General features: G+C 67.1%; 46 protein-coding genes and 2 riboswitches. Of the genes, 26 read left to right on the forward strand and 20 right to left on the reverse strand.

The features are described 5' to 3' along the window. Positions 1-119: 119 nt before the first annotated feature. The 6 genes from gcvP to AC07X5_RS29355 all read right to left on the reverse strand — a co-directional run bounded on the left by gcvP (position 120) and on the right by AC07X5_RS29355 (position 7,763). The gene (gcvP, locus tag AC07X5_RS29330) at positions 120-3,008 is read right to left on the reverse strand and encodes an aminomethyl-transferring glycine dehydrogenase (protein WP_494773009.1); all 2,889 of its coding nucleotides are present in this window, start codon (positions 3,006-3,008) and stop codon (positions 120-122) included. A 36-nt stretch (positions 3,009-3,044) separates the two neighbouring features. Beyond that, positions 3,045-3,419 (reverse strand): glycine cleavage system protein GcvH, encoded by a 375-nt coding sequence (gene gcvH, locus AC07X5_RS29335; RefSeq protein WP_409962677.1) that lies wholly within the window; start codon positions 3,417-3,419, stop codon positions 3,045-3,047. A gap of 73 nt (positions 3,420-3,492) precedes the next feature. Further along, positions 3,493-4,626 (reverse strand): glycine cleavage system aminomethyltransferase GcvT, encoded by a 1,134-nt coding sequence (gcvT, locus tag AC07X5_RS29340; RefSeq protein WP_494773010.1) that lies wholly within the window; start codon positions 4,624-4,626, stop codon positions 3,493-3,495. A gap of 50 nt (positions 4,627-4,676) precedes the next feature. Beyond that, positions 4,677-4,801: riboswitch (glycine riboswitch) on the reverse strand. A gap of 13 nt (positions 4,802-4,814) precedes the next feature. Beyond that, positions 4,815-4,905: riboswitch (glycine riboswitch) on the reverse strand. A 6-nt stretch (positions 4,906-4,911) separates the two neighbouring features. Beyond that, complete coding sequence (locus AC07X5_RS29345) at positions 4,912-6,189, reverse strand: TRAP transporter large permease (RefSeq protein ID WP_494773011.1); 1,278 nt, start codon at positions 6,187-6,189, stop codon at positions 4,912-4,914. Next, positions 6,186-6,680, reverse strand: coding sequence for a TRAP transporter small permease (locus tag AC07X5_RS29350; protein WP_494773012.1), 495 nt, complete (start codon positions 6,678-6,680; stop codon positions 6,186-6,188). The genes AC07X5_RS29345 and AC07X5_RS29350 overlap by 4 nt, the downstream gene beginning before the upstream one ends. A 111-nt stretch (positions 6,681-6,791) precedes the next feature. Beyond that, the gene (locus tag AC07X5_RS29355) at positions 6,792-7,763 is read right to left on the reverse strand and encodes a TRAP transporter substrate-binding protein (RefSeq protein WP_409959546.1); all 972 of its coding nucleotides are present in this window, start codon (positions 7,761-7,763) and stop codon (positions 6,792-6,794) included. 391 nt (positions 7,764-8,154) lie between these two features. Between AC07X5_RS29355 and AC07X5_RS29360 the strand changes: the two genes are divergently transcribed. The 10 genes from AC07X5_RS29360 (at position 8,155) to AC07X5_RS29405 (ending at position 20,881) form a co-directional block, all read left to right on the forward strand. Further along, positions 8,155-8,613 (forward strand): Lrp/AsnC family transcriptional regulator, encoded by a 459-nt coding sequence (locus AC07X5_RS29360; RefSeq protein WP_409959548.1) that lies wholly within the window; start codon positions 8,155-8,157, stop codon positions 8,611-8,613. A 75-nt stretch (positions 8,614-8,688) separates the two neighbouring features. Next, positions 8,689-9,609 carry a LysR family transcriptional regulator gene (locus AC07X5_RS29365; protein WP_409959550.1) on the forward strand — a complete coding sequence of 307 codons (921 nt, stop codon included), beginning with the start codon at positions 8,689-8,691 and terminating at the stop codon, positions 9,607-9,609. Positions 9,610-10,089: 480 nt separating this feature from the next. Then, on the forward strand, positions 10,090-10,848 hold the full coding sequence (locus AC07X5_RS29370; RefSeq protein ID WP_409959566.1) for a putative hydro-lyase: 759 nt from the start codon (positions 10,090-10,092) through the stop codon (positions 10,846-10,848). 15 nt (positions 10,849-10,863) lie between these two features. Then, on the forward strand, positions 10,864-11,829 hold the full coding sequence (locus AC07X5_RS29375; RefSeq protein WP_494773013.1) for a TRAP transporter substrate-binding protein: 966 nt from the start codon (positions 10,864-10,866) through the stop codon (positions 11,827-11,829). 67 nt (positions 11,830-11,896) lie between these two features. Continuing rightward, on the forward strand, positions 11,897-12,445 hold the full coding sequence (locus tag AC07X5_RS29380) for a TRAP transporter small permease subunit (RefSeq protein ID WP_494773038.1): 549 nt from the start codon (positions 11,897-11,899) through the stop codon (positions 12,443-12,445). 11 nt (positions 12,446-12,456) lie between these two features. Next, on the forward strand, positions 12,457-13,767 hold the full coding sequence (locus AC07X5_RS29385; RefSeq protein ID WP_494773014.1) for a TRAP transporter large permease: 1,311 nt from the start codon (positions 12,457-12,459) through the stop codon (positions 13,765-13,767). Positions 13,768-13,843: 76 nt separating this feature from the next. Next, positions 13,844-14,809 (forward strand): TRAP transporter substrate-binding protein, encoded by a 966-nt coding sequence (locus AC07X5_RS29390; protein WP_494773015.1) that lies wholly within the window; start codon positions 13,844-13,846, stop codon positions 14,807-14,809. A 32-nt stretch (positions 14,810-14,841) separates the two neighbouring features. Beyond that, positions 14,842-15,390, forward strand: a complete 549-nt coding sequence (locus tag AC07X5_RS29395) for a hypothetical protein (RefSeq protein WP_409959558.1) — start codon at positions 14,842-14,844, stop codon at positions 15,388-15,390. 40 nt (positions 15,391-15,430) lie between these two features. Next, a complete protein-coding gene (locus AC07X5_RS29400; RefSeq protein ID WP_494773016.1) occupies positions 15,431-19,087 on the forward strand; it encodes a hydantoinase B/oxoprolinase family protein in 3,657 nt (1,218 codons plus the stop codon). 114 nt (positions 19,088-19,201) lie between these two features. Further along, the gene (locus AC07X5_RS29405; protein ID WP_494773017.1) at positions 19,202-20,881 is read left to right on the forward strand and encodes a methyl-accepting chemotaxis protein; all 1,680 of its coding nucleotides are present in this window, start codon (positions 19,202-19,204) and stop codon (positions 20,879-20,881) included. A 69-nt stretch (positions 20,882-20,950) separates the two neighbouring features. On the opposite strand, the gene AC07X5_RS29410 is transcribed toward AC07X5_RS29405, so the two are convergent. Continuing rightward, on the reverse strand, positions 20,951-22,657 hold the full coding sequence (locus AC07X5_RS29410) for an electron transfer flavoprotein-ubiquinone oxidoreductase (protein WP_494773018.1): 1,707 nt from the start codon (positions 22,655-22,657) through the stop codon (positions 20,951-20,953). 140 nt (positions 22,658-22,797) lie between these two features. Between AC07X5_RS29410 and AC07X5_RS29415 the strand changes: the two genes are divergently transcribed. The 4 genes from AC07X5_RS29415 to AC07X5_RS29430 all read left to right on the forward strand — a co-directional run bounded on the left by AC07X5_RS29415 (position 22,798) and on the right by AC07X5_RS29430 (position 28,169). Further along, positions 22,798-23,580, forward strand: coding sequence for an SDR family oxidoreductase (locus tag AC07X5_RS29415; protein WP_409955248.1), 783 nt, complete (start codon positions 22,798-22,800; stop codon positions 23,578-23,580). 18 nt (positions 23,581-23,598) lie between these two features. After that, complete coding sequence (locus AC07X5_RS29420) at positions 23,599-24,495, forward strand: DMT family transporter (RefSeq protein WP_494773019.1); 897 nt, start codon at positions 23,599-23,601, stop codon at positions 24,493-24,495. Further along, positions 24,492-24,914 carry an acyl-CoA thioesterase gene (locus AC07X5_RS29425; RefSeq protein ID WP_409955251.1) on the forward strand — a complete coding sequence of 141 codons (423 nt, stop codon included), beginning with the start codon at positions 24,492-24,494 and terminating at the stop codon, positions 24,912-24,914. The genes AC07X5_RS29420 and AC07X5_RS29425 overlap by 4 nt, the downstream gene beginning before the upstream one ends. 171 nt (positions 24,915-25,085) lie before the next feature. Further along, positions 25,086-28,169, forward strand: a complete 3,084-nt coding sequence (locus AC07X5_RS29430) for a bifunctional diguanylate cyclase/phosphodiesterase (protein WP_494773020.1) — start codon at positions 25,086-25,088, stop codon at positions 28,167-28,169. A 15-nt stretch (positions 28,170-28,184) separates the two neighbouring features. Here the strand turns inward: AC07X5_RS29430 and AC07X5_RS29435 are convergent, their stop codons facing one another. Genes AC07X5_RS29435 through AC07X5_RS29445 form a run of 3 tightly spaced genes read right to left on the reverse strand, consistent with a single transcriptional unit; the run spans position 28,185 to position 30,342 of the window. Beyond that, on the reverse strand, positions 28,185-28,907 hold the full coding sequence (locus AC07X5_RS29435) for a hypothetical protein (protein ID WP_494773021.1): 723 nt from the start codon (positions 28,905-28,907) through the stop codon (positions 28,185-28,187). 14 nt (positions 28,908-28,921) lie between these two features. Next, positions 28,922-29,503 (reverse strand): peroxidase-related enzyme, encoded by a 582-nt coding sequence (locus tag AC07X5_RS29440; RefSeq protein WP_494773022.1) that lies wholly within the window; start codon positions 29,501-29,503, stop codon positions 28,922-28,924. A 32-nt stretch (positions 29,504-29,535) separates the two neighbouring features. Further along, entirely contained in the window at positions 29,536-30,342 is an 807-nt protein-coding gene (locus AC07X5_RS29445; RefSeq protein WP_494773023.1) for an IclR family transcriptional regulator, read from the reverse strand. Positions 30,343-30,463: 121 nt separating this feature from the next. Here AC07X5_RS29445 and AC07X5_RS29450 point away from each other — a divergent pair, with 121 nt between their 5' ends. From AC07X5_RS29450 to AC07X5_RS29480, 7 genes are all read left to right on the forward strand, one after another. Then, on the forward strand, positions 30,464-31,459 hold the full coding sequence (locus AC07X5_RS29450) for a Bug family tripartite tricarboxylate transporter substrate binding protein (RefSeq protein ID WP_494773024.1): 996 nt from the start codon (positions 30,464-30,466) through the stop codon (positions 31,457-31,459). A 181-nt stretch (positions 31,460-31,640) separates the two neighbouring features. After that, positions 31,641-32,327: an RraA family protein gene (locus tag AC07X5_RS29455; protein ID WP_494773025.1), complete on the forward strand. Its 687-nt coding sequence runs from the start codon at positions 31,641-31,643 to the stop codon at positions 32,325-32,327. Further along, positions 32,324-33,259 carry an NAD(P)-dependent oxidoreductase gene (locus AC07X5_RS29460; RefSeq protein ID WP_494773026.1) on the forward strand — a complete coding sequence of 312 codons (936 nt, stop codon included), beginning with the start codon at positions 32,324-32,326 and terminating at the stop codon, positions 33,257-33,259. The genes AC07X5_RS29455 and AC07X5_RS29460 overlap by 4 nt, the downstream gene beginning before the upstream one ends. 37 nt (positions 33,260-33,296) lie before the next feature. Beyond that, entirely contained in the window at positions 33,297-34,277 is a 981-nt protein-coding gene (locus tag AC07X5_RS29465; protein WP_494773027.1) for a Bug family tripartite tricarboxylate transporter substrate binding protein, read from the forward strand. 16 nt (positions 34,278-34,293) lie between these two features. Beyond that, the gene (locus tag AC07X5_RS29470; protein ID WP_494773028.1) at positions 34,294-35,211 is read left to right on the forward strand and encodes an SMP-30/gluconolactonase/LRE family protein; all 918 of its coding nucleotides are present in this window, start codon (positions 34,294-34,296) and stop codon (positions 35,209-35,211) included. Positions 35,212-35,356: 145 nt separating this feature from the next. Then, positions 35,357-37,555, forward strand: coding sequence for a catalase/peroxidase HPI (katG, locus tag AC07X5_RS29475; protein WP_494773029.1), 2,199 nt, complete (start codon positions 35,357-35,359; stop codon positions 37,553-37,555). Between the two features lie 92 nt (positions 37,556-37,647). Then, positions 37,648-38,040, forward strand: coding sequence for a carboxymuconolactone decarboxylase family protein (locus AC07X5_RS29480; RefSeq protein ID WP_494773030.1), 393 nt, complete (start codon positions 37,648-37,650; stop codon positions 38,038-38,040). A 3-nt stretch (positions 38,041-38,043) separates the two neighbouring features. On the opposite strand, the gene AC07X5_RS29485 is transcribed toward AC07X5_RS29480, so the two are convergent. Next, a complete protein-coding gene (locus AC07X5_RS29485; protein WP_409955268.1) occupies positions 38,044-38,589 on the reverse strand; it encodes a LuxR C-terminal-related transcriptional regulator in 546 nt (181 codons plus the stop codon). A 77-nt stretch (positions 38,590-38,666) separates the two neighbouring features. Between AC07X5_RS29485 and AC07X5_RS29490 the strand changes: the two genes are divergently transcribed. Next, the gene (locus AC07X5_RS29490) at positions 38,667-39,374 is read left to right on the forward strand and encodes a CoA transferase subunit A (RefSeq protein WP_184865521.1); all 708 of its coding nucleotides are present in this window, start codon (positions 38,667-38,669) and stop codon (positions 39,372-39,374) included. A gap of 2 nt (positions 39,375-39,376) precedes the next feature. Further along, a complete protein-coding gene (locus AC07X5_RS29495) occupies positions 39,377-40,015 on the forward strand; it encodes a 3-oxoacid CoA-transferase subunit B (protein WP_007854410.1) in 639 nt (212 codons plus the stop codon). Between the two features lie 102 nt (positions 40,016-40,117). Here AC07X5_RS29495 and AC07X5_RS29500 read toward each other — a convergent pair whose 3' ends face one another. From AC07X5_RS29500 to AC07X5_RS29535, 8 genes are all read right to left on the reverse strand, one after another. Continuing rightward, a complete protein-coding gene (locus AC07X5_RS29500; RefSeq protein WP_409963994.1) occupies positions 40,118-40,411 on the reverse strand; it encodes a DUF4148 domain-containing protein in 294 nt (97 codons plus the stop codon). A 48-nt stretch (positions 40,412-40,459) separates the two neighbouring features. Beyond that, positions 40,460-40,753: a DUF4148 domain-containing protein gene (locus AC07X5_RS29505; RefSeq protein WP_409963992.1), complete on the reverse strand. Its 294-nt coding sequence runs from the start codon at positions 40,751-40,753 to the stop codon at positions 40,460-40,462. A gap of 241 nt (positions 40,754-40,994) precedes the next feature. After that, entirely contained in the window at positions 40,995-45,674 is a 4,680-nt protein-coding gene (locus tag AC07X5_RS29510; RefSeq protein ID WP_494773031.1) for an Ig-like domain-containing protein, read from the reverse strand. 197 nt (positions 45,675-45,871) lie between these two features. After that, positions 45,872-46,726: a class I fructose-bisphosphate aldolase gene (locus tag AC07X5_RS29515; protein WP_494773032.1), complete on the reverse strand. Its 855-nt coding sequence runs from the start codon at positions 46,724-46,726 to the stop codon at positions 45,872-45,874. A gap of 38 nt (positions 46,727-46,764) precedes the next feature. Next, entirely contained in the window at positions 46,765-47,772 is a 1,008-nt protein-coding gene (locus AC07X5_RS29520; protein WP_494773033.1) for an aldo/keto reductase, read from the reverse strand. Next, the gene (locus AC07X5_RS29525; protein ID WP_409963984.1) at positions 47,769-48,803 is read right to left on the reverse strand and encodes an ABC transporter permease; all 1,035 of its coding nucleotides are present in this window, start codon (positions 48,801-48,803) and stop codon (positions 47,769-47,771) included. The genes AC07X5_RS29520 and AC07X5_RS29525 overlap by 4 nt, the downstream gene beginning before the upstream one ends. Continuing rightward, entirely contained in the window at positions 48,800-50,320 is a 1,521-nt protein-coding gene (locus AC07X5_RS29530; protein WP_494773039.1) for a sugar ABC transporter ATP-binding protein, read from the reverse strand. Before AC07X5_RS29530 ends, AC07X5_RS29525 begins: the two co-directional genes overlap by 4 nt. Positions 50,321-50,331: 11 nt before the next feature. Then, the gene (locus tag AC07X5_RS29535) at positions 50,332-51,378 is read right to left on the reverse strand and encodes a substrate-binding domain-containing protein (RefSeq protein ID WP_494773034.1); all 1,047 of its coding nucleotides are present in this window, start codon (positions 51,376-51,378) and stop codon (positions 50,332-50,334) included. Between the two features lie 180 nt (positions 51,379-51,558). Here AC07X5_RS29535 and AC07X5_RS29540 point away from each other — a divergent pair, with 180 nt between their 5' ends. Genes AC07X5_RS29540 through AC07X5_RS29550 form a run of 3 tightly spaced genes read left to right on the forward strand, consistent with a single transcriptional unit; the run spans position 51,559 to position 55,629 of the window. Beyond that, positions 51,559-53,103 (forward strand): FGGY family carbohydrate kinase, encoded by a 1,545-nt coding sequence (locus AC07X5_RS29540; protein ID WP_494773035.1) that lies wholly within the window; start codon positions 51,559-51,561, stop codon positions 53,101-53,103. Next, positions 53,100-54,872, forward strand: a complete 1,773-nt coding sequence (locus AC07X5_RS29545) for a glycerol-3-phosphate dehydrogenase/oxidase (protein ID WP_494773036.1) — start codon at positions 53,100-53,102, stop codon at positions 54,870-54,872. The genes AC07X5_RS29540 and AC07X5_RS29545 overlap by 4 nt, the downstream gene beginning before the upstream one ends. 1 nt (position 54,873) lies before the next feature. Next, positions 54,874-55,629 (forward strand): GntR family transcriptional regulator, encoded by a 756-nt coding sequence (locus AC07X5_RS29550; RefSeq protein ID WP_228896140.1) that lies wholly within the window; start codon positions 54,874-54,876, stop codon positions 55,627-55,629. A gap of 14 nt (positions 55,630-55,643) precedes the next feature. On the opposite strand, the gene AC07X5_RS29555 is transcribed toward AC07X5_RS29550, so the two are convergent. Continuing rightward, complete coding sequence (locus tag AC07X5_RS29555; RefSeq protein ID WP_494773037.1) at positions 55,644-57,524, reverse strand: DUF1963 domain-containing protein; 1,881 nt, start codon at positions 57,522-57,524, stop codon at positions 55,644-55,646. Between the last annotated feature and the right edge of the window lie 147 nt (positions 57,525-57,671).

The following is a 57,671-nucleotide window of genomic DNA, read 5'->3' on the forward strand; positions in this document are numbered from 1 at the left end:
CTTTGGTGACTTTCTCTTGGCGGCCCAAGAGAAAGTTACTGCGCCGCCGGGCGCACATCCCGGCCTCCGCCCTCAACACCGGCAGGAAGCCATAACAGACCCCGCCAAGAAACGAAAGATCAAGCGTAATCGCTGACCGGAATGCAACTGCACGCCAGATTGCGATCCCCCCACACATTGTCCACCCGCCCCACAGGCGACCAGTACTTGCTGGAGCGCAAGGCCGCCACGGGGTATGCAGCCACATCGCGAGGGTAGGGCCGCGTCCACTCGCCAGTCAGCAGGCTCTCCGCCGTGTGCGGCGCATTCTTCAGCGGATTGTTGTCCTGAGGCCAGGCGCCGGACTCGATCTGGCGGATCTCCTCGCGGATGGCGATCATCGCGTCGATGAAGCGGTCGATCTCGAACAGCGTCTCGCTCTCGGTGGGCTCCACCATCAGCGTGTTGGGCACGGGAAAGCTCAGCGTAGGCGCGTGGAAACCGTAGTCGATCAGGCGCTTGGCGACATCCTCGGCCATCACGCCGCTGGTGTCCTTCAACTGGCGCAGGTCCAGGATGCACTCGTGCGCCACATGGCCGTTGGCGCTTGCGTACAGCGTGGGGTAGTGGTCCTTGAGGCGCGCGCTGATGTAGTTGGCCGACAGGATCGCGGTTTCGGTCGCGGCCTGCAGGCCCTCGGCGCCCATCATGCGGCAGTACATCCAGCTGATGGGCAGCACGGCGGCGTTGCCCAGCGGGGCGGCCGACACGGCACCCACGCCGCCAGCGACGCCGGCCGTCGCATGTCCGGGCAGGTAGGGCACAAGGTCTTCCACCACGCACACCGGGCCCACGCCGGGGCCGCCGCCGCCGTGGGGGATGCAGAAGGTCTTGTGCAGGTTCAGGTGGCTCACGTCGCCGCCGAACTCGCCGGGCGCGGCCACGCCCACCAGGGCGTTCATGTTGGCGCCGTCCACGTAGACGCGGCCACCGTGCTGGTGCACCAGGGCACACAGCTCCTTGACCTGGGTCTCGAACACCCCGTGCGTGCTGGGGTAGGTGATCATCACCGCGGCCAGGTTGGCGCTGTGCTGCTCGCACTTGGCCTGCAGGTCCGCCAGGTCCACGTTGCCGTTGGCATCGCAGGCCGTCACCACCACCTGCATGCCCACCATCTGCGCGCTGGCGGGGTTGGTGCCATGGGCGCTGCTGGGGATCAGGCAGATGTTGCGGTGGCCTTGGCCCTGGGCCTCATGGTAGGCCTTGATGGCCAGCAGGCCCGCGTACTCGCCCTGCGAGCCGGCGTTGGGCTGCAGGCTGATGCCGGCGTAGCCCGTGGCCTGGCACAGCCAGGCGCGCAGCTGCTCGTCGAGCTCGCGGTAGCCTGCGAGCTGCTCGGCCGGGGCAAACGGATGCACCTGAGCAAACTCGGGCCAGGTGATGGGGATCATCTCGCTCGTGGCGTTGAGCTTCATGGTGCAACTGCCCAGCGGGATCATGCTGCGGTCCAGCGCCAGGTCCTTGTCGGACAGCTGGCGGATGTAGCGCAGCATGCCGGTCTCGCTGTGGTGCGTGTTGAACACCGGGTGCGTGAGGTAGGCGCTGGTGCGGCGCAGCTCGGCGGGGATCAGCGGCTCCACGCCCTTTTCGAAGGCGTCGAAGGTCGGCAGGGCCTGGCCGTCCTTGGCAAAAATCTTCCACAGGAGCGCAATGTCGGCGCGTGTGGTGGTCTCGTCGAGCGAGATGCACAGGTAGTGCTCGAAGTACACGCGCAGGTTGGCGCCCAGTTGCACGGCGCGCGCTGCGATGGCCGCGGTGGCGCCATCGGTCTTGAGCGTCAGCGTGTCGAATGTCGCCTGCGGGCGCACGGGCGCGCCCAGTTGCTCCAGGCCCTTGGCCAGGATGGCGGTGTAGCTGGCCACGCGCTGGGCGATGCGTTTGAGGCCCTCGGGGCCGTGGTACACGGCGTACATGCTGGCCACCACGGCGGGCAGCACCTGGGCGGTGCAGATGTTGGAAGTGGCCTTTTCGCGGCGGATGTGCTGCTCGCGCGTCTGCAGCGCCAGGCGGTAGGCGGGCTTGCCGTGCACGTCCACGCTCACGCCGACCAGGCGGCCGGGCAGGCTGCGCTTGAATTCGTCGCGGCAAGCCATGTAGGCGGCGTGCGGGCCGCCGGCACCCATGGGCATGCCAAAGCGCTGCGTGGTGCCGACCACGATGTCGGCGCCCCATTCACCGGGCGGGGTGATGAGGGTCAGGGCCAGCAGGTCGGCCGCGGCGATGAAGGCGGCCTGCTTGGCATGGGCTTTTTCCACATCGGCACGCAGGTCGTCGATGCGGCCGCTGGTGGCGGGGTACTGGGCCAGTACGGCGAAGTAGTCGCCGTCGAGCGCGGCATGCCATTCGGGGGCGGAATTGGCCAGCACCACCTCGATGTTCAGCGGCTTGGCGCGGGTCTGAATGACCTCGATGGTCTGCGGGTGCGCGTCACCGGCCACGATGAAGCGGTTGCTCTTGGATTTGACGGAGCGCTTGGCCAGCGTCATCGCCTCGGCCGCGGCCGTGGCTTCGTCGAGCATGGAGGCGTTGGCAATTGGCATGCCGGTGAGGTCGCAGACCATGGTCTGGAAGTTCACCAGCGCTTCCATGCGGCCCTGCGAGATCTCGGCCTGGTAAGGCGTGTAGGCCGTGTACCAGGCCGGGTTCTCCAGGATGTTGCGCAGGATCACGCCCGGTGTGTGCGTGCCGTAGTAGCCCTGGCCGATGAAGCTGCGCAGCACCTGGTTCTTCGATGCCATTGCCTTGAGTTCTGCCAGGGCCGCTGCTTCCGTCACCGGGGCGGGCAGGTCCATGGCCGTGCTGCGTGCAATGGAGCGCGGCACGATGCTCTCGATGAGGGCGCGGCGCGAGGCCTCGCCGATCACCGACAGCATGTGTGCCTCGTCGGCCGCGTCGATGCCGATGTGGCGGGGCAGGAATTCGGTGGCGTTTTCGAGCGCGCCGAGCGGCAGGGCGGATTGCATCAACATGGGGCAGGTCTCAGGCAGGGGACAGGGGCGTTGCGGTTACGCGTTTTTCGCGAACTCGGTGTAGTCGGTTTCGCTCAACAGCGCGTCGAGTTGGCCGGCGTCGCTGAGCTTGACCTTGAAGAACCAGCCGGCGTTCAGCGGGTCGGAATTGGCCAGCGACGGGTCGGCGCGCAGGGCTTCGTTGACCTCGACGATCTCGCCCGAGACAGGCATGTACACGTCGGCCGCGGCCTTGACGGATTCGACCACGCCGGCCACCTCGCCCTGGGCGAAGCTCTTGCCCACTTCGGGCAGGTCCACGAACACCACGTCGCCCAGGGCATCCTGGGCGTGCACGGTGATGCCCACCACGGCTGCGTCGGCGTCAGCGGCGTTGATCCATTCGTGGTCTTTGGAGAATTTGACGGTCATGGGGAAAGCTCCTGGGCTTTGAAAAATGAAGGAATCTGCAATGTAGCGGGCCCGGCCCGCTGGCGGCGTGAAATCAGCCGCGGAAATAGTTGGCGGGTACGAAGGGCATGGCACGCACCTCCATCGGCACGGCCTTGCCGCGCACGATGGCGTTCACCCGGGTGCCGATGGCTGCAAATGCCGGCGTGACGTAGCCCATGGCCACGGGCTCGTTCACCGTGGGGCCCAAGAGGCCGCTGGTGACTTCGCCGATCTTCTGGCCATCGGTGCTCTGCAATTCGGTGTGCTCGCGCACGGGTACGCGCTCCAGCGCCACCAGCCCCACGCGCTTGCGCGGCAGGCTGGCGGGGTTGTCGATCTGTGCCAGCACCTTGTCGGCACCGGGGAAACCGCCTGCGCGTGCGCCCCCGGTGCGGCGCACCTTCTGGATGGCCCAGTTCAGCGCCGCCTCGGGCGGGGTGGTGGTGGTGTCGATGTCGTTGCCGTACAGGCACAGGCCGGCTTCCAGGCGCAGCGAGTTGCGTGCGCCCAGGCCGATGGGCTTGACCTCGGGCTGGGCCAGCAGCGCGCGCGCCAGGGTCTCGGCCTGGGCCGCGGGCACCGAGATCTCGAAGCCATCCTCGCCGGTGTAGCCGCTGCGCGTGACGAAGCAGTCGCAGCCGGCAATGGTGTAGCTGCCGCCGGTCATGAACACCAGTTGCTCGATGCCGGGAGCCAGGCGCGCCAGGGCGTTCACGGCCTGCGGGCCCTGCAGCGCCAGCAGGGCGTGGTCGGGCATGGGCTGCACCTCGCAGCGCTGGCCGATGCGCGCCTGGATGTGGGCGATGTCCCCCACCTTGCAGGCGCCGTTGACGATCACGAACAGCGTGCCGTTGCCCTGGTTGAAGAACATCAGGTCGTCGATGATGGTGCCTTCGTCGGTTAGCAGCAGGCCGTAGCGCTGCTTGCCCACGGGCAGGTCGACCACGTCCACGGGCACCAGGGTCTCGAAGGCTGCGGCAGCGTCCGGGCCGATGAGCTTGAGCTGGCCCATGTGCGATACGTCGAACAGGCCGGCTGCGGTGCGGGTGTGCACATGCTCGGCCATGAGGCCTGCGGGGTACTGCACAGGCATGGAGTAGCCGGCAAATGGCACCATGCGGGCGCCCAGCTCCAGGTGCAGGGCGTTCAGCGGCGTGGTGAGCAGGGGGGCAGCAGGGGCAGACATGGGGCGGACTCCGGGCAAATGAAAGCCGCAACCCATGCATGGATTGCGGGATTTGCCCTGCTGTCCGCTTTACCTGAGAGATTCACCGCACCACCCTGGCTGGCGGCTGCGGCTTGCTCCTTCGGTGGATGGCCTGCGCTGAGTTGCGCGGCCACCTCTCTCCAGCAAGGGAACGCCTGCATCCCTGCAGGCGCTTGCCAGTCCTTTTGCCTGAGCGTTCGGGGTGTCCCTGCGCCTTCGGCGGCCTTCTCAAGGAAGGCTCTCTCCTGACGTTGGCGATTCTAACTACTTTGAATACACCAGGTCGCGAAGCGCGAGCGAAATGCCCGGAATGTAGGTGATGATCAACAGGCACACCAGGATCACGCACACGAAGGGCAGCAGGTGCTTGATGATCCGGTCCAGCGATATGCGCGCCACCGTGCAGGCCGCGAACAGGTTCACGCCGAAGGGGGGTGTGATCATGCCCAACGCCAGGTTCACCACCATGATCAGCCCGAAGTGCACCGGGTCCACGCCGAAGTGCATGGCCACCGGGGCGAGGATGGGCGCCAGCACGATGATGGCGGCGCTGGTCTCGATGAACATGCCGATCACGAACAGCGCGGCATTCACGCCCAGCAGGAACATGGCCGGCGACTGCAGCACCGATTCCAGCCAGCGGCCGATGGCGTCCGGCACGCCCGCGCGCGTGATCAGGAAGGCAAAGAGCCCGGCGTTGGCGATGATGAACATGATCACCGCCGACGAGATCGCCGACTTGCGCAGGATGGCGAACAGGTCCTTGGGCTTGATCTCGCGGTAGATCACGATGCCCACGATGAGCGCATAGAACACGGCCACGGCCGATGCTTCGGTGGGCGTGAACACGCCCCCATAGATGCCGCCCAGGATGATCACCGGCATCAGCAGCGCCCAGCCGGCCTGCAGCGTCGCCTTGCCGAAGGGCATACGGCCTTCGCCATCGTTCTTGCCCCAGCCCTTCCACTTGCAGTAGGCCCACACGAAGAGCATCAGCGCAAAGCTGATCAGCAGGCCCGGGCCGAAGCCGGCGATGAACAGCTCGCCAATCGACACCTCGGCGCTCACGCCGTAGAGGATCATGGGGATGGAGGGTGGAATGATCACACCCAGCTCCGCGCTGGTAGCCTGCAGCGCTGCCGCGTAGCTGGTGGGGTAGCCATGCTTGATGAGCGCCGGAATCAGGATTGCGCCGATGGCGAAGGTGGTGGCCACGGAGGAGCCCGACACCGCCGCAAAGATCATGCAGGTGAGCACGCAGGTCATGGGCAGGCCGCCCTGCACGCCGCCCACGATGCTCTTGGCAAATTCGACCAGCCGGCGCGAGATGCCACCGGTCTCCATCAGATTGCCCGCCAGGATGAAGAACGGAATGGCCGCCAGTGGAAACTTGTTGATCGAGGCGAACATCTCCTTGACGGAGATGAGCATGTTGGCGTTGGAGGCCTGGATGCCCAGGATGGAGGCCAGGCCGATGGAGACGGCCACGGAGATGGTGAGCGCAAAGCACAGCACCATCGTGGAAATCATGACCAGGCTCATTGGGCGGTCTCCAGTTCCAGGCGCAGGGGATCGAGCAGGTTGCCGATGATGCCGAAGATGCAGAACAGCCCGCCCACGGGCATGGCCAGGTAGGCCCAGAACATCGAGACCGACTCCAGGCCCGCCATGCTCTGCACGCCACCGCGCACCGAATAGTCCCAGCCCCACCAGATGATCACGCCGATCAGGGCCAGCGCGGCCAGCGCCACCACCCAGTCGAGCACGCGGCGCATGCCGGGCTTGCTCCAGCGGTAGAGCACGTCCACGCTCACCATGGCGCCCTGGCGAAAGGCCGCCGGGATGGCCAGGAACACCATCCAGATCAGGCTGAAGCGGATCAGCACCTCGGTCCATTCGGCTGGCTGCTCCAGCACGAAGCGCATGAGGATCTGGAACATGCCCAGGGTGGAGGCCAGCGCCAGCATGGCGCAGGCCCCCAGCATGGCGATGAAGGTCGTCCACCGCTCAAAGGTCAGAAAGGCGTTTTTCATGGGGCACGGCCCGGCAAGAGCAAAAAGGGGGGAGGAAAAAGACAAGAACCAAACGTCCGCAGCGAGGGGCTGCGGGCGTTTGGTTCACAGGGGGGCAGGCAACGCGGCGGCTTACTTGACGTCGCGGATCTTGTCGAGCGCGGCCTTGCCGAACTGCTTCTCGAACTCGGCGTTCACGGGGGTCAGGGCCGCCACGAACTTGGCCTTGTCCACGTTGTCGATCACGGTCATGCCCTTGGCGCGCAGGTCGGCCACGCCCTTGGCATCGTCTTCGTCCACGCGGGCGCGGTTGGCCTTGGTGCCCTCCTTGGCCGCGTCGATGAAGGCCTGCTTGTCGGCGGCAGAGAGCTTGTCGAAGGCGCCCTTGTTCATCACGAAGATGCAGGGCGAGTAGACGTGGCCGGTGAGCGTCAGGTGCTTTTGCACCTGGTCGAACTTGGCCGAGATGATCACCGGTAGCGGGTTCTCCTGGCCGTCCACCGTGCCTTGCTGCAGGGCAGTGAACACCTCGGGGAAGGCCATGGGCGTGGTGATGATGCCGAAGCCCTTGTAGGCCGCGATGTGCACCGGGTTCTCCATGGTGCGCATCTTCAGGCCCTTGAGGTCGGCCGGGTCCTTCACGTCGCGCTTGCTGTTGGTCATGTGGCGGAAGCCGTTTTCCGCCCAGGCCAGGGCCTTGAAGCCCTTGGCGTCGAACTTGGTCAGCATCTCCTGGCCGATGGGGCCATCCAGCACGGCGCGCGCATGGGCCTTGTCACGGAACAGGAAGGGCACGTCCAGGATCTTGGTTTCGGGAACGAAGTTGGGAACCGGGCCGGTGGAGCTGAAGGCCAGCTCTTGCGTACCCAGTTGCACGGCCTCGATGGATTCACGCTCGCCGCCCAATGCACCGTTGTAGAAGGTCTGCACCTTGTAGCGGCCGCCCGTGCGCTTTTCGACTTCCTTGGCAAAGGTGTCGATGGCCACGCCCTGGTGGGAGTTCTGGGCCGTGGAAATGCTGATGCGCATGGTGGTCTGCGCGGCAGCGGTGGCCACAAAGCCGAGCGCAAGGCTCAGGCCAACGACGAGTCGGGTCAGTTGCATGGTGTCTCCTGTTGTTGATGGGCTGGCTTTCTGCGGTGTGCCATGCCTGTTTGAGGTGCTGCCACAGAGTGTCAATCCTCCGCCAAATTATGGCGGTGCAACATGGAGACGGGCATCCGGGTTTGTGCTGGTAAGCGTGCTTACGAACCGGTGGAGCCTTTGGCGGCGTCGTGTGGGCGACAGGCCAATGGAATGGGCAGGCCCTTTGCCAAGCGCCCCGGTCTGGCGGTAACCAGTCCGGGGCCCTGTCGTTTCGTGCGTTCCGGTAAGAGCGCCTCGATGGATGAATTGTGCGCCGCCCTGCGCAGCAGTTATTTCCATATTTTGCGAGAAATCATTGGTTTGCAGAAAAATTTGCTGCAAATAGCGGTTTGGTTGAATAATTGGCCAAATGGACCGCCTCGACAGAAAAATTCTCGCCGTGCTGCAGAACGATGCGCGCGCCAGCCTGCAGGAGATTGGCCAGGCGGTGGGCCTGAGCCCGTCGCCCTGCTGGGGCCGCATCAAGAAGATGGAGGAGGCCGGCGTCATCCAGGGCTACACCGTGCGCCTGAACCCGCAGGCGCTGGGCCTGTCGGACACGGTGCTGGTGCAGGTCACGCTCGACAGCCACTCGGACAACACGCTCGAAAAATTCGGCGAGACGCTGGCCAGCATCCCCGAGGTGATCGAGGCGCACCTGGTCTCGGGCGACTACGACTACCTGCTGCGCGTCGTGGTGAAGGACACGCGCGACTATGAGCGCCTGCTGCGCGAGAAGCTCTACAAGATCAAGGGCATACGCCACAGCCGGTCGAGCTTCGTGCTGCGCACGCTAAAGAAGGCCGACATGCCGTTGTTCGCGGAGTAGGGCGCTGGCACGTTCGCTGCTCTGCTGCGGTCAAGCGGGCGCACAATCCTGGCGACCCTTGTCCACAGCACCACCATGAACCTGCGTTTCGTCGAAGCCTTCTACTGGGTCGCCTCCCTGCGCAGTGTGACGCGTGCGGCCGAGAAGCTGTTCCTCACCCAGTCGGCCATGTCCAGCCGCGTGGCGGCGCTGGAGGAGGAACTGGGCGTGCTGCTGCTGGACCGCAGCGACAAGCGCTTCAAGCTCACGGTGGCGGGTACGCGCTTTCTCACCTACGCCAAGCGCATGCTGGAGCTGCAGCGCCAGCTCAAGGCCGAGATGGGCTCGGGCGGGCCCATGGAGGTCTCCATCCGCCTGGGGGCCATCGAATCGGTGCTGCACTCCTGGCTGATCCCCTGGATCGAGCAACTGCGCAAGGACAACCCGCTGCTGGAGCTGGAGCTCACGGTGGAGACCACCCCCGTGCTGCTCGACCAGATCCGCCGCGGCGCGCTGGACACGGTGTTCGCCGCACTGCCGGCGTCGGCCGAGGGCATCCGCACACAGGCGCTCACACCGATGGAGATGGTCTTCGTGGGCAACAGCAAGCTGCACCGCAAGCGGCGCTATGCACTCGCGGACTTTGCCGAGACCGACATCCTCACGTTCCAGCGCGGCTCGCAGCCGCACGTGACCCTGCTCGACGTGCTGCGCCAGGCCCAGGTGGAGCCGCGCTGCGTGCACACCATTTCTTCCATCTCGGCCATGGTGCAACTGGTGCAGGGCGGCTTCGGGGTGGCCACGCTGCCGCGCCAGGCCGTGCAGCGGCTGCTGGCATTCCCCGACCTGCGCCCGCTGGCCTGCGAGGCCGAACTGCGGCCGCTGCCCATCCACCTGAGCTACCGCGAAGACCCGGCCTCTCCGGCGGTGGACGGCGTCGTGCGCTCGGCCCTGGCCTTTGTCGAACTGCAGGCCGAAGTCGGCAAGGGCCGCGCCAAAAACCTGAAGACAGGCTGACAGCAGAGGCCGCGCACAACGGCATCACGGCGCATCCAGGCGCCACGGCTGCCTTTTTCCTGCTTCTGCGGTGCCGGCCCAAGCACCGTGCAGGCCAGCGCGCCGGGGCCATGCATGCTGTTGGTGCAGTCCCGCCGTGCCGGGCGCACGCCTGCCTTCGCCATGGCGGTGCAGGCGATGGCCCATACGGGACTGCCAGGGTGCCGCAGCTCCCGACGGGGGGGCAAATGCCGTATCTCCGGCCTCCTAGGGTTTTCACTTAGCACCAAGTTGGGTGAGTTGTGCTCCAGGGTAGTGCATCGAAAAAATCGATGAGCTGATAGAAATTTTTTGAATTTGCCAGCCCCGGTGGCACGCCAACACAATCCACCCCATCGTCATGCATTTGACATTTCGCAACGCAAGGAACCCACGGTGGACTCCACACACAACAACACACCCCAGGTCTTTGGCCCGCAAGGCAGCGACAACCCAAGGCACGTGCGCAGCGTGATCCGCCAGGGCCTGTGGACCTCGCACACCAGCGGCCTGGCCGACGGCCACGTGCAGGGCAATCTGGTCATCCTGCCCGAGGTGCAGGCCGGCGACTTCCTGCGCTTTTGCCAGCGCAACCCCAAGCCCTGCCCGGTGCTGGCGGTGAGCGAGCCGGGCCAGTTCTCGCTGCCCACGCTGGGCGAGGGCATCGACATCCGCAGCGATGTACCGCTGTACCGTGTGTGGCGCCATGGCGAACTGGCCGAAGAGGTGGCCGACATCTCGGCCCTCTGGCGGCCCGACCTGGTGACCTTCATCCTGGGCTGCTCGTTCTCGTTCGAATCGGCGCTGATCGAGGCCGGCATCCCGCTGCGCCACATCGACGAAGGCAAGAACGTGGCCATGTTCCGCACCAATGTGCCCACCGAGCCGGCCGGCCCCTTCGGCGGCGCCATGGTGGTGACCATGCGGCCCATGAAGGCGGCCGACGTGATCCGCGCCGTGCAGGTGACCTCCCGCTTTCCCAACGTGCATGGCGCACCGGTGCACATCGGCGACCCCTCGCTCATCGGCATCGCCGACCTGGCCAAGCCCGACTACGGCGACGCCGTGGCGCTGATGCCCGATGAGATCCCCGTCTTCTGGGCCTGCGGCGTCACGCCCCAGTCCGCCATCCTGCACGCCCAGCCCGCGTTCTGCATCACCCATGCCCCGGGCTGCATGCTGATCTCCGACCTGCTCAACCACCAACTCGCCAGTTTCTAAACCAGGAGCCTCCCCATGAAGACCATCGCTTTCACCATGTGTGCCCTCGCGTTCGCCGGCATCGCCCAGGCCCAGGCCAAGTGGGACCTGCCCTCGGGCTACGCCACCAACACCTTCCAGGTGCAGAACCTGCAGCAGTTCGCCCAGGACGTGGACAAGGCCACGGGCGGCAAGCTCAAGATCACGGTGCACCCCAATGCCTCGCTGTTCAAGGCCAACGAGATCAAGCGCACGGTGCAGTCGGGCCAGGTGCCGGCGGGTGAGTTCATCCTCTCGGGCGCGGCCAACGAGTCGGCGGCCTACGGCCTCGATTCCATCCCCTTCCTGGCCACCAGCTATGCCGACGCCAAGCGCCTGGACCAGGTCTCGCGCCCCATGCTCACCAAGACCCTCGCGTCCCAGGGCATGAAGCTGCTGTACACCGTGGCCTGGCCGGCGCAAAGCCTGTACTCGACCAAGCCGGTCGCGGCGCTCAAGGACCTCAAAAGCACCAAGATGCGCGCCTTCAACCCCGTCACCTCGGGCATCGCCGTGGCCGTGGGCGCCCAGCCCGTGACCATCCAGCTGGCCGAGCTGCCAGCCGCGCTCACCACCGGCACCGTGGACAACTTCCTCACCTCCAGCGCCAGCGGCGTGGAAAGCAAGCTCTACGAGAGCGTGAAGTACTTCTACGCGGTCTCGGCCTTCCTGCCGCGCAACGCGGTGGTGGTGAACCAGAAAACCTTCGACGCGCTGGACAAGCCCACGCAGGATGCGGTGCTGGCCCAGGCCGCCGTCGCAGAGCGCCGCGGTTGGGCCCTGAGCGAGCAGAAGGACCAGGAATACCTCAAGGAACTGGCCGCCAAGGGCATGCAGGTGGACACCGTGGCCGCCAACCTCAAGGCCGAGTTCAAGCCCATTGGCGAGCGCATGACGGCCGATTGGATCAAGGTGGCCGGCGATGAAGGCAAGGCTGTGATCGACGCCTACAACAAGAAGTGATGAGGCCACCATGTCTTCCCTGACCCAAACCCCTCCGGCCCCCGCCGGGGTACAGGCCGGGGTGGCCATGCCACCCCACCTGCTGCGCCGCGTGCTGGACGCCTGCTACGACGTGGCTGGCACCATCGGTGCCTGGTGCATCTCCGGCATCTGCGTGCTCATGGTGGTGCAATCCCTGGGGCGCCAGTTCGGCTTTCCCACCGGTGCCATCAACGACGTGGTGGCGTGGCTGTGCGCTGCTGCCGCCTTCCTGACCATGGCCCATGCCTTCAAGCACGGCGACTTCGTGCGGGTGACCCTGGTGCTCGAAAAGCTGTCGCCGGCCACGCGCCGCATCTTCGAGCTGGCCTGCCTGTCGGTGGCCGTGCTGGCCATCGGCTACCTCACCTGGTGGGCCTGCGCCTTCACCTATGAGAGCTGGAAGTTCAACGAGGTGGCCCAGGGCCTGTGGGCGGTGCCGGTCTGGATCCCCCAGTTGAGCTTCGCCATCGGTTCCATCCTGTTCCTCGTGGCCGTGGTCGACGAATGGTGGATCGTGGCGCGCGGCGGGGTACCCACCTTCGTGCGCCTGGTGGAAGAGCGCCACGCCAAGGGCGACTTCTCGTCGGACCTGTAAGGAGAACCACCATGGACATTCTTTCCATCGGCGCCTTCCTGCTGGTGATCATGCTGCTCATGCTATCCGGCGGTGTCTGGATCGCCATGACCCTGGCCATCTGCGGCTGGATCGGCCAGGCCTTCTTCACCAGCAGCCATGCCGGGCTGAACCTGTTCTCCGCGTTCTGGGAGAGCAATGCCAGCTGGGAACTCGCGGCCTTGCCGCTGTTCATCTGGATGGGCGAGATCCTGTTCCGCACCCGGCTCAGCGAGGACATGTTCAGTGGCCTGGCTCCCTGGCTGGGCAAGGTGCCCGGGCGGTTGTTCCACACCACCATCCTGGGCTGCGGCATCTTCGGCTCGGTCTCGGGTTCGTCTGCCGCCACCTGCGCCACCATCGCCAAGGTATCGTTGCCTGCATTGAAAAAGCGCGGCTACGACGAAGGCATCGCCATCGGTTCGCTGGCAACGGCCGGCACGCTGGGTATCCTGATTCCGCCGTCCATCACCATGGTGGTGTACGCCGTGGCGGCCGATGCCTCCATCATCCGCATCTTCCTGGCGGGCTTCCTGCCCGGCCTGCTGCTGATGCTGCTGTTCTCGGGCTACATCGCCTGGTGGTCGGTGCGCAACAAGGATCGCATGCCGCCCGACGAGCCGGCGCTCACCTTCCGCGAGAAGCTGCACCTGTCGCGCAACCTGATTCCCTGCGCGCTGCTCATCGTGTTCATCTGCTGGTCCCTGGTGGCCGGCTGGGCCACGGCGACGGAATGCGCGGCCTATGGCGTGGTGGGGGCCCTGGCCCTGGCCGCCTGGTGCAAGGCGCTGACCTGGCAGAACTTCAAGGAAGGCCTGGCCGGCTCGGCCCGCACCAGCTGCATGATCATGTTCATCCTGGCCGGGGCCGCGTTCCTGACCAAGACCATGGCCTTCACCGGCATCCCGCGCGAGCTGGCCGCCTGGGTCGATTCCATGCACCTGTCGCCCTATGCGCTGATCGCCTGCCTGGTGGGTGTGTACCTGGTGCTGGGCACGGCGCTCGACGGCATCAGCATGATCGTGCTGACCGCCGCCGTGGTGATGCCCATGATCGAGAAGGCCGGGTTCGACCTGATCTGGTTCGGCATCTTCGTGATCCTGCTGGTCGAGATCGCCGAGGTCACGCCTCCCGTGGGCTTCAACCTCTTCGTGCTGCAGAACATGACGGGCAAGGACAGCAACCTGATCGCCAAGGCGGCCATCCCGTTCTTCTTCTGCCTGGTGGTGTGCATCGGCCTGATCACGGTCTTCCCGCAGATCGTCACCATCGTCCCGGACCTCGTCATGGGCGCGTCCAAGTAGGCCCCCGGCCTTTTTCCCCTGTGTCTGCCGGCGCGCACTGCCGCCCCGGCCCCTTGTCCCCCTTCAGGAGCTTGCCATGAAACACATGGTCTGGTTGGCCGCGCTCGCCGTGGCCCCGATGGTGCACGCCCAGGCACAGTGGAAGCTGGCCACGGGCTACCGTGCGGAGACCTTCCACACCCGCAACCTGGTGCAGTTCGCCCAGGAGGTGGAGGCAGCCTCCTCGGGCGCACTGAAGATCGAGGTGCATGCCAACAATACGCTGGCCAAACTGGCCGACATTCCCCAGGCGGTGCAGGCCGGCAAGGCCCAGGCGGGCGAGACCATCATGACCAGCCTGGTCGGTGAGATTCCCATCGCCGGGGCCGACACCGTGCCCTTTCTGGTGCGCAGCTACGCCGACGCGCGCCGGCTGTGGGACCTGCAGCGGCCGCTGATCGAAGGGCACTTCACCCGCAAGGGTCTCAAGGCGCTGTATGCCGTGCCCTGGCCGCCCCAGGGCCTGTTTTCCACCGCGCCGGTGAAATCCTCCGCCGACTTCAGAGGCACGCGCATGCGCACCTACAACCCGGCCACGGTGCGCATTGCCGAGATGCTGGGCGCCACGCCGGTGGACGTGCCCATGGTCGAGGTGAACAAGGCCCTGGCCAGCGGCCAGCTCGACTCCATGATCACCTCGGCCCTGACCGGGGTGGAAAACCAGGTCTGGGGCCAGATCCGGCAGTACTACGGCATCGATGCCTGGTTCCCGAAGAACATCGTCTTCGTGAACCAGCAGGCCTTCGACGCGCTGCCCGCGCTGGTGCGCCAAGCCGTGGGCAAGGCGGCCGCGGATGCCGAGGCACGGGGCTGGTCCATGAGCGAGGCCATTGCGCAGGAATCCGTGGGCGAACTGCAGCGCAAGGGCATCAAGGTGGAGCGCGCCAGCGCCGAGCTCAATGCCGACCTCAAGCGCCTGGGCGAGCGCTTCTCGCGCGAGTGGGTGCGCTCGGTGGGCGGCGAGGCCAACCAGATCTTCATTCCCTACTACACGCAACGCTGAGAGTCCTGCAGTCCATTTCCAGGAGAAGCACCATGCATACCCCGAAAGACACCGTAGAAACCTACTTGCGGGCCAAGGACGGCAACCGCCCGCACCTGATCGCCCAGGCCTTTGCCGGCGGCGCGCTGCTGCAGATGGAGCTGCGCCAGGGCGGCATGGTCTTTCCGCCCTCGGCCCAGGGGCGCGAGGCGATTGCCGAGACCCTGGTGCGCAATTTCAACCGCAGTTTCGAGAACGTCTACACCTTCTGCCTGGCCGATCCGCCGGCACCGGACTGCGCGGACTTCCACTGCGACTGGCTGGTGGCCATGACCGAGAAGGACAGCCACGCCGTGCGCGTGGGCTGCGGGCAGTACCACTGGCGCTTTGCGCCCGGCACCCGGCTGGCGCAGGAGCTGCGCATCGTGATCGATGCCATGCAGACCCTGCCGCCGGCCGACATCCTGCCCGTCATGGCCTGGGCCACGGCGCTCGGTGGCCCCTGGTGCCCGCGCGCGCATGCGCTGGCCAGTGCGCCGCCCATTCCCGCCGTGCGCCAGCTCCTGCAGCGCCTGGCCCCGGCCTGCGCCGATGCCGCCTGAAGCCGGCCCCCATTCCCTTATTTCTTCCATCGGAAACACCATGAATGCAATGACACCCCAAGTACACCTTCCCCGCTGGCAGTTCTGGATCGACCGCGGGGGTACCTTCACCGACATCGTCGGCAAGCGCCCCGATGGCACGCTGGTCACGCACAAGCTCTTGTCCGAGAACCCCGAGCAGTACAAGGATGCGGCCGTGGCCGGCATCCGCCACCTGCTGGGCCTGGCGCCTGGCGAGGCCGTGACGCCGGCCCTGGTGGAATGCGTGAAGATGGGCACCACGGTGGCCACCAATGCGCTGCTCGAACGCAAGGGCGAGCCCACGCTGCTGGTCACCACGCGCGGCTTTCGCGATGCGCTGCGCATCGCCTACCAGAACCGGCCGCGCCTGTTCGACCGCCACATCCTGCTGCCCGAGCTGCTCTACACCGAGGTGGTCGAGGCCCGCGAACGCGTGGGCGCCCATGGCAAGGTGATGCAGCCGCTCGACGAGGCCAGCCTGCGCGGCGACCTGCTCGCTGCCTGGGGCCGGGGCCTGCGCAGTGTGGCCATCGTCTTCATGCACGGCTACCGCTATACCGAACACGAGCAACTGGCGCGGCGTATCGCCAAGGAGGTGGGGTTCACCCAGATCAGCACCTCGCATGAGACCAGCCCCATGATGAAGTTCGTGAGCCGGGGCGACACCACGGTGGTCGATGCCTACCTCTCGCCCATCCTGCGCCGCTATGTGGAGCAGGTGGCCAGCGAGATGCCGGGCGTCAAGCTGTTCTTCATGCAGTCCTCGGGCGGTTTGACGGATGCGACCACCTTCCAGGGCAAGGACGCGATCCTGTCCGGCCCGGCCGGAGGCATCGTGGGCATGGCGCGCACGGCCGGCCTGGCCGGGCAGGAGCGTGTGATCGGCTTCGACATGGGCGGCACCTCCACCGACGTGAGCCACTACGCCGGCGCATTCGAGCGCGAGTTCGAGACCTATGTGGCCGGCGTGCGCATGCGTGCCCCGATGATGAGCATCCACACCGTGGCCGCGGGCGGCGGCTCGGTGCTCAGCTACGACGGTGCGCGCTTCCGCGTGGGGCCCGAGAGTGCCGGTGCCAACCCTGGCCCCGTGAGCTACCGCCGCGGCGGCCCGCTGGCCGTGACCGATGCCAACGTCATGGTCGGCAAAGTCCAGCCCGCCTACTTCCCCAGCGTGTTCGGCCCCGCCGCCAACGAGACCCTGGACGCCCAGGCCGTGCGTGCGCGCTTCGCCGAACTGGCCGCACAGACGAACCGCCAGCCCGAGGAGGTGGCCGAGGGCTTCATCCAGATCGCCGTGCAGCAGATGGCCAATGCGATCAAGAAGATCTCGGTGGCTCGTGGCTACGACGTGACGCGCTACACGCTACAGTGCTTTGGCGGCGCGGGTGGCCAGCATGCCTGCCTGGTGGCCGACGCCCTGGGCATGACGCGTGTGTTCGTGCACCCGCTGGCGGGCGTGCTCAGCGCCTATGGCATGGGCCTGGCCGACCAGACCGTGATCCGCGAGCAGGCGGTGGAGCTGCCGTTGGCCGAAGCCTCGCTGCCCTTGATCGCCGAGCGCCTGGATGCACTGGCTTCTGCGGCCCAGACCGAGCTGGAACGCCAGCAGGTCGGCAGCCAGCCCGTGCAGGTGCGCCACAACGTGCATGTGCGCTATGAAGGCACGGACTCGGCCCTGGTCGTTCCGTTCGGCGATATCGCCACGGTGCAGGCCGGCTTCGAGGCGGCCTACCGCCAGCGCTTCGCCTTTCTGATGGTGGGCAAGTCGCTGGTGGTGGAGGCTGTGTCGGTCGAAGCCGTGATCCCCGGCGACGCCCCGGCCGAGCCGCGCCTGCCCCTGCAGGCCGAACGCGTGCACCCGCGCCGCGAAACGGTGCGCATGTACTCGGGCGGCCAGTGGCATGACGCCGCCCTGGTGGTGCGCGAGGACCTGCGCCCCGGCGATGCGATCCCCGGCCCGGCCATCATTGCCGAGAAGAACACCACCACGGTGGTGGAGCCCGGTTGGCTGGCCCGTCTCACCGACCTGGATCACCTGGTGCTGGACCGCGTCACGGCGCGCAGCGTGCAGCATGCCGCCGGCACCACGGTGGACCCGGTGCTGCTGGAGGTGTTCAACAACCTGTTCATGAACATCGCCGAGCAGATGGGCCTGCAGCTGCAGAACACGGCCTATTCGGTGAACATCAAGGAGCGCCTGGACTTCAGCTGCGCGCTGTTCGATGCCACGGGCAACCTGATTGCCAACGCGCCGCACATGCCCGTGCACCTGGGCTCCATGGGCGAGAGCATCAAGACCGTGATCCACGAGAACACGGGCCGCATGCAGCCGGGCGATGTCTACATGCTCAACGACCCCTACCATGGCGGTACCCACCTGCCCGATGTCACGGTGATCACGCCGGTCTATGTGGCGGGCGGCAAGGAGCCGACCTTCTACGTGGGCAGCCGCGGCCACCATGCCGACATCGGCGGCACCACGCCCGGCTCCATGCCCCCCTTTTCCACGCGCATCGAGGAAGAGGGCGTGCAGATCAACAACGTCAAGCTGGTAGACCAGGGCGTGTTCCAGGAAGAGGCCGTGCGCCACCTGCTGGCCACGGGGGGCGGCACCACGCCGTACCCGAGCCGCAACCCGCACCAGAACCTGGCCGACCTGCGCGCGCAGATCGCCGCCAACGAAAAAGGTGTGCAGGAACTCACGCGCATGGTGGAGCAGTTTGGCCTGGATGTCGTGCAGGCCTACATGCGCCATGTGCAGGACAACGCCGAGGAATCGGTGCGGCGCGTGATCACCCACCTCAAGGATGGCCAGTTCACCCTGCCGCTGGACAACGGCGCGCAGATCAGCGTTGCGGTCAAGGTCAACGTGGCCGAGCGCAGCGCGGTGATCGACTTCGCGGGCACCAGTGCCCAGCAGGTCAACAACTTCAACGCTCCGCGCGCGGTGTGCATGGCGGCGGTGCTCTACGTCTTCCGCACCCTGGTGGACGACGACATTCCGCTCAACGCCGGGTGCCTCAAGCCCCTGCAGGTCATCATCCCGCAGGGCTCCATGCTCAACCCCAACCCACCCGCTTCGGTGGTGGCAGGCAACGTGGAGACCTCCACCTGCATCACCAATGCACTGTTCGGTGCCCTGGGCGTGATGGCGGGCAGCCAGCCCACCATGAACAACTTCACCTTCGGCAATGCGCAGTACCAGTACTACGAGACCATTGCGGGCGGCAGTGGTGCAGGTGCCGTGCTCGATGCACAAGGACAGGTGGTGCGCGGCTTCGAAGGCACGAGCGTGGTGCAGACGCACATGACCAACTCGCGCCTCACGGACCCCGAGATCCTGGAGTTCCGCTTTCCCGTGGTGCTCGACAGCTACGAGATCCGCGCGGGCTCGGGCGGCCGGGGCCGCTGGGCCGGGGGCAATGGCGGCGTGCGGCGGGTGCGCTTCCTGGAGCAGATGACGGCCAGCATCCTGTCCAACGGCCGTGTCAAGCCGGCCTTCGGCATGGCCGGCGGCCAGGCCGGGCTCACGGGGCTCAACCGCGTGCTGCGCGCCAACGGCCAGGTCGAAGACCTTGCGCACATCGGCGCGGCGCTCATGGAGCCGGGCGATGTGTTCGAAATCTCCACGCCCGGGGGCGGGGGGTTCGGAGAATGTGCGCTGGCAGACTGACAGCACCTGACGCTTGCATTGCGGCCCGGCGCATTGGCACAGGGCTTGCAATGCAAGGGCATGCTGCCCCGCCGTGTGGTGGGGCGGATGACTCGCAACACCACGGAGAAAGCCATGAACTACCTTCCTGCAACGGCCGGTGCCACTCGCACCCCCGCCGTGACGGCCTCCCATGCTGCTGCGCCTGCCCGGCACCAGGGCAGTTCGGCCATGCCCTCTGCCCCTGCATCCCCCCGTGTCCAGCGCACGCTGTCCGTGGGCCAGAAGCTGGCTGCGGCCTTTGGCCTGCTGGGCGTGGCCGTTGCGCTGCTCGGCTCCACCACCTGGCTCACCGGCCAGGGCACGACGCGCCAGGCCACGCTGCTGACGGCGGAGCAACTGCCCATCGAGCGCGCGGTGCGCGAGTTCAAGACGCAGTCGGTGCACATCGGCCAGATCGCGCTGCGCACCACCAGCTCGCAGGACGTGTTTCCCCTGGTGGCCGAAATGCGCACACAACTGGCGGCCGAGGAGGGCATGCGCAAGCGAATCGACGAATCGCTGGCGGCCTCCTCGTCCGCCGTCAGCACCCTGCCGGCCTGGAAGCAGGCCCAGGCGCAGCGCCAGCAGTACGCGGCCCTGCGCGACACCCTGGTGCAGAACGCACTGGAATCCAAGGTCATCAGCCAGAAGGAGCTGCAGGACCATGCGGCGGCGCTGGCCCAGTACCTCCAAGCCATCGACCAGTTGCTGGCCGAGTCCGAGAAATCCTCGGTGGCGGCGGCCGATGCCATGATCGCCGACGCCGCGCGCGCCCAATGGGTCAGCGCGCTGGCCGTGGCCTTCGTGGTGGGCTTGTCGGCCCTGTTCGGCTGGCTGCTGCGCCGCTCCATCGTGCTGCCGCTGCGCCAGGCTTCGGATGCGGCGGCTCTGGTGGCGCAGGGCGACCTCACGGTGCGCATGGCCACCGCGCGCACCGACGAGATCGGCGAGCTGCTCACCGCGCTCAACCGCATGGTCGAATCCCTGCACTACGTGGTGACCGAGGTGCGCGACTCGGGTGAATCCATCCACGCGGCCAGCTCCGAGGTGGCGGCCGGCAACACCGACCTGAGCGCGCGCACCGAGCACGCCGCCAGCAGCCTGCAGCAGACCGCCGCAAGCATCGCCCAGCTGGCGCAGACCGTGGCCGCCAACGCCGACAGCACGCGCCAGGCCAACAGCCTGGCGCACAACGCCGAGCAGGTGGCCAAGAAGGGCGGCGACGTGGTCAGCGAAGTGGTCAAGACCATGGACGAGATCAATGCCAGCAGCAAGAAGATCGCCGACATCGTGGGCATCATCGACGGCATCGCCTTCCAGACCAACATCCTGGCGCTCAATGCCGCCGTGGAAGCGGCCCGCGCGGGCGAGCAGGGCCGCGGTTTCGCCGTGGTGGCCAGCGAGGTGCGCAACCTCGCCGGGCGCAGTGCCAACGCCGCCAAGGAGATCAAGGCGCTGATCGCCAACAGCGTGGACAAGGTGAGCGACGGTGCACGCCTGGTGGTCACCGCCGGCTCCACCATGCAGGACATCGTCACCAGCGTGCAGCAGGTGACCACGCTGATGTCCGAGATCAACGCCGCCAGCAGCGAGCAGAGCAGCCAGATCGGACAGGTCAGCCAGGCCGTGGACCAGCTCGACCACATGACGCAGCAGAACGCGGCATTGGTGGAAGAAGGCGCAGCAGCGGCGCAAAGCCTCAAGGACCAGGCGAACCGGCTGGCGGGGGCAATGGGGCAGTTCCAGTTGACTGCGGGTGCCGCGATGGCCTGATCGATCGGCTGCACCATGAAAAAGGGCCTGCATTGCAGGCCCTTCGTCATTGCGCAATGTGCAGCGCGATCACATGCCCGAGTAGTTCGGGCCGCCGCCGCCTTCGGGCGTCACCCAGACGATGTTCTGCGTCGGGTCCTTGATGTCGCAGGTCTTGCAGTGCACGCAGTTCTGCGCGTTGATCTGCAGGCGCTGGCTGTCGCCGCCCTTGGCCACGTCGGGCACGAACTCGTAGACACCGGCCGGGCAGTAGCGGGCCTCGGGGCCGGCGTACTTGGCCAGGTTGATGTTGACCGGCACGCTCGCGTCCTTGAGCGTCAGGTGGGCCGGCTGGTTCTCGGCGTGGTTGGTGTTGCTGATGAACACGCTGGACAGGCGGTCGAAGGTCAGCTTGCCATCGGGCTTGGGGTAGATGATGGGCTTGCATTCCGACGCGGGCTTGAGGTGCACGTGGTCGGGCTTGTCGCGGTGCAGCGTCCAGGGGATGTTGCCCTTGAGCACGAACTGCTCGATGCCGTTCATGATGGTGGCGGTGACCAGGCCCTTCTTGAACCAGTTCTTGAAGTTGCGGTCCTTGTTGAGCTCGGTGTACAGCCAGCTCTTCTCGAACGCCTCGGGGTAGGCGCTGAGCTCATCGTGCTGGCGGCCGGCCACCACGGCATCGTAGGCGGCCTCGGCGGCCAGCATGCCGGACTTGATGGCGGCGTGGCTGCCCTTGATGCGGCCCACGTTCAGGTAGCCTGCGTCGCAGCCGATCAGCGCGCCGCCCGGGAAGATGGTCTTGGGCAGGCTCAGCAGGCCGCCGGCCGTGATGGCGCGCGCGCCGTAGCTGATGCGCTTGGCCGGCTTGATGCCCTTGGATTCGTCGCCCTCCAGGTACCAGCGGATGTTGGCGTGCGTCTTCCAGCGCTGGAATTCCTCGAACGGGCTCAGGTACGGGTTGGAATAGCCCAGGCCGGTGATGAAGCCCAGCGTGACCTTGTTGTCGTCCAGGTGGTACAGGAAGGCGCCACCATAGGTGTCGTTTTCCATGGGCCAGCCGGCGGTGTGCATCACGAAGCCGGGCTGGTGGCGCTGCGGGTCGATCTCCCACAGCTCCTTGATGCCAATGGCGTAGCTCTGCGGGTCGGAATGCGCGTCGAGCTTGAAGCGCGAGATCAGCTGCTTGCCCAGGTGGCCGCGCGAGCCTTCGGCGAAGATGGTGTACTTGGCATGCAGTTCCATGCCCAGCTGGAAGTCGCCCGTGGGCTCGCCTTCCTTGCTGATGCCCATGTTGCCGGTGGCCACGCCCTTGACGGAACCGTTCTCGTTGTAGAGCACCTCGGCGGCCGCGAAGCCGGGGAAGATCTCCACGCCCAGGGCTTCGGCCTGCTCGCCCAGCCACTTGACCACGTTGCCCAGGCGTACCACGTAGTTGCCGTGGTTCTGGAAGTTGTGCGGCAGGAACACATTGGGCACGCGGAAGGACGAGTTCTCGCCCAGGAAGATCATCGCGTCGTCCGTCACCGGCTGGTTCAGGGGCGCGCCCTTGGCCTTCCAGTCGGGGATCAGTTCCGTTAGGGCCTTGGGGTCCATGATGGCGCCCGACAGGATGTGCGCGCCGGGCTCGGAGCCTTTTTCGAGCACCACGACCGAAATCTCCTTGCCGTTGGCGGCGGCCATCTGCTTGAGCCGGATCGCGGTGGCCATGCCGCCGGGGCCGCCGCCCACGACGACCACGTCGTATTCCATTGCTTCACGGGGACCATACTGGGCGAGGATTTCTTCGTTCGTCATGGGTGTTTCGTCGTGCGTTTGATAATCGAGTGATTGTCTTCGGACAGGGGCCAGGATTCTGTCTGTCTGGAGACTGATTGTATTGCCCTATTTTAAATAATCGAACGATCGTTCTTTTTTCTGCAGTGGAGGCTCTCTAAATGGCATACAGCATTGATCTTTCCGGCCGCGTGGCCTTCATCACCGGTGCCTCCAGCGGGCTGGGCGCCCAGTTCGCGCGCACTTTGTCGCGCGCGGGCGCAGGGGTGGTGCTGGCCAGCCGCCGCATCGAAAAGCTCAAGGAACTGCGCGCCCGCATCGAAGGCGAGGGGGGCGATGCCCATGTGATCGAGCTCGATGTGACCGACCACGACTCCATCAAGTCCGCCGTGGCCCATGCCGAGACCGAGATGGGCTCCATCGACATCCTGGTGAACAACTCGGGCGTGAGCACCACGCAGCGCCTGCAGGACGTGACGCCCGAGGACTACGATTTCATCTTCGACACCAACGTCAAGGGTGCCTTCTTCGTCGCCCAGGAGGTGGGCAAGCGCATGCTGGCGCGTTCGCGCGGGGCGGCGCCGGGCAGCTTCACGGGCGGGCGCATCATCAACATCGCCTCCATGGCGGGGCTCAAGGTGCTGCCGCAGATCGGTGCCTACTGCATGAGCAAGGCCGCCGTGGTGCAGATGACCAAGGCCATGGCGCTGGAGTGGGGCAAGTTCGGCATCAACACCAATGCCATCTGCCCGGGCTACATCGACACCGAGATCAACCACCGCCACTGGCAGACCGAGCAGGGGCGCAAGCTCATCGACATGCTGCCGCGCAAGCGCGTGGGTGCGCCCGAGAACCTGGATGCGCTGATCGTCATGCTGGCCAGCGACCAGAGCCACTTCATCAACGGTGCCGTGATCGCTGCGGACGATGGCTTTGCGGTCTGAGCGCCGGTTGATCCCCCGATGCTGACCGGCATCCTGGCCGGGCTCGCCGCGGGCGCGCTCTGGGGGCTGGTCTTCGTCGCGCCGCGCATGGCGGGCAGCTTTGCCTCGGTGGACCTGACCGCGGGACGCTTCGTGGCCTATGGCGCGGTGGCCCTGGGCATGCTGGCCTGGGGCCTGCGCGGCAATCCGCGCCGGCCCACCTGGGCCCAGGCCTTGGCGGCACTGTGGCTGTCGGTGCTGGGCTTCACGGGGTACTACCTGCTGCTGGTGTGGGCCATCCGCGATGCGGGGGCCGAGATGCCGGCGCTGATCATCGGCACCATTCCAGTCTGGGTCATGCTGCTGGGCAAGCCCCAGGGCCTGCGCTGGGCGGCCCTGGTGCCCGGGCTGGTGCTCACGGTGGCCGGCCTGGTGCTGATGGCCGAGGTGCCGCATGGCGATGTGGCCGCCCCCGGCGCCGGCCGCTACTGGCGCGGCATCGCCATTGTCCTGGTGGCCCTGGTGTTCTGGACGGCCTTCGCCGTCTTCAACTCCGCCTGGCTCAAGCGCCATCCCGAGGTGCGCGCGACCGACTGGGCCAACTGGCTGGGTGTGGCCACGGGACTGGGCGGCCTGCTGCTGTGGCTGGCGGGCGGCACCAGCCTGCCCGAGCTGGCGGCGCAGCCGGGGTTCGGCACCTTCGTGGCCGTGTGCCTGGCGCTGGGCTTCGGCTCGAGCTGGCTGGCCACCATTTTGTGGAACATCGCCAGCCAGCGCCTGTCCGCCAGCCTGTGCGGGCAGCTCATCGTGAGCGAAACCCTGTTCGCTCTCGTATATTCCTTCGCATGGGATGGCCGCTGGCCGACGCTGGCGCAGTGGGCAGCCGCCGCGCTGTTCACATTGGGCATCCTCGCTTCCATCAAGGCACACCGATGAAAATTGAAATCCCCGAGACAAAGAAGCTGGTGCACGAGATGCGTTTTCCCGTGCGCTGGGGCGACATGGACGCCATGGGCCACGTGAACAACACCGTGTACTTCCGCTACCTGGAGACGGCGCGCATCGACTGGATGGTGTCGGTGGGTTGCAACCCCGACCCCTCGGGCCAGGGGCCGGTCATCGTCAACGCCTTCTGCAACTTCTACCAGCAGCTCGAGTACCCGGCTGACGTGCTGCTCAAGCTCTACGTGAGCGACCCGGGCCGCACCACCTTCGAGACCTGGGGCACCATGGAGCGGGTGGACCGGCCGGGTGTCATCTACGCTGCGGGCGGCGCCACCACCATCTGGGTGGACTTTCCGCAGAAGAAGGCCGTGGCCCTGCCGGAGTGGATGCTGGCCATTGTCAACGGATGACGGCGGGGGCGCCTTGACACCCCCTCCCGAATCGAACTAAATCCAGAGCATCGGCACGGTCTGACATGGCCTGCAGTGCACAGCTGATGGGGGTTGTGCGGGTTCATTGTTGCAATGGGCGAGCGTGCGATTTCCTGGCCACGCCGCTTGCCTGTCACGGGGGTTTCGGCCATGGCCACAGACAGCAGCCCTGAGCGCAGCGGTGCTCAATCCGATGCCCGCCTGCACGGCTGGGCGGTCCCACTGGCTTTTGCCGTCTTTGTCGCCGGTGTGATCGCGCTCGGGATCGCCTTGCACTTTGAGGGCAAGCGGGCTGCCGAACAGGCTGCATCCGAAACCCTGCGGGTCACCTCCGAACTTTCGGCCCACTCCCTAGACACCTGGCTCGCGGAGCGCTCCGGCGATGCCGAGGCCATCGGCTCCAATCCCCTGCTGGTCAAGGCACTCGACCACTGGTGGCAGGGCGACGCGCAGCGCGCCGAGTACGCTCCGTTCATTCAAAAGCATCTCGAAGGCATACGCCGCGTCTACGGTTACCGAAGCATTGCGATCGTGGATGTCGGCACCGACAAGGCGGTTTTCAGCAGCGGCGCCGCACTGGACGCGCAGCAACTGGGCCGCGTGGCGCAGGCCGGGACGGGTGCGTACCCGCGATGGATCGAACTGCCAGCAGAGAGTGGTGCAGGGCTGCGTCTGGCGCTGGCGCGCAGCATTGCCGACAGCACCCGCGGAACGGGCCATGTGCTCTACATGGAGATGGACCTGCAGTGGCTGGTGGATACCCTGGCCAAGGCCAGGCTGCCCAACTGGGGTGGCGAGACCATTCTGGTGCACCGCGATGCACGTGGCCTGCAGATCCTGGCCGCGGCCAGCGGGCCCGGTCTGCAGGCGCTTCAAGGGGCCGGGCCTGTGGTGGAGTCGCTGCTGACCGAGCCAGGGGTTTCCACGGCGCAGGGCCGCAACCGGGATGGCGTGGCGGTGATGGCCCGGCGCGAGAACATCCTGCTGCCATCGTGGATGGTGCTGAGCCTGATGCCTGAGAAGGCGGTGTATGCGGCGGTGATAGACCGCAGCCGCCTCCTGGTCCTCGGGGCAGCGGTGCTCATCCTGTTCGGCTCGCTGCTCTATGCCGCCTGGCGCCGCGGCGACCGCCACCGCCACGCCGCGCGCGAGGCCGGGCTGCGCCGGCATTACGAGCACGTGATGCGGGACTCGACCGACATCTTCTTCCTGACCGACAACGACGGCACCATCCTCGACGTGAGCCAGGCGGCGGTCGACGTCTATGGCTATCCGCGCGAGCAGCTCATCGGCATGAACGCACAGCGCCTGCGACCGCCGGACAACGCCGCGGCACAGGCCGCCATCCTGGAGGCCATGCAGCCCGGCGAATCGCGCCATGTGCGCATCCCCCGGCTGCGCGCCGATGGCAGCACCTTCCTGCTGGAAGGTACCGTCGGCTGCTTCGAGTCGGAGGGGCAGCGCTATTTTGTGGGCATAGGCCGTGACATCACGCGCCAGGCCGAGGTGGAAACGCAGTTGCGCGTGGCTGCGAGCTTCTTCAGCCGGTCCGCCGTCGCCATCGTGGTCGGCGACCGTGACAAGCGCGTCGTCTCGATCAATCCGCACCTCACCAAGATCACCGGCTACACGCTCGAGGATCTGCAGGGCCAACCCACGGTGATCCTCAATGCGGGGCTCGACCCTGCGGGGGTGGAGCGTGCACGTGCCATCCTCAAGGCCGAGGACTTCTGGGAGGGCGAGATGCACATCCGCCGAAAGGACGGCACGGCCTTTCCGGCGCGCTTGCTGGTCTGTGCGCATCGCGGTGCCGATGGCCAGGTGGAGCAGCATGTGGACCTGTTCACGGACCTGACGCGCCTCAAGCAGGCCGAGAGCCAGGCGCAGTACCTTGCCATCCATGACCCGGTCACGGGGCTGCCCAACCGGGCCCGGCTGGAGCAGGAGTTGCCGCTGTACATCGCTGGTGTCGATGCCCAGGCGGCATCCCCGCACAACAGCCTGTCGCTGGCGCTGGTGAACCTGGACCGCTTCAAGGGCATCAACGAATCGTTCGGCTATGCCCAGGGCGATGTGCTGCTGGTCGAGATCGCCAGGCGCCTGCAGGGGCTGAGCGCCGACCTCAAGGGCCTGTACCGCTATGGCGGCGATGAATTCATGCTCGTGCTCTCGGGCAACCCCGTCACCCATGCCCTGCTGATCAGCCAGGTTCGCGCGCTGCTGTCCCCGCCCATCCGCCTGGGGCCGCAGGAGCACCCGGTCTCTCCCACCGCCAGCATCGGCATCGCCAGCTATCCCGAGCATGCGCACGCGGCCGAGGACCTGCTGCACAACGTGGAAGCCGCGATGCGCATCGCCAAGGTCCACGGGCGCAACACCTGGCGCCTGTATGCGCCCGAGATGAATGCCTCGGCCTACGACGACATGCTGCTGGCCGTGGATCTGCGCCAGGCCATCGACGTCGGCGAACTCGAATTGCACCTGCAGCCCCAGTTCACGCTGTCACATGGCCAGCCCGTGGGCATGGAGGCCCTGCTGCGCTGGACGCACAAGACGCGGGGCCCGGTGTCCCCGGCGCGGTTCATTCCGATTGCCGAATCCTCGGGGATGATCGCGGAAATCGGCAACTGGGTGCTGCGCGAGGCGGCACGCATCTGGTCGCGCTGGCGCAGCGAGGGGTTGGCACCCCTGCCCATCGCCGTGAACCTCTCGGCGGTGCAGTTCCAGGCGCCTGACTTCCTGCACGAGGTGGGCCGTGTCATCTCGGAGTTCGACCTGCCCGCCGGTGCGCTGGAGATGGAGTTGACTGAAGGCACGCTGATGGACAACACGGATGCCGCCGTGGACATCCTGCACCAGCTGGTGGGCATGGGCATCCAGATCGCCATCGACGACTTCGGCACGGGCTACTCCAGCTTGAGCTACCTGCGCCGCTTTCCGGTGAGCAAGCTCAAGATCGACCGCTCCTTCATCCTGGACTTGGGCAAGCATGGGAACGAGGAGGCCGAGGCCATCGCTTCGGCCGTCATCGCCATGGCCAAGAGCCTGAAGCTGCGCGTGATCGCCGAAGGCGTGGAAACGCCCGAGCAGCGCGACTTCCTCAAGGACCATGGCTGCGACGAGGTGCAGGGCTACCTGTATGCCCGGCCGATGTCGGTGGAGGCCTTGACGGCCCTGCTTGCCAGGCGCCCTGCGGCCGGCGCGCAGGCACAGCAGCAGAACAATTTTGCCTGAGCCTTCGCCTCCCCGTCAGCCCGGGGGCAGGGCAATGCAGCCGCCCTGCGCACCCGGGGTGCCGCTGCCCACGCCGAGGAACAGCAGCCGCTGCAGCTCCGGCAGGTAGCGGATGGCCGTCTGCGGTGCGCTGTAGGCAGCGGAGTCCTGCAGCCTTTCGTGCATGTGCCATTGGCGGCCCGAAGGCAGGTGCTCGATGCTCAGCGTGCGCACACCGGTGTAGAAGCTGGTGGTGATCTTCCCCTCGCTGCCGAAGAAGCCGCCCCCGGTGATCGCCCTGCGCCGGCTGCCCTGGAAGACGATGGCAATGCGCAGCCGCTGGTCGCGGCTGGTGCAACTGTCCTCGAACGCGGCGGCGCATTGCAGCGGCAGGGCGTTCTGCTGCACGGTCACCGGCTGCACGCCCGGCTGCCTGACCTCGTCCAGCGCCACGCGTTCGAGCCGGGCGCAGTCCGCATCGGGCACCACACGCCAGGCGCCGGCACCCGGCTGGTCGGCAATGCCGTAGCGTGGCACGCCCAGGCCCATGGCCAGGTAGTACACCGGCCCGTCCTTGCGCAGCAGCAGGGGCGGCATGGTGCTCGAAAGGGGCGAGAGCATGCCGGTGGGTACCTGCACCGGCAGGGGCTGCGCAGCCAGCGTGCCGCCGCCCCCGACAAAGCCGCTGGGGCCCGCCTGGGCGCTGGCGCTGAGGAGGCACGCTGCCAGCAGGGCGCAGGGTGGCGCCATCGGATGCATGGGCCGCCTCTGCCTCAGGCGGCCGGTTTGGCCTTGGGCACGCGGCCCATCAGGTAGAACTCGGGGTTGGGCTGCATGCCGGCAAAGCTGGCCATGCGGTTGCTCAGCCCGAAGAAGGCGGTGATGGCCGCGATGTCCCAGATGTCCTCATCGTCGAAGCCATGCGCGTGCAGTGCGGTGAAGTCGGCATCCTCGATCTCGTGCGAGCGCTCGCAGACCTTCATTGCAAAGTCCAGCATGGCGCGCTGGCGCGGGCCGATCTCCGCCTTGCGGTAGTTGACTGCCACCTGGTCGGCCACCAGCGGCTTCTTCTCGTAGATGCGCAAGATGGCGCCATGCGCCACCACGCAGTACAGGCACTGGTTGGCCGCGCTGGTGGTGGTCACGATCATCTCGCGCTCGCCCTTGGTCAGGCTGCCTTCCTCCTTGAGCATCAGCGCATCGTGGTAGGCGAAGAAGGCGCGCCACTCGGCCGGGCGCCGGGCGAAGGCCAGGAACACATTGGGCACGAAGCCGGCCTTCTCCTGCACTTCGAGGATGCGGGTACGGATGTCCTCGGGCAGGCTGTCGAGCGAGGGGAAGGTGTAGCGGGTCAAAGTCGGTCTCCTTGGGTGGTATGGCGCCAGTATCACGGATGCCAATGGGTGGCGCGCACCGGGCCTTGCGAGGGCGCTGCCGTTTTTCCCGCCAGCGCATACGACAGCTGTGTGGCCGCGGCGATCACGGTGGGCGCGAGCGCTTCGAGCTTCTCGGCCGGCAGCCGCGATTCCGGCCCCGAGATGCACACCGATCCCATGAGCCGCCAGTGCATGCCGAACACCGGTGCCGACACGGTGGCGACGCCGTTCTCGCGCTCGCCGATGGACCAGTAGTAGCCCTTCTTGCGGATCTCCTCGTAGGCCCTGCCGGGCTCGCCCGAGAAGGCCAGGATCACGCGCCCCGGCGACCCCTTGTCCAGCGGCAGGCCTTCGCCCATGCGTGCATGGTGGCGCAGCCCCTGCGGTCCCTCCACGCGCACCAGGCAGGTGCGCACCTGGCCCTCGCGCACGTAGAAGGCAGCACTCTCGCCGGTCACCCGGGAGAGCTCGCGCAGCGCGGGTTCCAGCACGTTCTGCGCATCGAACCCCGCCTGGTAGCGCGCGCCCAGCCAGCCCGCGGCGGGGCCCAGGCGCCAGTCGCCATCCTCGCGCTGCACCATGAAGCCCGACTGCGCCAGGGTGCGCGCCAGCCGCAGCACTGTGGTCTTGTGCAGGCCGCAGCGCCGGCTCAGTTCGGCCAACGGAAGGCTCGATTCACCCAGCGCAAAGGCCTCCAGCACCTGCAGCGCGCGGGTCACGGCAATGACGCCGCCGGACTCCTGTGCTCCCTGTGCCTCGGGTGGTGGGGCGGGTTCGTTGGGGCTGGCAGAAGAGCGGCTTTTGGCGGTGTTGCTCATGGTGAACTTTGTTTCATTGGATGCAACAGCATTGTATGGGTTGAAACGCCTGCGTACAGTCGCGTCCATCGCATCGGGAGTGCAGCCGCTGCGGTCCACCACTACAACGGAGACAAGATCCATGTTCGCTTTTCCATCGCTTTCGCGCGCCCTGAGCACCACCGTCCTGGGCCTGGCCGCCGCTGCGTTGCCCACCGGCGCCGCCCTGGCGCAGGCCGCGTACCCCAGCAAGCCCATCCGCCTGATCGTGCCATTTCCACCCGGCGGCGGCACCGACATGATCGCGCGCACCGTGGCGCAAAAGCTCACCGACCAGAACAAGTGGAACGTGATCGTGGACAACCGGCCGGGTGCTGGCGGCAACCTGGGCGTGGACGCCACCGCCAAGTCCGCACCCGACGGCTATACCCTCGTCATGGGCCAGACCAGCAACCTGGCCATCAACCCCACGCTCTACCCCAAGCTGCCCTACGACCCACTCAAGGACCTGGTACCCGTGGCGCTGGTGTCGTCCTCGCCCATCGTGATGGCGGCGCCCGTGAACTCGCCCTACAAGACCTTTGCCGATGTGGTGGCTGCCGCCAAGGGCAAGCCCGATGCCGTCACGCTGGGTTATTCCGGCAATGGCACGGTGGCCCATCTCTCGGGCGAACTGGCCGAGAACGCGGCCGGCATCCAGCTGCGCCATATCCCCTACAAGGGCGCGGCCCAGGCCATGACCGACCTGGTCGGCGGGCAGATCGACCTGTACATGTCTTCCGTGCCCACGCTGTTGGGCCAGGTGCGCAACGGCAAGCTCAAGGTCATCGCCATCACCTCGGCCAAGCGCGCCAGCCAACTGCCCGATGTGCCCACGCTCGCCGAGTCGGGCTACAAGGGCTTCGATGCCGTGACGTGGTTCGGCATCCTCGCGCCGGCCGGCACGCCCGCGCCCATCGTGGCCCAGCTCAACAAGGCCATCAACCAGGCCCTGCAGCAGCCCGATGTGGCCGAGAAGCTGCGCAGCGAAGGCGGCGACGTGATGGGCGGCACGCCCGAGCAGTTCACCCAGCTGCTGCGCACCGAAGTGCCGCGCTGGGGAAAGATCGTCAAGGACTCGGGCGCCAGCCTGGACTAGTCCGTAGGACTCGATAGTCGCAGGGGCCGCGCGACCACGCGTTGCCCTGCCCACCTTTCACCTGCATTGCCTGCAGCCGCTTCAAGTCAGCGGTCGCGCTGCGGCATGGGCATGTCCCAGCCACTGCCGGCGCTGCCGTACCGGTTCCACCGCTTTCCGTGCTCTCTACAAGGAATCCACCATGAGCCAGCTTCCAGACATCATCCGTGACATCGAACGCGTCAGCGCCGAAGTCGTGCAGAAAGCCGCCACCTTCCAGGCCGCCATCCTTGCCGACGTGGCCGGCCGCCGCGGCACCATGCATGCCCGCGTGGCCCCGGTGCACCAGGACATGAAGGTTGCAGGCCCGGCCTTCACCGTCGAGGTGCGCCCGGGCGACAACCTCATGATCCACGCCGCCATCGCGCTGGCCCAACCCGGCGACGTGCTGGTGATCGACGGCAAGGGCGACCAGACTGCTGCCCTGATGGGCACGCTGATGCTCAGCGCCTGCCAGAAGCTGGGCCTGGCGGGCGTGATCGTCGACGGCGCCATCCGCGACAAGCTTGAACTGCTGGAGCTCGGCTTCCCCGTGTTCAGCGCGGGCTTCAATCCTGCCGGCCCCACCAAGTACGTGCCCGGCCGCATCAACCACCCCATCTCGGCCGGAGGCGCGTTTGTGAACCCGGGTGACCTGGTCGTGGGCGATGCCGACGGCGTGGTGGTGATCGAGCGCGCCAAGGCCCCGGCCATGATGGCCCTGGCCGACAAGAAGGTGGCCGACGAGGCCGCACGCATCGAGGCCATCGCCCGCGGCGACACGGCATCGAAGTGGCTGCCCGCGGCCCTGCGCGCAGCCGGCGTGCTCAAGGAAGGGGAGTCGCTGTGAGCCGCGCCGCCCTCATCGTGACCGGGGCCGACCTGGCTCCCCAGGCCCTGGCACTGCTTGAAGACTTCGAGATCGTCTACGCCGGCAAGGCGCCCACCGAAGACGACCTGGTGGCCCTGTGCCGCACCCACGACCCGGTGGCCATCATCGTGCGCTACGGCAAGGTCGGCGCGGCCGTGATGGACGCCGCGCCTTCGCTCAAGGTGATCTCCAAGCACGGCAGCGGCACGGACACCATCGACAAGCTGGCCGCCAAGGCCCGCGGCATCGAGGTGGTGGCCGCCGTGGGCGCCAATGCCGCGGCCGTGGCCGAGCAGGCCCTGGCGCTGCTGCTGGCCTGCGCCAAGTCGGTGGTGGCGCTCGACGCACGCATGCATGCCGGCCACTGGGACAAGGCCACGCACAAGAGCCTGGAACTCGGTGGCCGCACCGTGGGCGTGGTCGGCCTGGGCGCCATCGGCCTGCGCTTTGCGAAGATGGCCGATGCGCTGGGCATGCGCGTGATCGGCTTCGATCCCTTCGCGAAGAACTTGCCGGCGTACATCGAAAGCGTGGACCTGGCTGCCATCTGGCGCGATTCCGACGCCATTTCGCTGCACTGCCCGCTGACCGACGAGAACCGCGGCATGCTCAACGCCGCCACCCTGGCGCAGTGCAAGCGCGGCGTGGTGGTGGTGAACACCGCGCGCGGTGGCCTGATCGACGAGGCGGCGCTGCTGGCTGCCGTGCGCAGCGGACAGGTGATGGCCGCGGGCCTGGACAGCTTTGCCGTGGAGCCCATGGTGGCGGGCCACCCCTTCCAGGGCGAGGCGAATGTCATCCTCTCGCCGCACATCGGCGGCGTGACCAGCGATGCCTACGTGAACATGGGCGTGGGCGCGGCCCGCAACCTGCTGGACGTGCTCGCACGCCAGGCAGCCACCACAGCTTGAGCCATCGGTCTTGCCAATCCAAGAATCAGGAGACTTCATGAATCCATCCGTGTTGCACCGCCGTGGTTTCGCCCTGGCGTACCTTGCCCTCTGCCTGGCCGGAGCAAGCCAGGCGCAAGAGGCATGGCCGGCCAAGCCGGTGCGTTTGATCGTGCCCTATGGCCCCGGCGGCGCCGTGGACGTGGCCACGCGCAAGATGGCGCAAAAGCTCACCGAGCAGACCGGCCAGAGCTTCATCGTGGAAAACCGCCCCGGTGCCACGGGCACCATTGGCGTGACCCAGGTCGCGCGCGCCGAGGCCGATGGCTACACCCTGGTGGCCAACGACACCACCTATTCGCTGCTGCCGCACATCTTCAGGAAGCTGCCCTTCGACCATGAAAAGGACCTGGTGTCGGTGGCCGCCTATGTGTTCGCGCCCATGGCCCTGGTGGTGAATGCGGGTGGCCCCTATAAGACGCTGGCCGACCTGCTGGGCAAGGCGCGCAAGGAACCGGGCGCCGTGACCTATGGCTCGGGCGGCGCGGGAACCACGCCGCACTTTGCGGCCGAGGCGCTGGGCATGGTGGCGGGCGCGAAGTTCATGCACGTGCCTTTCAAGGGCGCGGCCGAGGCCACGCAGGCCGTGCTGGGCAATACCATCGACATGCAGTTCGCCTCCACGACCGGGGTGATGGGCAATGTGCGCGGCGGCAAGCTGCGCCTTCTGGCCGTGAGCGGCGACAAGCGTCTGGCGGTACTGCCGGAGGTGCCCACCTTTGCAGAAGCCGGCGTCAAGGACTTCGGCGTGGTCAACTGGACGGGGCTGTGGGCGCCCAAGGGCACACCGGCTCCCGTGCTGCAGCGGCTGCAAAAGGAGATCGCCACGGCGATGGCCACGCCCGACATGAAGGCCTTTGCCGAAGGCATGGGCGCCGATGCGCGCCAGGTGGATGCCACTGCATTTGCCAAGATCCTGCACGACAGCAACGCGATGTGGGGCACCATTGCTGCCAAGACGGGGTTCGAGAAACAATGAGCCAGGGGAGCCTGTGATGTTTCTGCTGCAAGTGCCCGAGGTGCGCGACCTCGAACTCTTCACTGCCATGCCCGATGCGCTGCGCCGGCGCGAGCGCAGTGCCTGGGCCGATGCCAACCGCGCAGCGGCCATCACCGACTCCTTCCTCGAAGGCCCGGTGTTCGACGGTGCCGGCAACCTCTATGTGACCGACATCCCCTGGGGCCGTATCCTGCGCATCGACCCCGCAGGCACCTGGACCGTGGTGGCCGAGTACGACGGCGAGCCCAACGGCATGAAGTTCCTCGATGCCGGCACCCTGCTCATCACCGACTACAAGAATGGCCTGGTGCGCCTGGACGTGGCCAGCGGCCGTGTGACCCCGTACCTGGAACGCCGCAACAGCGAGCGCTTCAAGGGCGTGAACGACCTGGTGTTCGATGCCGAGGGCAATCTGTACTTCACCGACCAGGGCCAGAGCGGCCTGCACGACCCGAGCGGGCGCCTGTACCGCCTGCGGCCCAATGGCCAGCTCGACCTGTTGCTGGCCAATGTGCCCAGCCCCAATGGGGTGGCCCTGTCGCCGGATGGCCGCGTGCTCTACCTGGCCGTGACGCGCGGCAACTGCGTCTGGCGTGTGCCGCTGCTGCCCGATGGGGGCTTGGCCAAGGTGGGGCAGTTCTTCACCTCCTACGGCCCGAGCGGCCCCGATGGGCTGGCCGTGGATGCCCAAGGCCGGCTGCTGGTGGCCAACCCGGGCCTGGGCTATGTCTGGGTGCTCAACCACCGGGCCGAGCCCGAACTGGTGCTGCGCGGGCCGGCGGGCGCTTCCACCACCAACCTGGCGTTCGGCGGGGAGGGCGGGCGCACGGTGTTCGTTACCGACTCCACGCACGGCCAGATCCTGCGGGCGCGCATGGACGCGCCGGGGCTGCCGTTGGCGCGTGGCCGTTGACGGGTACCCGCCTTGTGACAATCGATTTGCTAATTCGATAAATATTGACTATTAAAGGTATTCAATCGATTCAATTGATGTGCCATGGATTGCTTCCTAAGATGGCTCTCGCCAAGTGCATGAACCACTGACAAGGAGAGACCCCATGACGACAGAAGCCAAATGCCCGTTCGACCACACCAAGGCAGCCGCGCCCAAGGGCCGCGGCAATGCCGACTGGTGGCCCAACCAGCTCAACCTGCGCCCGCTCAACCAGAGCTCTCCGCTCGTCGACCCCATGGGCGACGGCTTCAACTACGCCGAGGAGTTCAAGAGCCTGGACCTCGCGGCCGTGAAGGCCGACCTGCATGCGCTGATGACCGATTCGCAGGACTGGTGGCCGGCCGATTTCGGCCACTACGGCCCGCTGTTCATCCGCATGGCCTGGCACAGCGCCGGCACCTACCGCCTGGCCGATGGCCGGGGCGGTGCCGGGGCCGGCCAGCAACGCTTTGCGCCGCTCAACAGCTGGCCCGACAACGCCAACCTGGACAAGGCCCGGCGCCTGCTCTGGCCCATCAAGCAGAAGTACGGCCGCAAGATCTCCTGGGCCGACCTGATGATCCTCACGGGGAACGTGGCGCTGGAATCCATGGGCTTCAAGACCTTTGGCTTTGGCGGCGGCCGCCCCGACGTGTGGGAACCCGATGAGAACGTCTACTGGGGTGCTGAGACTACCTGGCTGGGCGGTGACAAGCGCTACAGCGGCGAGCGCGACCTGGCCACACCGCTGGCCGCCGTGCAGATGGGCCTGATCTACGTGAACCCCGAGGGCCCCAACGGCAACCCCGACCCCATCGCCGCGGCGCGCGACATCCGCGACACCTTTGCCCGCATGGCCATGGACGATGAAGAGACCGTGGCGTTGATCGCCGGCGGCCATACCTTCGGCAAGACCCATGGCGCAGGCGACGCGGCGCTGGTGGGCAAGGAGCCCGAAGGCGGCGGCATCGAGGACCAGGGCTTCGGCTGGATCAGCACGCATGGCAGCGGCTTTGGCGGCGACGCCATCACCAGCGGCCTGGAAGTCACCTGGACCACCACGCCCACGCAGTGGAGCAACAACTTCTTCGAGAACCTGTTCGGCTTTGAATGGGAGCTGACCAAGAGCCCGGCTGGCGCCCACCAGTGGACGGCCAAGGGTGCGGAGGCCACCATCCCCGATGCGCACGACCCTTCGAAGAAGCGCGTGCCCACCATGCTCACCACCGATCTGTCGCTGCGTTTCGACCCGGCCTATGAGGCCATCTCGCGCCGCTTTCTCGCGCACCCCGAGCAGTTCGCCGATGCCTTTGCCCGCGCCTGGTTCAAGCTGACCCACCGCGACATGGGGCCGCGTGTGCGCTACCTGGGCCCCGAAGTGCCGGCCGAGGTGCTGATCTGGCAGGACCCGATCCCCGACGTGGACCACGCCCTGGTTGATGCGCAGGATGTGACGGTGCTCAAGGCAAAGATCCTGGCGTCGGGCCTCTCGGTGTCCGAGCTGGTCTCCACCGCCTGGGCCTCGGCCTCCACCTACCGCGGTGGCGACAAGCGCGGCGGCGCCAACGGCGCCCGGGTGCGCCTGGCACCGCAGAAGGACTGGGAGGTGAACCAGCCCGCGCAACTGTCCAAGGTGCTGGGCAAGCTCGAAGCCATCCAGCAGGAGTTCAATGCCGCGCAGACCAACGGCAAGAAGGTCTCCGTCGCCGACCTGATCGTGCTGGGCGGGGCTGCCGCTATCGAGTCCGCCGCGCGCAGCGCCGGCCAGGAGGTCAGCGTGCCGTTCACGCCGGGCCGCATGGACGCCTCGCAGGAGCAGACCGATGTGGCGTCGTTCGAGGTCATGGAGCCCTTGGCCGACGGTTTCCGCAATTACGTGCGCCCCGGCCTAGAAGACGCGGTGGCCGAGCTGCTGATCGACCGTGCCAACCAGCTCACGCTGACCGGCCCCGAGATGACGGTGCTGGTCGGTGGCTTGCGCGTGCTGGGCGCCAATGCAGGGCAGGGCGGCCATGGCGTCTTCACCAAGTCGCCCGGCACGCTGACCAACGACTTCTTCGTGAACCTGCTGGACATGCGCACCAAGTGGCAGAAGTCGGCCTCGGCCGCTGGCGTGCTCGAAGGTGTGGATCGCGCCACGGGCGCCGCGAAGTGGACCGGTACCGTGGCCGATCTGGTGTTCGGCTCCAACTCGCAATTGCGTGCGCTGGCCGAGGTCTATGGCAGCAGCGATGCGCAAGCCGTGTTCGTGCAGGACTTCATCAAGGCCTGGACCAAGGTCATGAACCTCGACCGTTTTGACCTGGCCGCATCCAAGGCCTGAGCGGTTTGAATGCGCCCCCTTCAGGGGGCGCATTTTTTCTTGTGCGTGACCTGCGGCTACCATCGCGGCCTCGAACCAACCGGAGAGCCCGCATGACGCAGCAACAACCGCCATCCACCAAGGACTTCGACAAGGGCCTGGCCACGCGCAAGCAGGTCATGGGCGAGGACTTCGTGTCCAAGGCCTTTGGCAATGCCACCGAGTTCACGCAGCCCATCCAGGAGTTCATCACCCGCAATGCCTGGGGCGATGTGTGGCAGCGACCGGGCCTGGACATGAAGACGCGCAGCCTGGTCACCGTGGCTTTCCTCACCGCGCTGGGCAAGCAGCATGAGCTCAAGGGCCATGTGCGCGGCGCGCTCAACAATGGCGCCACGGAGGCAGAGATCCAGGAGGTGCTGCTGCACGCCAGCATCTACTGCTGCCTGCCGGCAGCGGTCGAGGCCTTCCGCACCGCGGCCGAGGTGGTGGATGGGCCGAAGTAGGGTTCAGTCCCCTGCAAGCAATTTGTGAACGAGGTCGGCGGCCGTGGACGCGTTGTACTTGCGCATGAGGCGCGCACGGTAGATCTCCACCGTGCGGTGGCTGATCTCCAGCGCCCGGCCGATCTCCTTGGAAGTCAGGCCTTCGAGCAGGCGTGCGGCCACCTCGCGTTCGCGCCCCGTCAGCTCGGCCTTCACGGGGCGCTGCGAGCTCAGGTCCTCGAAGCTCCAGATGCCCGAGGCGTGGGGGTCTTCGCGGTTCAATGCACGTCCTGACACGTGGCACCAGAATACTTCGCCATTGGCACGCTTCATGATGCGGTTGTCGGCGTAATGGCCCTTCGCATTCAGGATGGGCTCCATGTGGGCACCGAGGCGCTCGTATTCGTCGGCGCTCGGATAGAGAATCTGGAACGATTGCCCGATCAGCACCTCGCGCGATGCGCCGAACATCTCGCAGACGTGGCGGTTGCAGTCCACCATGGTGCGGTTGCGCGACAGCACCAGCCCCACGGGGGCCATGTCAAACGCCAGCCGGTAATCTACGTCCATAGTGCAAGTCTTTACGGGGTACTACTTATTCGGATACGTAGTATCGTAGCGCATCCAACATTCGCAAGGAGATCGTGGTGAACAAGATTTTTCCCTCCGCAGCCAAGGCGCTGGAAGGCGTGGTGGCCGATGGCCAACTGCTCGCCGTTGGCGGTTTCGGGCTGTGCGGCATTCCTGAGGCCCTGATCGACGCGCTGCGCGATTCGGCCGTGAAGAACCTCACCGTGATCTCCAACAACGCCGGTGTCGACGGCTTCGGCCTGGGCAAGCTGCTCGAGACGCGCCAGATCAAGAAGATGATCTCCTCCTACGTGGGCGAGAACAAGGAGTTCGAGCGCCAGTACCTGGCGGGCGAGCTGGAGCTCGAATTCACGCCCCAGGGCACGCTGGCCGAGAAGCTGCGTGCCGGTGGTGCGGGCATCCCGGCCTTCTTCACCAAGACCGGCGTGGGCACCATCGTGGCCGAGGGCAAGGAGCTGCGCGAGTTCGACGGCGAAACCTATGTGATGGAGCGCTCGCTGGTGCCCGACGTCTCGCTGGTCAAGGCCTGGCGCGCCGACAAGTCCGGCAACCTGCAGTTCCGCCTGACGGCGCGCAACTTCAACCCCGCTGCCGCCACGGCCGGCAAGGTCTGCATCGTGGAAGTGGAAGAAGTGGTGGAAACCGGCGCCATCGAGCCCGACCACATCCACCTGCCCGGCATCTATGTGCACCGCATCGTGCACAACGCCCACCCCGAAAAACGCATCGAAAAACGCACCATCACCGAGAAAGCAGGAGCCTGACCATGCCGTGGACCCAAGACCAGATGGCCGCCCGTGCGGCGCAAGAACTCGAAGACGGTTTCTACGTGAACCTGGGCATCGGCATTCCCACGCTGGTGGCCAACTTCACGGGTGACAAGGAAGTGTGGCTGCAGTCCGAAAACGGCATGCTGGGCATCGGCCCCTTCCCGACCGAAGACGCGGTGGACGCCGACCTGATCAACGCCGGCAAGCAGACCGTGACCACGATCAAGGGCTCGTCCATCTTCGGCAGCGACCAGTCGTTCGCCATGATCCGCGGCGGCAAGATCAACCTGTCCATCCTGGGTGCCATGCAGGTCAGCGAAAAGGGTGACCTGGCCAACTGGATGATCCCGGGCAAGATGGTCAAGGGCATGGGCGGCGCCATGGACCTGGTGGCCGGCGTCAAGCGCGTGATCGTGCTCATGGAGCATGTGGCCAAGAAGAAGGACGGCACCGAAGACCTCAAGATCCTGCCCCAGTGCACGCTGCCCCTCACGGGCGTGGGCGTGGTCGACCGCATCATCACCGACCTGGCCGTGCTGGACGTGACGCCCGAGGGCCTCAAGCTCATCGAGCTGGCCCCTGGCGTGACGTTCGAGGCCCTGCAGGCCAAGACCGGCGTGACCGTGCTGCAATAAGCAAAAAGTCACGAGCCACGAAAAAGGCCGGGGCCCCTTGCGGGGCTCCGGCCTTTTGCATGCTGACTGCAGTTGCGGTCTGTAGCCTTGCACGGGTGCTGCTTACAGCACGCCGATCTCGCCCGAAGGGATCTGGCCGGTGCGCACGGCTTCGGCGGCGGCGGCACGCACGGCGGCGCGGTCGGCGGTCGATTGGTAGCTCAGCACGCGGGAGCCGGCGGGCTCGATGCTGTGCGTGCGGGCTTCCACGGCGGCTTCGGCGGCCACTTCGGCGCGGGTCCGGTTGGTCTCGAACTTCAGGGCGAACTGCGAGCTGTCGGCTTCATCGGCATGGGCACCGAAAGAGGCGAAGGCGGCCAGGGCTGCGACAGAGAGGAAACGGGCGGTGTTGTTCATGGTGGGACTCCAGTCAATGTTCAGAAAACGGGGACTTGGCGGCGCGGATCACAGGTAACCCTTTTCGCCCGACGAGAGCTGGCCGGTGCGCAGGGCCTTGGCAGCCTCGGCTCGCACGGCGGCGCGGTCGGCCGTCGATTGGTGGGTCACGACGCGGGAGCCAGCAGGCTCGATGCTGTGGGTGCGGGCCGTCACGGCGGCTTCGGCGGCCACTTCGGCGCGGGTCCGGTTGGTCTCGAACTTGAGGGCGAATTGCGAGCCATCGGCCTCGTCGGCGTGGGCGCCGAACGACGCGAGCGCGGCAACGGCGGCGATGGAGAGGAAGCGTGCGGTGGTGTTCATGATGAAATCCTCGGAATCAAAAAAGCGTCTCGAAAAACCGGCCCAGAAACCATTCCTGAACCGGGTTCGGTGAGTCGCCATGCGGGTTCGGCTCATCGATGGGTTGAACTGTACGCCGCATGCGTTCAGGGAAAAACCACTTAGTCGCGAACTGACTGTTCCAGTTTTGAAAACAGTAATGGGCGTAAAAAGCCCGCGCTGCATATGCAGCCGCGGGCTTTTGGAGAGCGCCGTCAGGCGCTCAGGGCAACTGCGTCCAGTTCTGGTTGTTGCCGCCGTTGCAGGTCCAGGTGAGCAGGGGGATGTCCTGCGTGGTCGAGTTGTTGGGCACGTCGAGGCAGGCGCCCGAGGCTCGGTTGCGCAGCGTCGATCCCGCCAGCGTCCACTGCGCTGTGTTGCCCACCGTGCAGGCCAGTTGCACTACGCCCGCACCGCTGGTGGCCGCACTGTCCTGCGCCAGGCACAGGTTGCTGTGCTTGGCCACCAGCTGCACATAGCCCCCCGCGAGATTGCGCACCGTGAAGGTCTCGTTGTTGGCCGTGCCGCAGGGCCACTGGATCGCGACCGCGCCGCTGGCGGCCGAGGCCCCGCGGATGTTCACGCACAGGCTGCTGTGGCTGGAGCGCAGGCGCGTGGTGTACTCGGCCGCCGTGTCCAGCGAGCGCACGTAGTCGGCCAGGGCCAGCCGGTCGGCCGCAGGCAGGCCGGCCACGTTGCCGTGGCCGCCGGCGAGCACGTCCGCCACGCTGGCTTTCTGGCCGTTGTGCAGGTAGGACTTGGCGGCCCAACTGCCCAGCAGGGTGGGCGTGTCGAAGCCCACGCCAGCCAGTGGCTGGTTGGCGCCCTTGCCCGATGATGCCTGGATGCTGCCCACGTCGTGCCGGAGGCCGTCCTGGAAGGTGCCGCCCGCATGGCAGCTGGCGCAGTTGGCGTTGGCGAACAGGGCCTGGCCGCGCGCGGCCTCCACCGTGAGGCTGCCATCGGCCGCGCGCGCCGGGCTGCGCATGTACTTGTTCAGCGAGGCGAGATAAGCCGCCAGGTCGTCGAGCTGCGCATTGCGGCCGGCCTTGGGGGCGCCCAGCGGGTCGCTGGTGGCAGCAAAGTCCGCATCGCTCAGGAAGCCGGTGCCGCCGAAGGCGCTGCGCATGTCGTTCTCGAAGTCCTGCACCTCGTCGAAGTTGGCGCTCCAGTGCAGCTTGCCGTGGCCGGTGCCTCGCCGGCCCTGCAGGCTGATGGTTCGGCGCAGGCCCTCGCCGCGCTGGGTGAAGTCCCAGACCATGCCGTCGTCGCCGCCATCGGCGTGGCAGCTCGCGCAGGACATGTAGTTGTCCTTGCTCATGCGCCGGTCGGCCGCGTTGTAGAACACCAGCTTGCCGCGCAGCGCCGCGGCAGCCAGGGGCTCCTGCGCCACGGTGGCCACGTTCTGCAGGAACACCGCCGCCGCGCTGCGCGAGGCCAGCACGTCGGCCACATCGTGCACGGTGACCGAGCGCGCCAGGAAGTTGTTCACGAACAGCCGCTTGCGTGCAGCGTCCAGGTACAGGCCGTGGGGCGCGCTGCTGGCGTTGATCTCGCCGCGCACGGCGCGGGTGTAGGCATCGACGATGGCGACGTTGTTGCCCTCCATCTGCGCGACGAACAGGTAGTCGCCCGCAGGCGAAAACAGGGCGGCGCGTGCCGGTGCCCGGTCGTCGAAGTCGATCTGCTCGGGCAGCAGGTGCATGGCCGCTGACAGGTCCACCTGCGAGAGGATGGAGCGCACCGTCTGGTCGTGGAGCAGGTCGGTCCCCTCGCGGAAACGGCCACGCACGATGTTGTCCTTCTTGCCCGGCAGCACCGCGCGCGAGCCATCGGGCGAGATCACCACCTGGCTCAGGTAGTTGGCCACGCCGCGCGCGCTGTTCTCGGTGTCGATCGTGGTGGTGTCCACCGGCAGGGCGATGGTGGACAGCAGGCCCATGGTGCTCAGGCCCACCTTGTGCAACTGCCCGCCCGTCATCTTGGACTTGAAGCGCGTGACGTAGACCGTCTGCGAATCGGCCGCCACGGCGATGCCGCGCAAATCGCCCTCCAGCGCCACGGTGCCCGTGGTGCTGCCATTGGCCGGGTCGAAGGCGACCAGCGTGGACTTGCTCTCCAGCGTCAGCAGGCCCTTGCTGCCATTGGGCGTGAAGGCCACGCCGTAGGGACCGCTGCCGTAGGCCAGGTTCACCGTGGCCGAGATGCTGCCGTCGGTGGGGTTCAGCGCCACGAGCTTGTCTTCGCCCTGCACCGTGACCCAGATGCGGCCGTCCGGCGCGCGGGCCAGGGTCTTGGGCTCGTCGCCCACACGGGTTTCCCAGCGCTTGGTCAGGGACTGGGCATCGATGGCGGCCACCGTGCCGCTGTCGGGGTTGACGGCATAGACACTGTTGGCATCGCCCACGATGTTGCTCGAATGCGTGGGCGCCGTGGCCGTCACCGGGAAGGTCACGGTGACGTTGTAGGTGTAGAAGGTCTCCTGCCCCGCGGCATTGCGCACCGTCAGCGTCACCGTGTAGTGGCCGGGGCGGTTGTAGCTGTAGGTGGTGTTGGACTGGGACGAGAAGGCGGTCTGCGTGCCGTTGCCGAAGTTCCAGCGGTAGGTGACGCCGGTGTCGCCGCCCAGACGGGTGGGGGCGAAGTTCAACTGCCCGTTCACCAGTTGCGGCCCGCCGCTCACGCCGGCATCGCCGATGATGGCCTGCGAGCGCAACTGCGCCACGTCCGCATCGCTGAGCACGCGCCCGTAGACCCGCACGTCGGCCAGGCTGCCGCGGAAGAAGTCGGTGTTGCCCTGTATCTGACCGAGCAGCGCGAACTTGTTGGACAGGCCCTTGGTGCCCGTGAGGCCGGTGGAGCTGGTCTTGGTGCCGTCGATGTACAGCGTCTGAGCGCCCGAGGCGGCGTCGCGCGTCATCACCACGTGGTGCCAGTTGCCATCGTTCACGGCGGTGGTGGAGCGGGTGCCGGGTTTGTCGGCCGCCACGTTGCCCACCGAGAGATTGAGCCGCCCGGTGTTGTCGATCCAGCCCCAGAACACGTCGTCGGCCCCGCCCGACTGGTCGCGGCCGAAGAGGCCGGGCGCCGTCCAGGCGTTGACCGACCCGGCCTGCGTGGTCTTCATGTAGAAGGCCAGCGAGGCCGTGCCGCCCAGGGCCGTGGCCACGCTGTCGTTCTTGAGCGGCACGCCGCCCGTGCGCTGCGCGAAGTTCAGGCCGATGCTGCCGAACTGGTCGGCCGCCGAGGCCGTGCCGTTGTTGGCACCGATCTCGTCGGTCAGGGTGGTCGACAGCGGCCAGTGGTTCATCAGGCTGATGTCGGTGGCGTTGCCGGTGTGGAACACCGCCTTGTACTCGGCTGCGATGCCGTTGCCCGCATAGTCCTTCACGCCACCGGCCGTGAGCACGATCTCGTAGCTGGTGCCGGCCGTCAGGGGTTGCGTGGGGTGGAAGTTGATGATGCCCAGCTGCACGCTGTAGGTGCCGGCCAGCGCATTGCCATTGACAGGGCGCACGATGAAGGTGGCGGCATTCACGCTCTCGGGCCGGATGCTGTCCGTGAGGCCCACGCCGATGCGCGAGGTCAGCGCCTGCTGCTTGGCGCCGTTGGCGGGCGAGGTCTGCTTGACGGCCGGCGGCGTGGTGTCGGGCGCCGTCTGGTGCACGATGAAGCCGCTGCCCGAGCCATGGTCGTTGCCGATGAACAGCAGGTTGCCCATGGGCGCCACCTGGCCGTGGTCGGAGTGCGAGTACTCGGGGTCGTTGGTGGCGAACAGGCTGCCCTGGCCCACTTCCACGTGGTTGAGCGGGTTGCTCACGTCCACCTTGTGCACCTTGAATTGCGCGCCCTGGAACACATAGTGGTCCTGTGTGCCGCAGTACAGCTGCTCGTCGATGACCAGGCGGTTGTCCTCCACCACGAACTGTGTGCGGTCCAGCAGGTCGTAGCTGTACATCCTGGCGCCGCCGCCGCGGGCTGATGCGTGCAGGTTGCGGCCGTCGAAGCAGGTGGCGTAGTAGTTGGGGTTGGAGCCCACGGTGTCCAGCACCTTGGGGTTGAGCGGGTCGGAGATATCCAGGCTGGCAAAGCCGTCGGTGTTGTCCATCGAGGAGAGCACCATGTGGTTGCCCATGGTGAAGATGGGCCCCACGCGAAAGCCGCCGAGCTCGCCCGTGGGCACCGGGTTGGGCTTGCCTGCGCCGCGGTTGGCGATGACGGCATTGGCCGGGTCGGTGGCGTCCACGATGTACACGCCGTCGTTGGCCGAGGCCACGTACACATAGGGCGCCTGCCACCACAGCTGCCAGGCCACATTCGTGTAGTCACCGCCATTCACGGTCGGCAGCGAGAGCTTCTTGACCTGCTGGATGTTGTTGATGTCGGCGAAGTCCCAGAACTCGATGCCCTTGATGCTGGGCACCACCACGTACTGTTTGCCGCCGATCTTGGCCGTTCCGAAGGCGTGCGCCTCGCGGAACTCCTTGGTGCGCCCTTCGGGCTCGTAGATCTTCTTGACCAGCACGATGGCGCGCGGGTTGGACACGTCGTAGAGCAGAAAGCCCCCGGGGCCCAGGCCGCTGTCGGGCGCGAAGGAGGTCAGGAAATAGCCGTTGAGCATGATGCCCACGTTCAGCCCGTAGTCCTTGCGGCCGGGGTAGGTGGCCGGCACGTCGCCCGAGGCGCGGGTGATCATGGAGACCGGCTTGAACAGCTCGGCCGAGGTGTAGGTGAGATTGCCCAGGCCCGGCCCCTGCAGCGGGAGCGGAACCTCGGCGGCCTGCGTGACCGCAGCCGCCATGGTGGTGAGCGTGGTCATGGGGTTGACCCCCGTGATCGCCGCATGCGTGAGCAAGGTGGCGAACGGCAGCAGCAGTGCCATCAGGTAATACCGGATTTTCATCGTCGTCTCCTGTTTGTGTGGTCCTTGGCGGACCTTCTTCCTCGATCTTTCCGACAGCCCGGCGTCGGCGTGCGCAGGCACGCCGGGCCGGTGGCATCGCCGCCACCGGCCGCAGGGCTCTTTCTCCTGGACTCCCTCTTTTCCTTCTCTGTGCCCGTCAGTGCGCAGCCTTCTGAGCGCTTGCCTTCTTCTTCGCGTCAGGACGCGTGCGTCCCGGTGGTGTAGATATCCCACGCGGCCGCGGCGCTGGCGCCGCGGTGGATCATGGCCATAAGAGCATCGACCACGGCCGAGGGCTTGGAGTGCTGGTACACGTTGCGCCCATAGACCATGCCCACGGCGCCCTGGTCGAGCAGCACGCGCGAGCGCGCGAACACCTGCTGCAGGTCTTCGCGGCCGCCGCCGCGCACCAGCACCGGGCAGCGCGCGGCCTGCACCACGCGGTGGAATTCGGCCGGGTCGGTGGTCGGGTCGGCCTTCACGATGTCGGCCCCCATCTCACGCGCCAGGCGCACCAGGGTGACGATCTTCTCGGCGTCCCCATCGACCATGTAGCCGCCCTGCTCGCTGTGCGGGCGCATCACCAGCGGCTCGATCATCAGCGGCATGCCATAGCGGTCGCAGTCGGCGCGCACGCGCGCGATGTTCTGCACGCACTGGCGGAACAGGTCAGGTTCATTGGGCAGCATGAACAGGTTGACCACCACGCAGGCGGCGTCGCGCTGCACGGCCGGCAGCACCGGGTCGTGCTCGTTCTGCAGCACCGCCCACATCACGCGGTGGGCCGTGGCGTTGTAGGGGTTGCCCATGTCGATGCGCATCACCAGCGCGGGCTTGTCGCGGCCCGGGCGGTCCTGCAGCAGGTCGGCCTGGCCGTAGTTGAGCTGGATGGCATCGGGTGCGGCGGCCACCAGCTTGTCCATCACCTGGGGCATGTCCTCCAGGCCGTTGAGGAAGCTCGGTTCGTTGCATACGCCATGGTCGAGCGCGATATCGAGGCAGCGGCCGTTGGTCAGCAGGCGGTTCAGCCGTGCGGTCTTGTCTTTCGACATACGAAGAAATCCTTGGGTTGAGAAGGGGTGGATACGGGTCAGGCCAGGGCCTTCAGATGGGCACTGGCGGCATCGTCGATGCGCTGCACGGCTTCCTCGGGCAGGTCCAGTGCCCCTGCGGTGGCGTTCTCGGTGGCATGCGCCCGCGTGCGCGCCCCGCACAGCGCGACCGACACGCTGCCACTGGCCAGCGTCCAGGCGATCATCAGTTGGCCGAAGGAGCAGCCGAACTGCCGGCGCAGGGGCTCCAGCTCGTCGAAGAAGGCCTTCAGCCGGCCGCGGTTGGCCGCGCTGAAGCGCGGGTTGCTGGCACGCTGATCATCGCCGGTGAACTCGCGGGACGGGTCGATGGGGCCTGCCAGCAGGCCCAGCGCCAGCGAGGAATAGCCCAGGATGGCGACATTGTTGCGGCCGCACAGGGGCAGCAGGGTCTGCTCGATCTCGCGGTCGATCAGGCTGTAGCGCTCCTGCGCGGCATCCACGGGGCCGTGGCGCAGGTATTCGGCCAGCGTCGGCGCGTCCACATTGCTCACGCCGATGGCGCGGATCTTGCCCTGGCGCTTGAGCGTGAGCAGTGCGTCCATGGTTTCCTCCACCGGCGTGGTGCTGTCCTGCCAGTGGGTGATGTACAGGTCGATGTAGTCGGTCTGCAGGCGCTTGAGGCTCTCCTCGGCCTCGTGGAAGATCGATGCCCGGCCCAGGTGGCGGTGCACGGGGTGGCCGTCCTCGTCGAAGAAGTGCGTGCCCTGCTGCGTGTGCCAGACCAGGCCGCACTTGGTGGCGATCACCGCCTCATGGCGGCGGCCCTTGAGCGCGGCACCGACGAGCTGCTCGGAGGCACCCAGGCCATAGGCTGGCGCGGTGTCGATCAGCGTCACCCCGGCGTCGAGCGAGGCGTGAATGGCCTCGGTGGCGGCGGCGCTGTCCTGCCCACCCCACATCCAGCCGCCCATGGCCCAGGTCCCCAGGCCAATGGCCGAGCACTGGATGCCCGAAGGGCCCAGGGTGGTGGTCTTCATGGCGGGGTTCATCATCACGGCATTCATCGCTTGGTCTTTCGGGTGTTCATGAGGTGGTCGATGGTCACGGCGGCCAGCAGGATCAGGCCCTTGATCACGTCCTGCCAATAGGGCGACACGTCCAGCAGGATCAGCGAGCTGGTTACCACCGAGAGCAGGGCCAGGCCCAGCACGGCGCCCAGCACCGTGCCCGAGCCGCCCTTGAGGCTGGCACCGCCGATCACGGCTGCGGCGATCACGTTGAGCTCCATGCCCACGCCGAAGGTCGGCGTGGCCGCGCCGAAGCGCGCGGTGTAGATCACGCCCGCCAGGCCGGCCGAGGCCGCGCACAGCACCGTGACCCAGAACTTCACATGGCCCGTGCGGATGCCCGAGTACAGCGCCGCCTTCTCGTTGCTGCCGGTGTAGAACACCCGGCGCAGCAGGCTGGCGCGGCGCAGCACGAAGTCGCTGACCACCACGATGGACAGGAAGATCAGGATCACCGCAGGGATGCCGAACAGGTTGCCCTGGCCGATGAACTTGAACGAGGCCGGCAGCGAGAACAGCGATTGCGGCGTGCCCTGTGTGAGCGCCAGGCACAGGCCACGCACGATGACCATGAAGGCCAGCGAGGCGATGAAGTGGTTCAGCCCGATGCGCACCACGCAGCCACCGATCATGGCGCCGATGAGGGCGCTGGCCGCTATCGCGATGAGCCCGGCCGTCCATGGGTCCAGGCCCATCAGGAACAGCTTGCCTGTGACCACCATGGCAAAGCACACCACCGAGCCCACCGACAGGTCGATGCCGCCCACGATCAGCAGGATGGTCATGCCCACGACCACGATGCCCTCGATGGAGAAGGACAGCAGCATGGCGCGGATGTTGTCCCAGGTCAGGAAGTAGGGCGAGGCGAAGCTCATGCCCACGCACAGCGCGAGGATGATGACCAGCAGGCCCATCTCGCGCATGCTGGTGAGTTTGGGGACCCCGGGTTTTCCGGGCCCTCCGGGTGCCTCGCGCGGCGGCTGCAGGCCGGCGACGGAGCCGGCGTCCAGTTGTGCGGGGTGATTCATGCCATTTCCTCTTGTCGTGATTCCAGTCCCGAGGCCAGCCGCAGCAGGGCCTCTTCCGTCATGTCCGTGCCTTGCACTTCGCCCGCGACGCGGCCGTCACGGATCACCAGGGCCCTGTCGCACAGCCCGATGATCTCGGGCAGCTCCGAAGAGATCACCACCACGCCCACGCCCTGGCAGGCCAGGTCGCGCAGGATGTGGTGGATCTCCGACTTGGCGCCCACGTCCACGCCGCGCGTGGGTTCGTCCATCAGCAGCACCGCGGGGTTGGTGGCCAGCAGCTTGGCAATGGCCACCTTCTGCTGGTTGCCGCCCGAGAGGCTGGCCACCTCGATCTGCACGCCATCGGACTTGAGCTTCAGGCGCGCGCCCAGCTCCTGCGCCAGCCGGTGCTCGGTCGCACGCTGCAGCAGGCCGAAACGTGAGCTCACGCGCGCCAGCGCCATCGAGGCGATGTTCTGCGCGATCGGCAGGTCCAGGTAGACGCCTGCGGCCTTGCGGTCCTCGCTCAGGTAGGCGATGCCTGCACGCAGCGCATCGCTGTACTTGCGGATCGAGAGCGCCTTGCCGTTGAGGTACACGCTGCCGCCGGTGGCGGGGCGCAGGCCGCACAGGGTCTGCGCGAGTTCGCTGCGCCCGGCGCCCATGAGCCCGGCGATGCCCAGGATCTCGCCGCGCTGCACGGTGAACGAGACCCCGTGCACGCGTTCGCCATCGGCCAGGCCGCTGACTTCGAGCACCGGCCCGCCGCGGTCCGCATCCTGCTGCTTGGGCGGGTAGTAGTTGCCCAGGTCGCGCCCGACCATGCGGCGCACCAGCGCGTCGGCATCGAGCTCCGACAGGGGCCCCGAATGCACGTTGCGGCCATCGCGCAGCACCGTCACGCGCGTGCAGTGTGCAAAGATCTCGGCCATGCGGTGGCTGATGTAGATGATGGCTATGCCCTGGTCCTTGAGGTCGTGCAGCACCCGGAAGAGGGCGGCCGACTCGTTGTCCGTGAGCGCGGCGGTGGGCTCGTCCAGGATCAGCACCTTGCAGTCGAGCGTGAGCGCCTTGGCGATCTCGATCAGCTGCTGGCTGGAGATGGGCAGGTCGCCCACGCAGGCCGCGGGGTCGATGTCCTGGCCCAGGCGCCGGAGCACCCGGGCGGCGCGCGCGTTCAGGCCGGCGTAGTCCATCCATGCCTGCCGGCCGGCGTTGATCTCGGGCATGAAGATGTTCTCGGCCACTGTGGCGTCGGCGCACAGGGCGATTTCCTGGTGCACCAGGCCGATACCCAGGCGCATGGCCTGGGCTGGTCCATCGATGGTGACCACGCGGCCGTCGAGCGTTATCTCGCCCGCGTCCGGCTGGTGGATGCCATCGATGATGTTCATCAGCGTGGACTTGCCCGCGCCGTTCTCGCCGCACAGGGCGTGGATCTCGCCCGCCTGCAGCGAGAAGTCCACGCCCGAGAGCGCATGCGAAGCGCCAAAGCGCTTGCAGATGCCGCGCAACGCGAGCAGGGGGGCGCCCATGGTGGTGGTGCTCACTCGCTGATGCCCTTGGTGCCGCGGCGTGCGAGGTACTTGTCCCAGTAGAAGTCGTCGGCATTGGCCTTGCTGACCACGGCCAGGCCGTTGTCCAGGAAGGGCACGGCCATGGGGTTGGTGCCGTTGCGCTTGGCGTCGTTCATCGGGTCGATGAGGCCGGGGTTCTTGGCCAGGAACAGCATCATCATGCCCATGTAGCCCTGCATGCCCTGGTTGGGGTTGATGGCACCGAACACATCGCCGGACTTGATCATGTCCAGGATCTTGGCGTTCACGTCGCAGCACATCACCTTGATGTTCTTCTTGGTCTCGACCTTGGCCTGGGCCGCACCCAGGGCCGAGTTGGCCTCGGGCATGAACAGCGCGCCCAGATTGGGGTTGGCCTGCGCCAGGCTCTGCACGGCCTGGTAGGCCTTGTTCGGGTCCTGGTTGCTGGCGGCGCGGCCCACCAGCTTCATGCCGGGGTGCTTGGTCTTCATGCGGTTGATGAAGGCGGCGATGCGGCGGTCGTGGTTGTCCTGGCCGGGGTTTTCCAGCACGGCGAACTCGCCCTTGCCGTTCATCGACGCGGCGATGGCGTCGGCCGCCTGGTTGCCTTCGCGCTCATTGTCCGAGGTGATGAAGGAGGTGCGCTTGGAGTTGGGCGAGTCGGCCGCGAAGGTGACCACCGGGATCCCCATGGCCGCGGCGCGGTTGATGGGCTCGATGAAGGGGTCGGGGTTCATCGGGTGCAGCAGGATGCCGGCGGGCTTGCGTGCCAGCTCCTGCTCGAACGAGGCCAACTGCTTGTTCACGTCGTACTCCGGCGTGCCGGTGTAGCGGGTGCGCACGCCCAGCGTACGGCCCAGCTGCTTCATCATTTCATAGACCGGGAACCAGTACTCCACACCCGAGACCATGACGTTCATCACATAGACGTCGCTGGGGTTGCCACGCAGTCCACCCGCGGCGGCAGGGGCTGCTGCAGGCTGCTGTGCGAATGTGCTGGTGCCGGCCAGGCCGATACCGGCGGCTGCTGCGGACTTCAGGAAATTACGCCTCATTTTTGTCTCCTCTTGTTGAACGGTGCAGCATGTGCTGCTGCTTTCTCCAGGGCTGGGATGGGGTGCTTGGTGTCACGACAGTTGTTATGACAGGTAGAATGTAAACGTGGATCGAACAGCCAGATAGTTAGGGGAAACACTACTGGATATGCCGGCTGGTTCAGCGGAAGCTGTTATGACATGAAGACCCAACTATTGATCGGCATCGACCTCGGGTCGAGCAGCCTCAAAGCCCTGGCCCTGGAGGCCGCGAGCGGCCGCACCGTGGCCCTGTCCCGCATGCCCCTGCAGCATGACCGCCTTCCCGGCGGCGGCTGCGAGGTGGCGGCTGCCAACATCCATGCGGCCCTGGCTGCGGTATTGCGCGATGTGGTCCACCAGCTGGGTCGCCGTGTGGACGATGTCCGCGCCATCGGCTGCACCGGGCATGGCGCCGGGCTGTACGCCCTCGATGCCCAGCAGGAGCTGGCCGGCTGCCGCGCCGTGGCATCCACCGACCAGCGCGCCGCGGCGCGTGCCCAGTCGCTGGCAGCCAGCCGGGGGGAGCAATTGCAGGCCGAAGTGGGCTGCCAGCCCTGGCCGGGCCAGCCGACCGTGATCGCCGCCGAGCTGCTGGGCAGCGATGCGGTGCGCAGCGGCGCCCTGCAGCGGCTGATGTTCGCCAAGGACTACGTGGGCTTTCTGCTCACCGGCGAGATCGCCACCGACGCCAGCGATGCCAGCACGGCAGGCCTGCTGTCCGTGGCCACTGGCACCTGGTCGCCGCTGGCCTTTGCCGCCTCGGGCATTGTGGGCCTGGGGCCCCAGGCCTTCGGGCCGCTGGTGCGCAGTGGCGAGGTCATCGGCACGGTGCAAGCGTCGGCAGTGTCGGCCTATGGCCTGCCGGCCGGCATCCCCGTGGCCATGGGAGCCATCGACCTGCTGGCCGCGATGACGGCGGTGCGGGCCGAGGCGCGGGGCCGCGCGGTATCGGTGCTGGGTACCTGGTGCGTCAATGCCGTGATAGGGCCGGTGCTCGAGCCCCGGCCCGATGTGGCGGGTACCGTCAACTTCGGCCCGCAGGATCGGCGCCTGTACATGGAGAACAGCCCCTCGTCGATGGCCAACATCGCCTGGCTGGCCGGCGTGCTGGGCCTGCCCGATGCGCGTGCGGTGGTCGACCTGGCGATGTCGGTGCCGCTGGGTGCCGGGGGCCTGCGCTTTCTGCCCTTCGTGAACGGCGGCGGCGGCGTCACTGCGGGTTTTGTGGGCCTCAAAAGCCACCACACGCGCGGCGACATGGCGCGTGCCGTGGTCGATGCAGTGGCGGCGCTGCATGCGCGCCACACCGCCCGGCTGGCGTCGGGCGGGTTGCCGGTGTCGGCATCCACCGTGCTGGGCGGCGGTGCCAGCGACACCCGCCTGGTGCGCCTGCTGGCCGGCCTGCTGGGGCACCCGGTGGAGCGCTGTGCCGACGACGAGACCGGTGCGCGGGGCGCGGCCATCTATGCCGCCCTGTCGCAGGGCATCGATGCCGAAGCCTTGTACGCGCCCTGCGACACGGTCGAACCCGATGCCGGCCAGGCCAGGGCCCATGCAGATTTCAATGCCGACTTCAACGAGCTGATAGCCACCATGTCCCCTGTCTTTGGCCACCTGGCCGGCCCTGCGCCAGAGCGCGCACCCGCACCCGCCACGCCCCTGCCCGCGCCTCTTTCTGTGCAGCAGGTGGAGGCCTTGCAATGAACACCACATCCGCATCGCCTTTCGTGCGCCCCGCCGCCGTGGCTGGGCGCCATTTCTCCACGGTGATCGTGGGCGCCGGCATCAACGGCGTGGGCGTGTTCCGCGACCTGTCGCTGCAGGGCGTGGACTGCCTGATCGTCGACAAGGGTGATTTCAGCGCCGGTGCCAGCAGCGCGCCCTCGCGCATGATCCACGGCGGCCTGCGCTACCTGGAAAGCGGCAGCTTCTCGCTGGTGGCCGAGGCCACGCGCGAGCGCAACCTGCTCTTGCGCAACGCGCCGCACCTGGTGCAGCCGCTCAAGACCGTGGTGCCGCTGTCGAGCTTCTTCGGCGGGCTGATGAGCAGCGCGCTCAAGTTCCTGGGCCGCACGCCGCCCCAGCGCACGCGCGGGCTGCTGGCCGTGGCCACGGGCCTGCGCCTGTACGACCTCTTGGGCCGGCGCCAGCGCGTGATGCCCAACCACCGCATCAGCCGCGTGCAGCCGGCCGACCGCCTGCTGTTCCGCGCGGCCGTGCGCTGGACGGCGACCTTCTTCGACGCCTGGATCAGCCACCCCGAATGGCTGGTGCTGGAGCTGGTGCGCGACGCCTGCCGCGACCAGCCCCGTTCCATGGCCAGCAACCACTGCCGGGTGATGGGCTGCGCGGGCAAGGCCCTCACGCTGCGCGACGAGGTCACTGGCGAGGTGGTGCAGGTGACGGCCGATGCCGTGGTCAATGCCAGCGGTGCCTGGCTGGACCGCAGCACCGAACTGCTGGGCGGCGCGGTGCCGCGCGTGATGGGCACCAAGGGCTCGCACCTGGTGCTCGACCACCCCCTGCTGCGCGACGCCTTGGGTGGTCGCATGGCGTATTTCGAGGCGCTGGACGGGCGCGTGTGCATCGTCTACCCCTTCCTGGACCGTGTGCTCGTGGGTTCCACCGACATCCCGGTGGACGACCCCGACCAGATCGCCACCGAACCGGCCGAGGTGGACTACCTGCTGGAGGTGCTGGGCGAGGTCTTCCCCAACCTGGCCTTCGGCCGCCGCGACGTGGTCTACACCTATGTGGGCGTGCGGCCCCTGGCGCGCTCGGACGCCGACAAGCCCGGGCAGATCTCGCGCGACCATTCGGTGGTGATCGATCCGCCGTCCCCGTCGCGCGACATACCCGTCGTGGGCCTGGTGGGCGGCAAGTGGACCACCTTCCGCGCACTGGCCGAGGAAGCCAGCGACGAGGTGCTGCACCTGCTGGGGCGCGGGCGCGCGGCATCGACCCGGCAGCTGCCCATTGGGGGCGGCACCGACATGCCGCAGGGCGCTCAGGCGACCGAGCGCTTCATCGACCGCATCGCCCAGGATTCCGGCCTGGCCCGTGCCCGTGCCCAGGCATTGCTGCGGCGCTACGGTTCCCAGGCCTTGCGCATGGCCCAGCATTTCAAGGTGGCCGGCGACGTGCCGCTGCAGCATGCGCCCGACTACTCGGCGGCCGAGGTGGCCTGGCTGTGCACCGAAACCGGCGTGATCCACCTCGACGACCTGGTGATCCGGCGCACGCTGCTGGCCATCCGCGGCCTCGTCACGGATGCGGCGCTGGCTGAAATGGCGGGCCTCGCGGCACAGGCTTTGGGGTGGGATGCGGGGCGTGCACGGCTGGAACTGCACAATTGCGCCACCGCACTGCGCGAGCGCCATGGCGTGCGCCTGGCGCCCGCAGCCCCCGATTCCGATGCCGCGCCGGCTTTTCAGGCACCATTGACCATCCATCCGGCCCTGAGCCCGTCCTGACGTGAATGCACCGACCGAACTCCAGCCCCTGCTCGACCGCAACTCCGAATCGCCCCTGTGGGCGCAGTTCCGCGATGCCCTGCGCCTGCAGATACTGCAGGGCGAACTGGCCATCGGCGCCAAGCTGCCGTCCGAGGCCGAACTGGGCGAGCAGTTCGGCATCTCGCGCATCGTGGTGCGCGAGGCCCTGGCCGACCTGGTGCGCAACAACCTGATCTACAAGATCAAAGGCCGCGGCGCCTTCGTGGCGGCGCGCGAGCGCGACGAGGATTTCGTCTCCACCGTGCTCGGCTTCTCCGATGAGATGGAGCGCAAGGGCCGCTCGGTGCGCACCCAGATCCTGTCGCAGCAGCTGCGCGACCCCACGCCGCAGGAGATCAGCGCGCTGGGCCTCACCGACGACACCCAGGTCGTGGCCTTGAAGCGCCTGCGCAGTGTGGATGGCGAGCTGCGCCTTCTGGTGGAAACCGTGGTGCCCGCCGACCTGGCGCCCGGCCTGCACCGCATGCGCCTCGATGACCGTTCGCTCTACGACGTGCTGCGGCGCCAGTACGGCGTGCGCCTGGTGCGCGCCGAGCGCTGGATCGATGCCGTGCTGCCCGACGCCGAGACCTGTGGGCTGCTGCAGCTGGAGACCCCGGAGCCGCTGCTGCGCATCGAATCCATCGCCTACGGCGCCAATGGCCGGCGACTGGAGTACTACAACGCCTTGCACCGCTGCAAATCGAGCCGCCTGCATGTGCAGACGACGACCTGAGCGGCGCAGGGCATTCAGCTTTCGATGAAGGCGAGAACGCGCGAGAAATCGCCCAGGGCCAGGTCCTTGCGGTGGATCGTGAAGGTCAGCGTGCCGGCATCCCCGAACTCGAAGCCCGGGTGCTGGTCCGAGCCCAGGCGCAGCAGGTTCACCCACTCGCCGGGGCTGCCGCGCTGCAGTGCCACGGATTGCTCTTCGGGGCTTTCGTGCTGGGTAAAGACAAAGGCGTTCTGCAGATGCACGCCATGCAGTTTGTCCGGGCTGATCGAGAGTTCATCCGCCAACTCTGCATAGGTGTCGCTCAGTGCATCATCCCGATAGATCTCCATGAGGCCCGCATCCTCCCCCGTATAGCGCTCGTGGCTGTTGTACAGGATGGGCAGCGACACGGTGGCATCCACCACGGCCCGGTAGCCTTTGTAGGCCCGCGGCACATTGATATCGTCCACGGAGTCGACCTGCGACCCCCAGGCGTGCGGCACCAGGGCGCTGCGCGGCGAGGTGTCGTGCAGCACGCGCACGCCATCGGACGGGTCCTGGCTCTTGGCAAAGAAGTACAGCCGCCCGGTGCGCGGCAGCCAGCGCTGCAGCCCGGCCAGGGCGTCCAGGTCCAGCTGCGCATAGAAGTGCCAAGGCTTGCCGTCGGTGGTGGGGTAGGGCAGGCCGGGCGGCAGATCGGGGGCGCCGCCAAAGCGCGTGCCGCCCAGCACCGGCGGCGCATCGGGCTCGGTGGTGCGCCAGCGCAGCGCCTGGCGTGTGTGGCGCAGCAGCACAGGTTCGTGGTCCAGCAAGCCGTGCCGAGCCAGGCCGGCATGCAGCATGGCCACATGCGCGGGGCTGCTGCTTGCCAGAAAGGGCTCGGCGCTGGTGGCCACCTCGATTTCCGGGCGGTAGCGCATGTCGCGGAACAGCGGCAGGTAGCGCACGTCCACCTGCAGGTTCTCGATGCGGTCAATCGAGGCAGGTAGAGAGGTGAAGGCATTGCCGCTGAGCTTCAGTGCCTTGAGCGATGGCATGTGGCCAATGGCTTCGGGGAGGGTGGTGAGCTGGTTGTAGGCCAGGTCCAGCCGTTCGAGGTGGGGCAACTGGGCGATCCGTTCGGACACGCTGGTGAGCGTTCCCGGGGACATGGCCAGATGGCGCAATTGCCTGAGCTCGCCTATGGCGTCGGGCAGGTGCTGCACGCTGGTGTTCGACAGGTCCAGGCGGGTCAGCTGCTGCAGCGTGCCGATGGCCTCGGGCAGTTCCGTGAAGCGGGCATGGTCCGTGGAGGCGTAGTCCAGGATCAGCGACTCGATGGCGGTGAATGCCAGCACTTCTTCGGGAAACCGGTCCGTCCTGGGCGTTTCCGGCCGCCATCGCTGGCGCAGGGTCAGGTGGCGCACCGTACCGGCGGGCACGGCCTGTGCGGCTTTCAGGCTGTGGAAGTGGCGCGGCTTGGGTCGCACTTCGCCGCGGGGAAAGTGGCGGACCAAATGCAGCGGTGTGCCCTGGATATCGTCATGGTGCTCCTGGCGCAGCACGCCGTGCAGGGCGATGCGGTCCGGGGCCAGCTCGACTTGGCCGAAAAAGCGCAGGCCGTAGGCCACGCCTTGCACGTAGAGGTGGAACGGAGAGTCTGGATCGGTGTGCGGGTAGGAGAACACCTGGTGCGGGTCCCCCGCGCGGTCATCGAAATGGAACAAGCCGCTGGACCACAGGTGCGGTGCAGCGGAAACATCCCAGGCGCGCAGGGCTTCCTGGCCCAAGGTGCCACGCTTTGGTTGGGGCTCGGCCTTGAAATCGAAGCGCATGCCGCCGTCTTCGAAGATCACCTTGGAGTCTGCGGAGAACGAGAACGACGTGGAGCCGATCTGGAAAACGTCCTGGGGTAGGGCAATGGAAGTGCGGGTCATGGCGCGGTCAGGGCTGCAAATATTCCGGCCCATTGTGGCAAACCCGCGCAAGCAAAACGGGCTCCCATAGGGGAGCCCGTTTTGCTTGGGATGTGGGGAAACACTTCCACATGGTGGCGGTGCCCACGACCGTGAAACACCACCACC

The organism is Acidovorax sp. GW458-11-26-14-TSB4, from assembly GCF_059423865.1.

Coding starts and splice junctions, on each gene's coding strand:
- AC07X5_RS29375 (WP_494773013.1), top strand. CDS start 10,864: ATGAAGACCATCGCTTTCACCATGTGTGCCCTCGCGTTCGCCGGCATC.
- gcvP (WP_494773009.1), bottom strand. CDS start 3,008: ATGTTGATGCAATCCGCCCTGCCGCTCGGCGCGCTCGAAAACGCCACC.
- AC07X5_RS29515 (WP_494773032.1), bottom strand. CDS start 46,726: ATGTCGAAAGACAAGACCGCACGGCTGAACCGCCTGCTGACCAACGGC.
- AC07X5_RS29485 (WP_409955268.1), bottom strand. CDS start 38,589: ATGGACGTAGATTACCGGCTGGCGTTTGACATGGCCCCCGTGGGGCTG.
- AC07X5_RS29500 (WP_409963994.1), bottom strand. CDS start 40,411: ATGAACAACACCGCCCGTTTCCTCTCTGTCGCAGCCCTGGCCGCCTTC.
- gcvT (WP_494773010.1), bottom strand. CDS start 4,626: ATGTCTGCCCCTGCTGCCCCCCTGCTCACCACGCCGCTGAACGCCCTG.
- AC07X5_RS29525 (WP_409963984.1), bottom strand. CDS start 48,803: ATGAATCACCCCGCACAACTGGACGCCGGCTCCGTCGCCGGCCTGCAG.
- AC07X5_RS29505 (WP_409963992.1), bottom strand. CDS start 40,753: ATGAACACCACCGCACGCTTCCTCTCCATCGCCGCCGTTGCCGCGCTC.
- AC07X5_RS29495 (WP_007854410.1), top strand. CDS start 39,377: ATGCCGTGGACCCAAGACCAGATGGCCGCCCGTGCGGCGCAAGAACTC.
- katG (WP_494773029.1), top strand. CDS start 35,357: ATGACGACAGAAGCCAAATGCCCGTTCGACCACACCAAGGCAGCCGCG.
- AC07X5_RS29530 (WP_494773039.1), bottom strand. CDS start 50,320: ATGGGCGCCCCCCTGCTCGCGTTGCGCGGCATCTGCAAGCGCTTTGGC.
- AC07X5_RS29355 (WP_409959546.1), bottom strand. CDS start 7,763: ATGCAACTGACCCGACTCGTCGTTGGCCTGAGCCTTGCGCTCGGCTTT.
- AC07X5_RS29360 (WP_409959548.1), top strand. CDS start 8,155: ATGGACCGCCTCGACAGAAAAATTCTCGCCGTGCTGCAGAACGATGCG.
- AC07X5_RS29480 (WP_494773030.1), top strand. CDS start 37,648: ATGACGCAGCAACAACCGCCATCCACCAAGGACTTCGACAAGGGCCTG.
- AC07X5_RS29415 (WP_409955248.1), top strand. CDS start 22,798: ATGGCATACAGCATTGATCTTTCCGGCCGCGTGGCCTTCATCACCGGT.
- AC07X5_RS29405 (WP_494773017.1), top strand. CDS start 19,202: ATGAACTACCTTCCTGCAACGGCCGGTGCCACTCGCACCCCCGCCGTG.
- AC07X5_RS29425 (WP_409955251.1), top strand. CDS start 24,492: ATGAAAATTGAAATCCCCGAGACAAAGAAGCTGGTGCACGAGATGCGT.
- AC07X5_RS29420 (WP_494773019.1), top strand. CDS start 23,599: ATGCTGACCGGCATCCTGGCCGGGCTCGCCGCGGGCGCGCTCTGGGGG.
- AC07X5_RS29380 (WP_494773038.1), top strand. CDS start 11,897: ATGCCACCCCACCTGCTGCGCCGCGTGCTGGACGCCTGCTACGACGTG.
- AC07X5_RS29350 (WP_494773012.1), bottom strand. CDS start 6,680: ATGAAAAACGCCTTTCTGACCTTTGAGCGGTGGACGACCTTCATCGCC.
- AC07X5_RS29555 (WP_494773037.1), bottom strand. CDS start 57,524: ATGACCCGCACTTCCATTGCCCTACCCCAGGACGTTTTCCAGATCGGC.
- AC07X5_RS29385 (WP_494773014.1), top strand. CDS start 12,457: ATGGACATTCTTTCCATCGGCGCCTTCCTGCTGGTGATCATGCTGCTC.
- AC07X5_RS29470 (WP_494773028.1), top strand. CDS start 34,294: ATGTTTCTGCTGCAAGTGCCCGAGGTGCGCGACCTCGAACTCTTCACT.
- AC07X5_RS29445 (WP_494773023.1), bottom strand. CDS start 30,342: ATGAGCAACACCGCCAAAAGCCGCTCTTCTGCCAGCCCCAACGAACCC.
- AC07X5_RS29545 (WP_494773036.1), top strand. CDS start 53,100: ATGAACACCACATCCGCATCGCCTTTCGTGCGCCCCGCCGCCGTGGCT.
- AC07X5_RS29510 (WP_494773031.1), bottom strand. CDS start 45,674: ATGAAAATCCGGTATTACCTGATGGCACTGCTGCTGCCGTTCGCCACC.
- AC07X5_RS29430 (WP_494773020.1), top strand. CDS start 25,086: ATGGCCACAGACAGCAGCCCTGAGCGCAGCGGTGCTCAATCCGATGCC.
- AC07X5_RS29400 (WP_494773016.1), top strand. CDS start 15,431: ATGAATGCAATGACACCCCAAGTACACCTTCCCCGCTGGCAGTTCTGG.
- AC07X5_RS29450 (WP_494773024.1), top strand. CDS start 30,464: ATGTTCGCTTTTCCATCGCTTTCGCGCGCCCTGAGCACCACCGTCCTG.
- AC07X5_RS29520 (WP_494773033.1), bottom strand. CDS start 47,772: ATGAATGCCGTGATGATGAACCCCGCCATGAAGACCACCACCCTGGGC.
- AC07X5_RS29395 (WP_409959558.1), top strand. CDS start 14,842: ATGCATACCCCGAAAGACACCGTAGAAACCTACTTGCGGGCCAAGGAC.
- AC07X5_RS29540 (WP_494773035.1), top strand. CDS start 51,559: ATGAAGACCCAACTATTGATCGGCATCGACCTCGGGTCGAGCAGCCTC.
- AC07X5_RS29365 (WP_409959550.1), top strand. CDS start 8,689: ATGAACCTGCGTTTCGTCGAAGCCTTCTACTGGGTCGCCTCCCTGCGC.
- AC07X5_RS29410 (WP_494773018.1), bottom strand. CDS start 22,657: ATGACGAACGAAGAAATCCTCGCCCAGTATGGTCCCCGTGAAGCAATG.
- AC07X5_RS29535 (WP_494773034.1), bottom strand. CDS start 51,378: ATGAGGCGTAATTTCCTGAAGTCCGCAGCAGCCGCCGGTATCGGCCTG.
- AC07X5_RS29465 (WP_494773027.1), top strand. CDS start 33,297: ATGAATCCATCCGTGTTGCACCGCCGTGGTTTCGCCCTGGCGTACCTT.
- AC07X5_RS29390 (WP_494773015.1), top strand. CDS start 13,844: ATGAAACACATGGTCTGGTTGGCCGCGCTCGCCGTGGCCCCGATGGTG.
- AC07X5_RS29435 (WP_494773021.1), bottom strand. CDS start 28,907: ATGCATCCGATGGCGCCACCCTGCGCCCTGCTGGCAGCGTGCCTCCTC.
- AC07X5_RS29345 (WP_494773011.1), bottom strand. CDS start 6,189: ATGAGCCTGGTCATGATTTCCACGATGGTGCTGTGCTTTGCGCTCACC.
- gcvH (WP_409962677.1), bottom strand. CDS start 3,419: ATGACCGTCAAATTCTCCAAAGACCACGAATGGATCAACGCCGCTGAC.
- AC07X5_RS29455 (WP_494773025.1), top strand. CDS start 31,641: ATGAGCCAGCTTCCAGACATCATCCGTGACATCGAACGCGTCAGCGCC.